The organism is Ruegeria sp. N8, assembly GCF_056531325.1.
The window spans coordinates 1-55625 of sequence record NZ_JBQFLQ010000001.1; the positions used below are offsets into that span (position 1 = coordinate 1).

General features: G+C 57.6%; 58 protein-coding genes and 3 tRNA genes (1 of these 61 running past the window's edge). 27 read left to right on the plus strand and 34 right to left on the minus strand.

Annotation, left to right across the window (positions count from 1 at the left end; translation table 11 throughout):
- Positions 1-90: 90 nt before the first annotated feature.
- Positions 91-981: a MurR/RpiR family transcriptional regulator gene (locus ACR0C5_RS00005; protein WP_480873625.1), complete on the minus strand. Its 891-nt coding sequence runs from the start codon at positions 979-981 to the stop codon at positions 91-93.
- An 89-nt stretch (positions 982-1070) separates the two neighbouring features.
- Here ACR0C5_RS00005 and ACR0C5_RS00010 point away from each other — a divergent pair, with 89 nt between their 5' ends.
- The 3 genes from ACR0C5_RS00010 (at position 1071) to ACR0C5_RS00020 (ending at position 3647) form a co-directional block, all read left to right on the plus strand.
- Positions 1071-1838: a beta-keto acid cleavage family enzyme gene (locus ACR0C5_RS00010; RefSeq protein ID WP_170786569.1), complete on the plus strand. Its 768-nt coding sequence runs from the start codon at positions 1071-1073 to the stop codon at positions 1836-1838.
- Entirely contained in the window at positions 1835-3151 is a 1317-nt protein-coding gene (locus ACR0C5_RS00015; RefSeq protein ID WP_480873628.1) for an aspartate aminotransferase family protein, read from the plus strand. Before ACR0C5_RS00010 ends, ACR0C5_RS00015 begins: the two co-directional genes overlap by 4 nt.
- Positions 3152-3281: 130 nt before the next feature.
- Positions 3282-3647 carry a hypothetical protein gene (locus tag ACR0C5_RS00020; protein WP_237215911.1) on the plus strand — a complete coding sequence of 122 codons (366 nt, stop codon included), beginning with the start codon at positions 3282-3284 and terminating at the stop codon, positions 3645-3647.
- 16 nt (positions 3648-3663) lie between these two features.
- On the opposite strand, the gene infC is transcribed toward ACR0C5_RS00020, so the two are convergent.
- From infC to cobA, 7 genes are all read right to left on the minus strand, one after another.
- Positions 3664-4254 carry a translation initiation factor IF-3 gene (infC, locus tag ACR0C5_RS00025; RefSeq protein WP_456239037.1) on the minus strand — a complete coding sequence of 197 codons (591 nt, stop codon included), beginning with the start codon at positions 4252-4254 and terminating at the stop codon, positions 3664-3666.
- Positions 4255-4371: 117 nt separating this feature from the next.
- Positions 4372-5223, minus strand: a complete 852-nt coding sequence (locus ACR0C5_RS00030) for a ferredoxin--NADP reductase (RefSeq protein ID WP_170769608.1) — start codon at positions 5221-5223, stop codon at positions 4372-4374.
- A gap of 111 nt (positions 5224-5334) precedes the next feature.
- Complete coding sequence (locus ACR0C5_RS00035; protein ID WP_170786575.1) at positions 5335-5742, minus strand: DUF934 domain-containing protein; 408 nt, start codon at positions 5740-5742, stop codon at positions 5335-5337.
- Positions 5739-6500: a phosphoadenylyl-sulfate reductase gene (locus ACR0C5_RS00040; RefSeq protein ID WP_170769610.1), complete on the minus strand. Its 762-nt coding sequence runs from the start codon at positions 6498-6500 to the stop codon at positions 5739-5741. The genes ACR0C5_RS00035 and ACR0C5_RS00040 overlap by 4 nt, the downstream gene beginning before the upstream one ends.
- Positions 6490-8154, minus strand: coding sequence for a nitrite/sulfite reductase (locus ACR0C5_RS00045; RefSeq protein WP_480873632.1), 1665 nt, complete (start codon positions 8152-8154; stop codon positions 6490-6492). The genes ACR0C5_RS00040 and ACR0C5_RS00045 overlap by 11 nt, the downstream gene beginning before the upstream one ends.
- A gap of 66 nt (positions 8155-8220) precedes the next feature.
- Positions 8221-8535 carry a DUF2849 domain-containing protein gene (locus ACR0C5_RS00050; RefSeq protein WP_170786582.1) on the minus strand — a complete coding sequence of 105 codons (315 nt, stop codon included), beginning with the start codon at positions 8533-8535 and terminating at the stop codon, positions 8221-8223.
- Positions 8535-9311, minus strand: coding sequence for a uroporphyrinogen-III C-methyltransferase (cobA, locus tag ACR0C5_RS00055; protein WP_480873636.1), 777 nt, complete (start codon positions 9309-9311; stop codon positions 8535-8537). Before cobA ends, ACR0C5_RS00050 begins: the two co-directional genes overlap by 1 nt.
- A gap of 141 nt (positions 9312-9452) precedes the next feature.
- Here cobA and ACR0C5_RS00060 point away from each other — a divergent pair, with 141 nt between their 5' ends.
- A complete protein-coding gene (locus tag ACR0C5_RS00060) occupies positions 9453-9932 on the plus strand; it encodes an Lrp/AsnC family transcriptional regulator (protein WP_170769614.1) in 480 nt (159 codons plus the stop codon).
- A gap of 2 nt (positions 9933-9934) precedes the next feature.
- Here the strand turns inward: ACR0C5_RS00060 and ACR0C5_RS00065 are convergent, their stop codons facing one another.
- On the minus strand, positions 9935-11116 hold the full coding sequence (locus tag ACR0C5_RS00065) for a cytochrome P450 (RefSeq protein ID WP_480873638.1): 1182 nt from the start codon (positions 11114-11116) through the stop codon (positions 9935-9937).
- 47 nt (positions 11117-11163) lie between these two features.
- Between ACR0C5_RS00065 and ACR0C5_RS00070 the strand changes: the two genes are divergently transcribed.
- From ACR0C5_RS00070 to ACR0C5_RS00095, 6 genes are all read left to right on the plus strand, one after another.
- Positions 11164-12897 (plus strand): sensor histidine kinase, encoded by a 1734-nt coding sequence (locus tag ACR0C5_RS00070; RefSeq protein WP_480873641.1) that lies wholly within the window; start codon positions 11164-11166, stop codon positions 12895-12897.
- Positions 12894-14123 (plus strand): sigma-54-dependent transcriptional regulator, encoded by a 1230-nt coding sequence (locus ACR0C5_RS00075; RefSeq protein ID WP_170769617.1) that lies wholly within the window; start codon positions 12894-12896, stop codon positions 14121-14123. Before ACR0C5_RS00070 ends, ACR0C5_RS00075 begins: the two co-directional genes overlap by 4 nt.
- A 359-nt stretch (positions 14124-14482) precedes the next feature.
- Positions 14483-15484, plus strand: coding sequence for a DctP family TRAP transporter solute-binding subunit (locus ACR0C5_RS00080; protein ID WP_480873644.1), 1002 nt, complete (start codon positions 14483-14485; stop codon positions 15482-15484).
- Between the two features lie 111 nt (positions 15485-15595).
- Positions 15596-16273 carry a TRAP transporter small permease gene (locus ACR0C5_RS00085; protein WP_170769619.1) on the plus strand — a complete coding sequence of 226 codons (678 nt, stop codon included), beginning with the start codon at positions 15596-15598 and terminating at the stop codon, positions 16271-16273.
- Positions 16273-17649, plus strand: coding sequence for a TRAP transporter large permease (locus tag ACR0C5_RS00090; protein ID WP_170786590.1), 1377 nt, complete (start codon positions 16273-16275; stop codon positions 17647-17649). The genes ACR0C5_RS00085 and ACR0C5_RS00090 overlap by 1 nt, the downstream gene beginning before the upstream one ends.
- 155 nt (positions 17650-17804) lie before the next feature.
- Entirely contained in the window at positions 17805-18116 is a 312-nt protein-coding gene (locus ACR0C5_RS00095; RefSeq protein ID WP_170791734.1) for a DMT family transporter, read from the plus strand.
- Positions 18117-18119: 3 nt separating this feature from the next.
- Here ACR0C5_RS00095 and tpiA read toward each other — a convergent pair whose 3' ends face one another.
- Positions 18120-18869 carry a triose-phosphate isomerase gene (gene tpiA, locus ACR0C5_RS00100; RefSeq protein ID WP_480873647.1) on the minus strand — a complete coding sequence of 250 codons (750 nt, stop codon included), beginning with the start codon at positions 18867-18869 and terminating at the stop codon, positions 18120-18122.
- A 122-nt stretch (positions 18870-18991) separates the two neighbouring features.
- On the opposite strand from tpiA, the gene ACR0C5_RS00105 reads away from it, so the two are divergent.
- Positions 18992-19909 carry an isopenicillin N synthase family dioxygenase gene (locus ACR0C5_RS00105; RefSeq protein WP_480873649.1) on the plus strand — a complete coding sequence of 306 codons (918 nt, stop codon included), beginning with the start codon at positions 18992-18994 and terminating at the stop codon, positions 19907-19909.
- On the opposite strand, the gene ACR0C5_RS00110 is transcribed toward ACR0C5_RS00105, so the two are convergent.
- Complete coding sequence (locus tag ACR0C5_RS00110) at positions 19906-20271, minus strand: HesB/IscA family protein (RefSeq protein WP_170769624.1); 366 nt, start codon at positions 20269-20271, stop codon at positions 19906-19908. The genes ACR0C5_RS00105 and ACR0C5_RS00110 overlap by 4 nt on opposite strands.
- A gap of 190 nt (positions 20272-20461) precedes the next feature.
- Here ACR0C5_RS00110 and ACR0C5_RS00115 point away from each other — a divergent pair, with 190 nt between their 5' ends.
- Positions 20462-20791 carry a hypothetical protein gene (locus ACR0C5_RS00115; RefSeq protein WP_237217154.1) on the plus strand — a complete coding sequence of 110 codons (330 nt, stop codon included), beginning with the start codon at positions 20462-20464 and terminating at the stop codon, positions 20789-20791.
- A gap of 50 nt (positions 20792-20841) precedes the next feature.
- On the opposite strand, the gene ACR0C5_RS00120 is transcribed toward ACR0C5_RS00115, so the two are convergent.
- From ACR0C5_RS00120 to ACR0C5_RS00130, 3 genes are all read right to left on the minus strand, one after another.
- Positions 20842-21204 carry an SUF system Fe-S cluster assembly protein gene (locus tag ACR0C5_RS00120; RefSeq protein ID WP_480873652.1) on the minus strand — a complete coding sequence of 121 codons (363 nt, stop codon included), beginning with the start codon at positions 21202-21204 and terminating at the stop codon, positions 20842-20844.
- Positions 21205-21298: 94 nt separating this feature from the next.
- Positions 21299-21577, minus strand: coding sequence for an NfeD family protein (locus ACR0C5_RS00125; RefSeq protein WP_170769626.1), 279 nt, complete (start codon positions 21575-21577; stop codon positions 21299-21301).
- The gene (locus ACR0C5_RS00130) at positions 21577-22464 is read right to left on the minus strand and encodes an SPFH domain-containing protein (protein WP_170791738.1); all 888 of its coding nucleotides are present in this window, start codon (positions 22462-22464) and stop codon (positions 21577-21579) included. The genes ACR0C5_RS00125 and ACR0C5_RS00130 overlap by 1 nt, the downstream gene beginning before the upstream one ends.
- Before the next feature lie 178 nt (positions 22465-22642).
- Between ACR0C5_RS00130 and ACR0C5_RS00135 the strand changes: the two genes are divergently transcribed.
- A complete protein-coding gene (locus tag ACR0C5_RS00135) occupies positions 22643-23554 on the plus strand; it encodes a nucleoside hydrolase (RefSeq protein ID WP_480873655.1) in 912 nt (303 codons plus the stop codon).
- Positions 23555-23617: 63 nt separating this feature from the next.
- Positions 23618-24748, plus strand: coding sequence for a tRNA guanosine(34) transglycosylase Tgt (tgt, locus tag ACR0C5_RS00140; RefSeq protein ID WP_480873657.1), 1131 nt, complete (start codon positions 23618-23620; stop codon positions 24746-24748).
- A gap of 23 nt (positions 24749-24771) precedes the next feature.
- On the opposite strand, the gene ACR0C5_RS00145 is transcribed toward tgt, so the two are convergent.
- The gene (locus tag ACR0C5_RS00145; protein WP_170769630.1) at positions 24772-25935 is read right to left on the minus strand and encodes a sugar-transfer associated ATP-grasp domain-containing protein; all 1164 of its coding nucleotides are present in this window, start codon (positions 25933-25935) and stop codon (positions 24772-24774) included.
- A 328-nt stretch (positions 25936-26263) separates the two neighbouring features.
- On the opposite strand from ACR0C5_RS00145, the gene lon reads away from it, so the two are divergent.
- Positions 26264-28672 (plus strand): endopeptidase La, encoded by a 2409-nt coding sequence (lon, locus tag ACR0C5_RS00150; RefSeq protein WP_170791742.1) that lies wholly within the window; start codon positions 26264-26266, stop codon positions 28670-28672.
- 104 nt (positions 28673-28776) lie between these two features.
- Here the strand turns inward: lon and ACR0C5_RS00155 are convergent.
- Both ACR0C5_RS00155 and ACR0C5_RS00160 read right to left on the minus strand, forming a co-directional pair.
- Positions 28777-28851, minus strand: a tRNA-Val gene (locus ACR0C5_RS00155).
- Between the two features lie 110 nt (positions 28852-28961).
- Positions 28962-29699 carry a porin gene (locus tag ACR0C5_RS00160; protein ID WP_480873661.1) on the minus strand — a complete coding sequence of 246 codons (738 nt, stop codon included), beginning with the start codon at positions 29697-29699 and terminating at the stop codon, positions 28962-28964.
- A gap of 340 nt (positions 29700-30039) precedes the next feature.
- On the opposite strand from ACR0C5_RS00160, the gene ACR0C5_RS00165 reads away from it, so the two are divergent.
- The 3 genes from ACR0C5_RS00165 to uvrA all read left to right on the plus strand — a co-directional run bounded on the left by ACR0C5_RS00165 (position 30040) and on the right by uvrA (position 33274).
- Positions 30040-30116 (plus strand) — tRNA-Asp (locus tag ACR0C5_RS00165).
- A gap of 45 nt (positions 30117-30161) precedes the next feature.
- Positions 30162-30238 (plus strand) — tRNA-Asp (locus ACR0C5_RS00170).
- A 177-nt stretch (positions 30239-30415) separates the two neighbouring features.
- Positions 30416-33274, plus strand: coding sequence for an excinuclease ABC subunit UvrA (gene uvrA / locus ACR0C5_RS00175; RefSeq protein WP_170786610.1), 2859 nt, complete (start codon positions 30416-30418; stop codon positions 33272-33274).
- Between the two features lie 2 nt (positions 33275-33276).
- Here uvrA and ACR0C5_RS00180 read toward each other — a convergent pair whose 3' ends face one another.
- The 6 genes from ACR0C5_RS00180 to ACR0C5_RS00205 all read right to left on the minus strand — a co-directional run bounded on the left by ACR0C5_RS00180 (position 33277) and on the right by ACR0C5_RS00205 (position 38789).
- On the minus strand, positions 33277-33933 hold the full coding sequence (locus tag ACR0C5_RS00180; protein WP_480873664.1) for a site-2 protease family protein: 657 nt from the start codon (positions 33931-33933) through the stop codon (positions 33277-33279).
- A gap of 80 nt (positions 33934-34013) precedes the next feature.
- Positions 34014-34406, minus strand: coding sequence for a hypothetical protein (locus tag ACR0C5_RS00185; RefSeq protein WP_480873667.1), 393 nt, complete (start codon positions 34404-34406; stop codon positions 34014-34016).
- Between the two features lie 95 nt (positions 34407-34501).
- Complete coding sequence (mmsB, locus tag ACR0C5_RS00190) at positions 34502-35374, minus strand: 3-hydroxyisobutyrate dehydrogenase (protein ID WP_480873670.1); 873 nt, start codon at positions 35372-35374, stop codon at positions 34502-34504.
- A gap of 3 nt (positions 35375-35377) precedes the next feature.
- Positions 35378-36418, minus strand: coding sequence for an enoyl-CoA hydratase/isomerase family protein (locus tag ACR0C5_RS00195; protein ID WP_480873672.1), 1041 nt, complete (start codon positions 36416-36418; stop codon positions 35378-35380).
- Between the two features lie 7 nt (positions 36419-36425).
- The gene (locus tag ACR0C5_RS00200; RefSeq protein ID WP_480873675.1) at positions 36426-37568 is read right to left on the minus strand and encodes an acyl-CoA dehydrogenase family protein; all 1143 of its coding nucleotides are present in this window, start codon (positions 37566-37568) and stop codon (positions 36426-36428) included.
- Between the two features lie 105 nt (positions 37569-37673).
- The gene (locus tag ACR0C5_RS00205; protein WP_480873676.1) at positions 37674-38789 is read right to left on the minus strand and encodes a carboxylate-amine ligase; all 1116 of its coding nucleotides are present in this window, start codon (positions 38787-38789) and stop codon (positions 37674-37676) included.
- Between the two features lie 130 nt (positions 38790-38919).
- Between ACR0C5_RS00205 and ACR0C5_RS00210 the strand changes: the two genes are divergently transcribed.
- Positions 38920-39771, plus strand: coding sequence for a class I SAM-dependent methyltransferase (locus tag ACR0C5_RS00210; protein WP_480873679.1), 852 nt, complete (start codon positions 38920-38922; stop codon positions 39769-39771).
- Between the two features lie 70 nt (positions 39772-39841).
- Positions 39842-40318, plus strand: coding sequence for a fasciclin domain-containing protein (locus ACR0C5_RS00215; RefSeq protein WP_170786627.1), 477 nt, complete (start codon positions 39842-39844; stop codon positions 40316-40318).
- 53 nt (positions 40319-40371) lie between these two features.
- Here the strand turns inward: ACR0C5_RS00215 and ACR0C5_RS00220 are convergent, their stop codons facing one another.
- Together ACR0C5_RS00220 and ACR0C5_RS00225 are read right to left on the minus strand one after the other, a co-directional pair.
- Positions 40372-40971, minus strand: coding sequence for a L,D-transpeptidase (locus tag ACR0C5_RS00220; protein ID WP_170769642.1), 600 nt, complete (start codon positions 40969-40971; stop codon positions 40372-40374).
- A gap of 183 nt (positions 40972-41154) precedes the next feature.
- Positions 41155-42654: a CoA-acylating methylmalonate-semialdehyde dehydrogenase gene (locus ACR0C5_RS00225; protein ID WP_480552072.1), complete on the minus strand. Its 1500-nt coding sequence runs from the start codon at positions 42652-42654 to the stop codon at positions 41155-41157.
- A 103-nt stretch (positions 42655-42757) separates the two neighbouring features.
- Here ACR0C5_RS00225 and ACR0C5_RS00230 point away from each other — a divergent pair, with 103 nt between their 5' ends.
- The 3 genes from ACR0C5_RS00230 (at position 42758) to coaD (ending at position 44735) form a co-directional block, all read left to right on the plus strand.
- A complete protein-coding gene (locus ACR0C5_RS00230; protein ID WP_170769644.1) occupies positions 42758-43660 on the plus strand; it encodes a LysR family transcriptional regulator in 903 nt (300 codons plus the stop codon).
- 60 nt (positions 43661-43720) lie between these two features.
- Complete coding sequence (locus tag ACR0C5_RS00235; protein ID WP_170786633.1) at positions 43721-44158, plus strand: CBS domain-containing protein; 438 nt, start codon at positions 43721-43723, stop codon at positions 44156-44158.
- 85 nt (positions 44159-44243) lie between these two features.
- On the plus strand, positions 44244-44735 hold the full coding sequence (gene coaD / locus ACR0C5_RS00240) for a pantetheine-phosphate adenylyltransferase (RefSeq protein WP_480873683.1): 492 nt from the start codon (positions 44244-44246) through the stop codon (positions 44733-44735).
- Here coaD and gap (ACR0C5_RS00245) read toward each other — a convergent pair.
- The 3 genes from gap (ACR0C5_RS00245) to gap (ACR0C5_RS00255) all read right to left on the minus strand — a co-directional run bounded on the left by gap (ACR0C5_RS00245) (position 44727) and on the right by gap (ACR0C5_RS00255) (position 47031).
- Positions 44727-45731 (minus strand): type I glyceraldehyde-3-phosphate dehydrogenase, encoded by a 1005-nt coding sequence (gene gap, locus ACR0C5_RS00245; RefSeq protein ID WP_170791065.1) that lies wholly within the window; start codon positions 45729-45731, stop codon positions 44727-44729. The two genes, coaD and gap (ACR0C5_RS00245), sit on opposite strands and share 9 nt — an antisense overlap.
- 83 nt (positions 45732-45814) lie before the next feature.
- Entirely contained in the window at positions 45815-45958 is a 144-nt protein-coding gene (locus tag ACR0C5_RS00250; RefSeq protein ID WP_170791063.1) for a hypothetical protein, read from the minus strand.
- 71 nt (positions 45959-46029) lie between these two features.
- Positions 46030-47031, minus strand: a complete 1002-nt coding sequence (gap, locus tag ACR0C5_RS00255) for a type I glyceraldehyde-3-phosphate dehydrogenase (RefSeq protein WP_480504380.1) — start codon at positions 47029-47031, stop codon at positions 46030-46032.
- Positions 47032-47213: 182 nt separating this feature from the next.
- Here gap (ACR0C5_RS00255) and ACR0C5_RS00260 point away from each other — a divergent pair, with 182 nt between their 5' ends.
- A complete protein-coding gene (locus tag ACR0C5_RS00260; protein WP_480873687.1) occupies positions 47214-48152 on the plus strand; it encodes a DUF808 domain-containing protein in 939 nt (312 codons plus the stop codon).
- Positions 48153-48195: 43 nt separating this feature from the next.
- On the opposite strand, the gene ACR0C5_RS00265 is transcribed toward ACR0C5_RS00260, so the two are convergent.
- Positions 48196-48546, minus strand: coding sequence for a hypothetical protein (locus tag ACR0C5_RS00265; RefSeq protein WP_170769651.1), 351 nt, complete (start codon positions 48544-48546; stop codon positions 48196-48198).
- Between the two features lie 165 nt (positions 48547-48711).
- Positions 48712-50733, minus strand: coding sequence for a transketolase (tkt, locus tag ACR0C5_RS00270; protein WP_480873690.1), 2022 nt, complete (start codon positions 50731-50733; stop codon positions 48712-48714).
- Between the two features lie 234 nt (positions 50734-50967).
- Between tkt and ACR0C5_RS00275 the strand changes: the two genes are divergently transcribed.
- The 3 genes from ACR0C5_RS00275 to ACR0C5_RS00285 are packed head-to-tail and all read left to right on the plus strand — an operon-like array spanning position 50968 to position 52504.
- Positions 50968-51765, plus strand: a complete 798-nt coding sequence (locus ACR0C5_RS00275) for a hypothetical protein (protein WP_480873693.1) — start codon at positions 50968-50970, stop codon at positions 51763-51765.
- Positions 51765-52157 (plus strand): cell division protein ZapA, encoded by a 393-nt coding sequence (locus ACR0C5_RS00280; protein ID WP_170786647.1) that lies wholly within the window; start codon positions 51765-51767, stop codon positions 52155-52157. Before ACR0C5_RS00275 ends, ACR0C5_RS00280 begins: the two co-directional genes overlap by 1 nt.
- Positions 52154-52504, plus strand: coding sequence for an MliC family protein (locus ACR0C5_RS00285; protein WP_480873696.1), 351 nt, complete (start codon positions 52154-52156; stop codon positions 52502-52504). Before ACR0C5_RS00280 ends, ACR0C5_RS00285 begins: the two co-directional genes overlap by 4 nt.
- On the opposite strand, the gene grxD is transcribed toward ACR0C5_RS00285, so the two are convergent.
- The 4 genes from grxD to purL form a co-directional block, all read right to left on the minus strand.
- A complete protein-coding gene (grxD, locus tag ACR0C5_RS00290; RefSeq protein WP_170791053.1) occupies positions 52505-52867 on the minus strand; it encodes a Grx4 family monothiol glutaredoxin in 363 nt (120 codons plus the stop codon).
- On the minus strand, positions 52854-53138 hold the full coding sequence (locus tag ACR0C5_RS00295; protein ID WP_480873699.1) for a hypothetical protein: 285 nt from the start codon (positions 53136-53138) through the stop codon (positions 52854-52856). Before ACR0C5_RS00295 ends, grxD begins: the two co-directional genes overlap by 14 nt.
- A 161-nt stretch (positions 53139-53299) precedes the next feature.
- A complete protein-coding gene (locus tag ACR0C5_RS00300; protein WP_170354080.1) occupies positions 53300-53536 on the minus strand; it encodes a BolA/IbaG family iron-sulfur metabolism protein in 237 nt (78 codons plus the stop codon).
- A gap of 125 nt (positions 53537-53661) precedes the next feature.
- Positions 53662-55625, minus strand: partial view of a phosphoribosylformylglycinamidine synthase subunit PurL gene (gene purL, locus ACR0C5_RS00305; protein WP_480873702.1) — the 3' portion only. It continues 196 nt past the right edge of the window; the window shows 1964 of its 2160 coding nt (coding positions 197-2160); the start codon falls outside the window, past its right edge; the stop codon is at positions 53662-53664.

Below are 55625 nucleotides of genomic sequence, written 5' to 3' on the forward strand. Positions count from 1 at the left end.
TCAGCGTCATGACCAAACGCGCCGTACAAGCCTGCGCGTAACCGCCTAGAAAAACGAACCCAAAAGCCCCGCAACAAAAGCGGGGCTTTTTTATCGCCGGATACGTGGTGTTTTGGAGGGAGCCCAATACGCGCCGTTTTGTTCCCTGGCTTTTTCGTAGGCCTGAACTTGGTTCAGTGCGTCTGCACCGCCTGCGTCGAACAAATGCCCAAGAAGGCATTCAAGGACAGCCATTGCGCCGGAATATGCAGAAAAGTGATGCAGGGATCTTGTGCTGACCGGGAACAGGACGTCGGGTTGAATGCCTGGTGCGACCACCTCGCTGTCGGTGATCAGGATGAGGCGCATCCGGCGGGCCAGCGCAGAGCGCATCGATTGGATTGTATCTGCGGAATAGGGGTGAACGGTGATGGCCAGCAGGCAGTCTTGCTGTGTCGCGTCCACGAGGTCATCGCTGGCTGCGCCAACATGTCGTGGGATCAACTGTATTCCGGGATGTGCCATTCGGCCCACATACGAGAAATAGTAGGATAGCGCATAGCTGGCGCGGGTGGCGGTGACAAAGCAGCGCCGAGAGGACGTGATGACATCCAGCGCCTGCGCCGTTTTTTCGGGCGTCATCAACCGAAGGGATCGGGTTGTTACATTCAGTGTGGTTTCGGCGAATTTGGCCTGTGCCTGATCGGCGGGCGTGCCTTCGCGCAATTCCGCTACCCAGCTTTGGTTCAGGTGTCGCTCCCGATCAGTTAGCAGAGCATGGCGAAAGGGTGCGCGGAAGGCCTCGTAGCTGTCATACCCAAGTCTTTCGGACAGCCGGACCAACACATTGGTGCTTACGCCGATCTTGTCGGCAGACACTCGGATTGGGTCCAGCGCTATATTGCCGGGATGGTCGAGTACATATTTTGCGGCCGCTTGCAGGGCTGGGGGCAACTGATCGATTGTACTGCGCAAGCGTCGGGTTAGGGAATTGAGTGTCATGTTCCCCATAAAAACAAATGTTTTGAAAAAGGCAAATTGAAAACATTGAAGCGAACCGTCATGTCCGAGGTGTTCAAAAGGATGTGCCAATGTCTGCCCAGAAGACGCCCAACAAACCCTATGTTCTGGTTGCGCCAAACGGGGCGCGGCGCGGGCTTAAGGATCATGCCCATCTACCAGTGACGCTGGATGAGATCACGGCGACGGCGCAGGAATGTCATGGGGCCGGGGCGCAGGGTCTTCACCTACATATACGCGATACGCAGGGACGGCATAGTTTGGACGCGGGGCAATATCTGGAAACGATTGCCGAGCTGCGTAGACAAGTCCCGACGCTGGACATCCAGATCACAACCGAAGCGGTCGGTCTGTATGACGTGCAAGCACAGTACGACTGTCTGGCCGGGGTGAGGCCGGGTTGGGCCTCGGTTTCTGTGCGCGAGATTGCGCGTGCGCCGGACCTCGCAGATCGGGTTTATGGGCTATGTGCCGAACAGGGGACGCGGGTTCAGCATATCCTTTATAATGCAGCAGACGTTGCTTTGTTGGCGCAATGGCGCGCGTCGGGCATAGTGCGAATGGAACAGTCGGAGCATCTGTTGGTTCTGGGGCGGTATTCGGCAGGGATGAATTCATCGCCCGAGGATTTGGACAGGTTGCCGCCGGTCGATGGGCCCTGGATGGTCTGTGCTTTTGGGCCGCGGGAACATGCGTGCCTTGCGATGGCTGCGAAAAAGGGTGGAGATGTGCGTGTCGGGTTTGAAAACAGTCTGACGGACCACGCCGGAACCCCTTGGGCCGACAACGCGGCATCTGTTGCCGCTTTGGTAGAAACTTTGAAAGGTATCAGATCATGAGCCACGTTTTTCCACGCCATACCAAGGCTGATCTGCCAACTGCTGTTGGAGGCGACGGATGCTATCTGATCGACTCTCGGGGGCGTCGGTATTTGGATTGTGGCGATGCGGCTGTGTCTTGCCTTGGCCACTCGGATCCTGCGGTGATTGCCGCTGTTCAAGAGCAGGTTGGAAAGATCGCGTTTGCCCATTCGGGGTTCATGACTTCGGAACCGGCCGAGGCGTTGGCGGATCTGCTGATCAAACACGCGCCGGGTGATCTGGACCGCGTTTATTTTGTATCGGGCGGATCCGAGGCGACCGAGGCCGCGATAAAACTGGCGCGGCAATATTTTCTTGAGATCGGGCAACCAGACCGGTGTCATGTGATTGCGCGCCGTCAAAGCTATCACGGGAACACCTTGGGGGCCTTATCGGCCGGCGGGAACGCATGGCGGCGCGCGCAGTTTGCGCCGATGCTGATCGAGATGTCTCATATCCCGGCCTGCTACGAATACGGCGAGAAACCCGAGGATGAGAGTAGCTTTGACTATGGCCAGAGGGTCGCAAACGCGCTTGAGGCAGAAATCCTGCGGTTGGGACCGGACAGCGTGATGGCGTTCATGGCCGAACCCGTAGTTGGGGCAACATTGGGTGCGGTACCGGCGGTCGAGGGGTATTTCAGACGAATCCGCGAGATTTGTGACCAGTACGGTGTGTTACTGATCCTGGACGAAGTAATGTGCGGTATGGGGCGCACAGGGCATCTGTTCGCTTGCGATCATGAGGGTGTCGCCCCCGATATCCTGTGCATTGCCAAAGGTCTGGGGGCGGGATATCAGCCGATCGGGGCCATGATGTGCACCGGGAAGATTTATGACGCAATCCGAGACGGCTCGGGCTTTTTTCAGCACGGTCACACCTATATTGGCCACCCCGTGGCAACAGCAGCGGCACTGGCCGTGGTAACACAGATGATCGAACGGGATCTGCCGCAGCGCGTGATGCAGATGGGTTCGACGGTTCAGGACGCTTTGCTTGCCGAGTTCGGTCAGCACCCCAATGTCGGGGATATTCGGGGGCGGGGGCTTTTTCGTGGAATCGAGCTGGTCGCGAACCGTGCAACCAAAGCCCCCTTCGATCCGTCACAGGGTGTGGCTACCAAGATCAAAAAGGCCGCTTTAGCGGAAGGTTTGATCTGCTACCCGATGTCAGGCACACGCGATGGGCGATTCGGAGACCACGTTCTTTTGGCTCCTCCTTTCATTCTAAAGGAGACTCAGGTTGGCGAAATGGTCACAAAGTTGAGTAATTCTTTGGCCGCAGTCGTATAACGTGTTTGTGTACTGACAACTCCTGTGTAATTAATACACTTATTCATTATTTTATTGTGAATGGGTGTGAGTAATGATCGCAGACATTTGGTCAAGTTTTCGGGCACTGCCACTATGGGTACAGTTATGGATGACGTTCATCCTTGTGCCTGTGAATCTCGGCACTCTGGCTTTTGTTGATCAACCGCAGGGTGCACTGATTGCGGCCTTGGCCGTGACAGGAATGGCGTTGAATATTCCGATCATGAGGGCCGCACGCGGCATGTCCAAGGCCATGGCTCTGCCTCATCTGATCTGCTGGGTGCCGATGGTGGCGATCATCATAATCCTGCTAACGGATGGAACTCCGCTGACCACCGGATTTGTTCGGTTTCTGGTTCTGCTTTTGATCGTCGATCTGATCTCATTGGGATTTGACTTGAACGACTCAATCGTGTGGCTGCGTGAACGGCAGGATGAACAGAAAAAAGCCCCCACGGCGGGGGGCTTTGAATAACATCCGGTACTTCTGATTACTTCTGAGGAAGCGGCCCGATCATCATGATCATCTGACGGCCTTCCATTTTGGGCATGTTTTCGACCTTGCCCAGATCCTTGATGTCCTCTGCCACGCGCTCCAGCAGTTCACGCCCAAGATTCTGGTGTGCCATCTCACGGCCTCGGAAGCGCAGAGTGACTTTGACCTTGTCGCCCTTTTCCAGAAACTTGAAGACGTTCTTCATCTTGACGTCATAGTCATGCGTGTCGGTGTTGGGTCGGAACTTGACCTCTTTCACCTCGATGACTTTTTGCTTCTTACGCGCTTCGCTTTCGCGTTTCTGCTGTTCGTATTTGAACTTGCCAAAGTCCATGATCTTGCAGACCGGCGGGTTCGCGTTTGGGGAAATCTCGACCAGGTCTAGGCCCGCATCTGCGGCAAGTTGCATGGCTTTGGCGGGATGAACCACCCCGACGTTATCTCCATCAGCGCCGATCAGGCGGATTTCGGGGGCACGGATTCTTTCATTGACGCGCGGGCCGGTATCTCTCTGAGGCGGCGCGTTGTGAGGTCTGCGGGCTATGGGTTCATTCCTTTGATGATTGCAGAAATTCGAGCCCGAAATTTAGACCGCTCCGGTGCCTGATTCAAGCGTGATCCACGCCAAAACGATGGAATTTCGGTGGTTTCACAGCAGGTTTATGCGCCGGTCAGGGGTAACCCGGTGACCGGCGCGGCCTGACTAGCCTACAAAGGCCTTTTCGATGACGAATTCCTTGGGTTCGGAATTCGCGCCTTCACGCAGGCCGAACTCTTCCAGAATGGCTTTGATATCGAGGTTAAAGGCCAGTGAGCCACAGACCATAGCACGGTCGGTTTCCGGCTTGATGCCACCTTCGATACCCAGATCGGCAAAGACAGTGCCGTCTTGCAGCAGGTTGGTGATGCGGCCCATCTTGGGGCTCTCTTCCCGTGTGGTGGTCGGGTAGTATCGGATCTTGTCGGCGAAACCTTCGCCCATCAGCTCGGCCAGCATCTCGTCCTTACGGATGTCTTCGATCAACTGACGACCGTATTCCAGTTCGGCCACTTCGCGGCAGGTATGCGTGATGATGACCTCATCATAATCTTCATAGGTCTGCGGTTCGCGCAGCAGCGAGGCGAAGGGCGCAAAGCCGGTGCCGGTGGCGAAGAACCACAGGCGTTTGCCGGGCAGCAGGGCGTCATGTACCAGCGTGCCAACGGGCTTGGGCCGCAGGATAATCTGATCGCCGGGTTTGATATGTTGCAACTTTGACGTCAGCGGACCGTCCTGCACCTTGATCGAGTAGAACTCCAGCTCTTCGTCCCAGGAGGGCGACGCGATCGAATAAGCGCGCAGAAGCGGTTTTTGGCGGCCGGTCTTGGGGTCGGGATCGCCCATCAAACCGATCATCACAAACTCGCCCGAGCGGAACCGCAGCGAGGCCGGGCGCGACACTTTGAAGGAAAACAGGCTGTCGGTCCAATGCTTGACGTCGGTGACGGTCTGGGCGTCGGGCAGAACGGGGGCCTTCACGGCGGTTGCTTCACTCACTGGTTTCATCTCTGTCATCGTTATATCCGCCAGTTGGGTAAACCGGCATCTCCGTTTAATCTTTGATCCACGTCAGGAAAAGGGGGCAGTTGCCCCCACGTCCTGTCCTCAAGCTGACCGATGGCGGTCTTAACCGCGCAGGCGGGCCTGATAGTTGTTGTCTTCCCAGTTCGACCGGGCCAGCCACTGATCCTCGGGCTGACGCTGGGCCAGTGCCTGGTCGATCTCGACCTCGTCAAAGCCGCTACGGCGAGCCATGGCGAATTGATCCGCCAGCACATGGCCGCGGGCGCGCAGACGGCCGGTATAGCCTTTCAGGCGCAAAATGCGGGCAATGGTAAAGCCGCGCCCATCAGCCGACGACGGAAAGTCCACGCGCACCATTTTGGCGCTGCCCAGACGTTCAAACAGCTCATCCGGATCGGTGTCCGAGGCCACATCCAACGCAACCACGTCATTGGCGGCGTCTTCCAGCGTAACAAACCCATCGGTCCAGTCGTCGGGGGCAAAGCCCTCATCATTTACGATTACGTTCATGTTGTCTCTCCGGCGCGCACCATCTTGCCATCGACAAAATGGATGCCGCATTCTTCCTTGTTCTGATCGCGCCAACGTCCGGCGCGAGGGTCTTCGCCTTCTTTGACCGGCGAGGTGCAGGGCGCACAACCGATCGAGGGGTATCCTTTGGCCACCAGTGGATGCCGGGGCAGGTTGTTTTCTTCCATATAGGCGCGCACATCCTCGGGCGCCCAATGGGCCAACGGGTTGACCTTGATCCGGCCAGTGCCGTCTTCGACCTCGAAGAACTCCAGCGCGGCGCGGGTGCCGGACTGAAACCGTTTGCGCCCGGTGATCCAGCCGCAGTAGCCCGTCAGGGCCCGTTGCAGCGGGAAGGTCTTGCGCAAGTTACAGCACGCATCCGTATCCCGCAGACGCAGGGCACCATAGGGGTCGTCGCGCTTCACATCCTCGTCCTCGGCGCGGATGATCTGCACGTTTTTAAGCCCCAGACGTTCGCTGACCTCCTGCTGGTATTCCAGCGTTTCGGTAAACAGCATCTGAGTGTCCACAAACAGCACCGGGGTCATCTTGTCGACCACCGCCGCCATGTGCAGCAACACCACCGACTCGGCCCCAAAGCTGGACACCAGGGCAAGATCTTCAATCTGGTCAATGGCACCGTGCATCACGTCATGCGCGCTGTGGTGCCGGAACCGGGCGTTCAGCGCCTCGACTTTTTCGGTCAGTTCGCTGCGGTCTTTGCCCAGTTCCGTCTGGATCAGATCAAGCGGCATTCGCCTGAGCCTCGGGGTACAGAGCTGCCTTGAACGGAGCCATGCCGACACGGCGATAGGTCTGCAGGAACTCTTCTTCGGGGCTGTCGCGCTGTTCCAAATAGGTGTTCACGATCCGCTCGACCGCCGGGACGATTTCATCATTAGCAAAGCCTGGACCGGTACGGTCGCCGATGGCTGCCGTTTCAGTGCCGTCGCCGCCCAGAGTGATCTGGTAGTTCTCGACGCCTGCACGATCCAGACCCAGAATGCCGATGTGACCCACATGGTGGTGACCACAAGCGTTGATGCAGCCCGAGATCTTGATCTTCAGGTGGCCGATATCATGCTCCAGCTTAAGATCGTCAAAGCGGGTTGCGATTTCCTGTGCAACCGGGATCGAACGTGCCGTGGCCAGCGCGCAGTAATCCATGCCGGGGCAGGCGATGATGTCGCTGATCAGGCCGATATTTGCGGTGGCCAGATCGTATTCCTTCAGCTTGGCGTGGATCGCGGGCAGGTCCGATTTGTGGACATGCGGCAGGATCACGTTCTGCTCGTGGCTGATGCGCAGCTCATCATAAGCGAACTCTTCAGCCAAATCGGCCATCACGCGCATCTGTTCTGTGGTCGCATCACCCGGTGTCGCGCCGTGCTTTTTGATCGAGATCGTGACAATCGCGTGGTCCGCGTTCTTATGCGGCGCGATATTGGTATCGACCCACGAGCGGAACACTGGATCGTTGGTATAGGCGCTCTCAAAGGACGCGACCGAGCCCTTACGGAAATCAGGCGCTGCAAAGTGGCCCTTGATCTCTTCCAACAACGCCATATCGGCGCCTTTGAATTGGGGGCGGACCCGAAGGAAGCGCTCGTTTACCTTGGCGCGGATGGTGTCGATGCCGTTTTCATGAACGGTGATCTTGATGCGCGCTTTGTATTTGTTGTCACGGCGGCCGATCTGGTTCCAAACAGACACAGTCGCTTCAAGATAGGCCAGCAGGTCGTCAAAGGCGACGAAATCCGACAGTTCCTTGCCGATCATCGGCGTACGGCCCAGACCACCGCCCACGATCACGCGGGCGCCCAGAACGCCGTCGCGTTCAACTAGTTGTAGGCCGATGTCGTGCGCTTTGATTACAGCACGGTCGTTTTCCGAACCGGTGATGGCGATCTTGAACTTACGCGGCATGAACTGGAATTCCGGGTGATCGGTGGACCACTGGCGCAGCAGTTCGGCATAGGGGCGAGGATCGGCGATCTCGTCCGCGGCGGCACCGGCGAAATGGTCGGCGGTCACGTTGCGGATCGTGTTGCCCGAGGTCTGGATGGCGTGCATGCCAACCTCGGCCAGCGCGTCCAGCATATCCGGAACGTCGTTCAGCTTAGGCCAGTTATACTGGATGTTCTGGCGGGTGGTGAAATGGCCATAACCCTTGTCCCACTTCTCGGCCAGCAAGGCCAGTTGGCGCATCTGCGCGCTGGACAGCGTGCCATAAGGAATGGCGACGCGCAGCATGTACGCGTGCAATTGCAGATACAGGCCGTTCATCAGGCGGAAGGGTTTGAACTCATCCTCAGTCAGCGAGCCGTCGATGCGACGCTCAACCTGGGCGCGGAACTGCTTGTTACGTTCTGCCAAAAATGCTGTGTCGAACTCGGAGTAGCGATACATGATTAGCTGTCCTTAGTTGCAGCCCCGATACCTTGGGGCCTTTTTGGGGAGAGAGAGGGCCAGAGATCAGGCCCGGGGCTGCGTTGTTGTTTCCTGCTTGCCGTGGGCATAGTTGGACGGGCCGGTGCGGCGGAAGTCCTCGCGGAAATGGGTGGGTTCGGGGCCGTTTTCACCGGCCACTGCATCGGCCAGATATGCGCCGACGATCTTATTGGCTTGACGCGCGGCATCCAGCAGGCGGACCTGAGCGTGGGCCTCGTCGGTGATCAGCTCGGCCTCGGCCAGGTCGCGCGACCAACGGTCATCGGCGGTCAGGTAGATCACGTCGCCTTCTAGCAGGTCATTCGCAGTGACGACTTTGGGGGTAAAAGCGCGGGCCATCAGGCGTGCTCCTTCTTGAATTCGGTCAGGGTCTTGGCCGCTTGGCGCGGGGCAAGGCCGTAAAAAGTCAGGGTGGGGCCGTCCATTTCGGCGGCGTTCAGATCGGCGGGCAACTGGTCCAGATTGGTTGACACGATGCGCTGATCAGGGCGCGAGGCGTTTTCCACCAATGTGATGGGCGTGGCGCGGTCGGCGCCGTGCATGATCAGGCGGCCCTGGATGAACCGAGCCGATTTTTTGCCCATATAGATTGCCGCGACAGAGCCCGGACGCGCCAGTGCTGCCCAGTCGTGATCGGCAAAGCCCTTCAAGTCGTGGCCGGTCAAGAACCGGACCGAGGAATTGCGGCCGCGCCGGGTAAGGCTTTGGCCGATACCCGCCACAGCGCCCGAGGCAGCCGTAATACCGGGGATGATGGTCCAAGAGATGCCTGAGGCTTCAACGGCCTCGATCTCTTCGTCCAGACGACCAAACAAGGTAGGATCACCGGATTTCAGGCGTACGATCCGCTGACCTTTTAACGCATGTTCCACCAATAGGGCGTCGATATCCGCCTGTTTCCACGAAGGACCAAAACCGGCTTTACCCACATCAACCAGAGCAGCCGTTTTTCCCGCCATTGCCAAAACCTCGGCACTAATCAGGCGGTCATGCAGTATGACATCCGCGCGCTCGAACGCACGCAGCGCCTTGAGCGTCAGCAATTCAGGATCGCCGGGGCCCGCGCCGACAAAGTCGACATGCCCTGTGCCATCATATGAACGTGCGTCTTGCATAGTTGATTCCGGTTGGTTTGACTTGACCTGCAATATAGGAAATATTCCCAGTATTGCGCCATATGGGCGCATAAATAAGAACATACGTTCCTGTTGAATTGAAATGTGGAACGTGGGTTTCGAAACGAGGGAAAAATTGGAATGTCGGTGCGAATAGACGACACGGATCGGAAAATTCTGGTTGAGCTTCAGCGCGATGCCAGTCAATCGCTGGACGAAATAGCAGCGCGGGTTGGCAGCTCCAAGACCCCGGTCTGGAATCGGATCCGCAAGCTAAAAGGGGCCGGAGTCATCGGTCAGCAGACCGTTTTGCTGGACGCCGAGGCGCTGGGGTTCGAGGCTACGTTTTTTGTGTTGATCCGCACCTCAGAGCACGAGGCCGATTGGCAACGCAAGTTCCTCAAGGCCCTGCGGGATCGGCCCGAAGTGCAAGAGGCGCACAGGCTGGCGGGCGATATCGATTATATCCTGAAAGTGCGGGTCAAGAACGCGCGCGCCTATGATGAGTTCTACCAGACCCTGATCTCGGAAGTGCGGGTCCACAACGTGACCGCGCTGCTATCGATGGAGGAGATCAAGTCCACCACGATGTTGCCTTTGGGTGCTTTGGTCGACGGATAGTTTCAGGTTTCCACTATCAAGCGCTGCAAGCCGTGGAAGTGATAGGTGTTGTCATAGGCCGGTGCTTCGCTCAGGCGTAGAGAGGGGCACCGATTGAACAGGATCGACAGCGCGACTCGCATTTCCAGCCGTGCCAACGGCGCCCCGACACAGAAATGCAAGCCGCCGCCAAAACTGGTGTTGGTGACAACCGGGCGGGTTGGGTCAAACTGATCTGGGTTTGTCCATACTGCCGGGTCGCGGTTCGCCGCCCCCAAAAGCAAGGCCACCTCGTCGCCGCGTTTGAAACTGTGGTCGAACAGGGTGACGTCTTCGTAAGCATAGCGCGTGAACATGTGCAGCGGCGGATCGTAGCGCAGGATTTCCTCGACCGTTCCGTCTGTGACACCCGGCTGAAAGACGCTGCGATCAAGGCCTAGTTCCAACGCTGTCTTCACGCCGTTGCCCAGCGAATGCACGGTTGCCTCATGTCCGGCGTTCAGCAGCAGGACGCAAGTGGCGACCAATTCATCGCGCGTCAGTTTCTCGCCATCTTCCTCGGCTGCAATCAGCCGGGTGATCAGGTCATCACGCGAATCCGTGCGACGGCGGTCGATATAGCTGTTCAGGAAATCAGTGAATTCTTGCGAGGCTGCGGCTGCATCTTGTTCGGTCTGTGCCGTTCGGCTGGCCTGATACATGGCGACCATGGAATGGGACCAACGCAGCAGGTCCGGCGACATCTCCTCGGGTACGCCCAGCAGGCGGCAGATGGTGATCACGGGCACTTGGGTGCAAAACCGGTCCAGCAGATCGAACGGGGAATCCGGGAAATCGTCGATCAATGCGTGGGTCAGGTCCCGTATTGCGGGCTCTAGCGCAGTAATCGCGCGCGAGGTGAAGGCGCGCATCACCAAGGCCCGCAATCTAGTATGGCGGGGTGGTTCCAGCTCAAGCAGGGAATGCGCCTCGATCGCCAACCATGGGGCGAGGTGCCTTGGACCCGGCTTTTGCATCTCGGCTGGGGTTTCACGGCCAAAGCGGCGGTCTTTCAGCAACGTTTGCACGGCCTTGTGCGAAACGGCGGCCACAATCTGATAGTCGTCCCAATAAATCAGATCGCCGGATGCGCGGGCATGGTGATAGAAAGGGTAGGGGTTTTGGACGAAGTCCGGTGCAACCGGGGATTGGGTAAGCGTCTTCATTCCAAGGACACTTGCCATGAGGCCCGGTGAATGCAAGACCCTATTTCATGCAAAGGGTTTGGGTTGTTTTGGGATTTGTCTTGTCTGTCGCGCTGTTGGCGGCAGGGGTGTGGTCATACGGCTACCGGCAGGCGCTGCTGCAACTTAGTGACAAGGCTGAGGCTGATCTGGAACTCGCTGCCGACCGGCTGAGCACTCAGATGCAGGTCTATCAGGAACTTGCCGTACTGATGGCCACACATCCTGCTTTCGACACGCTGGAGACCGAAGCACAACGGCGCGAAGCGCGCTTCGTGCTGTTGGATGTTGCCGATAAGACAGCGGCGGTCGATATGATCTATCTGGACCGCGACGGTCAGGTTCTGGCCTCGGCACAACCGGCGGCACAGACCAATATGGCCGATCACCCTGCCTTTGAGCGTGCCTTGCAGGGCGCGATGGGCAGTGCGCATGGGGTGTTAGACGCGACCGGGGACCGGATCTATTCTTACGCCGCCCCCGCGTTTGGCCCCGAAGGGCAGGTGGACGGGGCATTAATGGTCATCGCCGACGTGCAGGATGTCGAGCAGACGTGGCGCGGCAGTACCGAGGCTGTTTTCTTTGTCGATGCCGAGGGGGTCGTGTTCATCTCCAATCGCTCGGACCTGTTGTTCTGGCGCCGTGACGACGGCCAACTGGGGCTATCTCCGCCAACCGGTGAGTCCGTGGCCTTCGCCTCGGTCCAAGTGGGACCGCATGAGTTGTGGGAGGTCGATTGGGGTCGGTATTTACCGCAACGTGCCTTGCATCTGACGCTGGATCTGCCAGTGATCGACATGACGGCCGAAGTGCTGGTCGATGTTGCTCCGGCCCTGCGCTTGGCCGGGTTGCAGGCGGCGACGGTGGCGGCAATCTGTCTGGCCTTTGGGGCTTTGTTGTATCTGGCCACCGAGCGCAGGCGCACTTTGGCCTTGGCCAATGTCGAGTTGGAAAGCCGCGTGGCGCAACGCACTCATGAACTGACGGATGCCAACACCGCTCTGCGCCGCGAAGTGCATGAGCGACAGGAGGCGGAAACCGCCCTGAAACACGCGCAGGAAGAATTGGTGCAGGCTGGAAAACTCAGCGCATTGGGGCAGATGTCTGCTGGGATCAGTCACGAGTTGAACCAGCCACTCATGGCGATCCGGCAATTCGCCGATAATGGAACCGCTTTCCTGACCCGTGGACGCGAGGAAAAGGCCGCTGAGAACCTAACCCGCATTTCCGATATGGCCGCACGTATGGCCCGCATCATCAAGAACCTGCGGGCGTTTGCGCGCAATGAAAGCGAGCCGATGAGCAAGGTTGATCTGGTGCAGGTCATCGAAACCGCGATCGAACTGACCGAGGCGCGTTTGCGCGCGGATGGGGTGGTTCTGGACTGGACCCCTCCGGTGCGGCCTGTGTTCGCGTGGGGCGGAGAGGTGCGTCTAGGGCAGGTTTTCGTCAACCTGATCAACAACGCCGCCGACGCCATGAGCCAGCAACCCGAGCGGCGGATCGACATTGAAATACATGATGACGAAAAGCTGTCGGTGACAGTCCGCGATATCGGTCCGGGGATTGAAAATACGGAAAAACTGTTCGAACCGTTTTATACGACCAAAGAGGTCGGCTCCTCAGAGGGGATGGGGCTAGGTCTTTCGATCTCGTACGGGCTGGTGCAAAGCTTTGGCGGCAATATTCGCGGTGTGAACTCGAATCCAGGGGCGACCTTTACGGTTGAACTGGAGTATTTTCGGGAAGATGAAGTGGTATGACACGCAAGGTTCTTCTGGTCGATGATGACGCGGCGGTCCGCGAGGCATTGGCGCAAACGCTGGAACTGGCGGATTACGCGCCGGTCACGGCAGGTTCTTTTGTTGCGGCCAAGGACCATATTCGCGCGGATTTTGCGGGGGTCATCGTCTCGGATATCCGCATGCCCGGACGGGACGGGTTTTACCTTTTGAACTACGCGTTGGAGATTGATCCCGAGTTGCCGGTGATCCTGCTGACAGGCGAAGGCGATATTCCAATGGCCGTTCGGGCGATGGGCAAGGGTGCGTTCGATTTTCTGGAAAAGCCCTGTGCGGCCTCTGATCTGCTTGAGGTGCTGGAACGGGCGCATCTGGCGCGGCGGCAAGTGCTGGAACAGCGCGCCTTGAAACAGGAGTTGGAAAAGGGCGACCCGGCGGCGCGGCTTCTGTTTGGTCTGTCTGCGCGGTCGGAGGCGTTGCGGGACCGGGTGCGTTCAGTTGCGCCGACTGGGGCCGAGGTTCTGGTGACAGGACCTGCGGGCAGTGGGATATCAAAGGTTGCTGAGGTGGTTCATTTGATGTCACCGCAATCGCAGGGTCCATTCGTCAAGCGGCCCGCTTCGGGCATGTCGGTTCAGTCTTTGCAGCAGGTGTGTGAGGACGCGGCTGGTGGTTCACTGTTCCTTGACGAGGTTTCGGTGATGCCGAAAGACACCCAATATGCGGCGCTTGAAATCATCGAGCAGGGGGTTGGGGCACGGATCATCGCCGGCACCACTGCGGATCTGGCGGATCTGTCCGCAACAGGGCAGTTTCATGCGGACCTGTTCTATCGGTTGGATGTGATGCGCGTGCGCATCCCGTCCCTGTCCGAGCGGCCCGAGGATATCCCGGTGATCTTTCGCCACTACGTCGCGCAGGCTGCGGAACAGGCTGGCATTGCAGTACCTGACATCTCTTCCGAACATTTGGCGGCCTTGATGTCGCAAGATTGGCCAGGGAATGCCCGATCCTTGATGTCAGCGGCCATGCGCTTTGTGCTTGGGATGCCGGATGAGGTGGGCGCCGCCACTGAGTTGGGTCTGAGCGAGCAGATGGCCCAAGTTGAGCGGTCACTTTTGATCGCGGCGCTGGGGCGCCATAACGGCAAAGCATCGGACGCGGCCAAGGCGCTGAAACTGCCGCGCAAGACATTTTACGACAAGCTGGCTCGCTATGGCATTCGGCCCGAGGATTATCGCAGGTAGGTGCTCCCGCCCGCTTTCTCTGCATTTCATGCAGGTCAGGCGGTTGGGCCGGGCAGTTCGCTGACGCGAACTGTGGTTGCGCTTGATTGGGTGGTGATTCTCGATGGGCGAATCAAGTTGTGCGGAAAACCGCACAGAAGGGGTTTGGGCTTGTGCGAAATTTCGCACGTCGCTCAAGGATAGCAGCCAAAGATCTGTTCGCGCGGCTTGTAATGAACTGTTAATTAACAAAAAAATACAATCAACCGGCATTCAGAACAAAAAGTTGAGCGGTAAGAGGCGATTCGGTTCACTGCCCGGCATGAGGCGCTCGTCGAGCGTCTGGGAGAAGTTTTGTGAAGTCTGGGAGGATAGGACAGATGAAATTCCTGACAACAGCCGCAACCGCACTGGCGCTGACCGTGACCGCGACCGCTGGGATGGCGGCGTGTGACGACGGCGAGATCGTGGTGAAGTTTGCGCATGTGACCAACACCGACAAGCACCCCAAGGGGATTGCTGCATCGTTGCTGGAGCAGCGTGTCAATGACGAGATGAACGGCGTTATGTGCATGGAGGTGTTCCCGAACTCGACCCTCTATAATGACGACAAGGTGCTGGAGGCGATGCTGCAGGGCGACGTCCAACTGGCCGCGCCGTCGCTGTCGAAGTTTGAAAAGTTCACCAAGCAGTTCCGTCTGTTCGACCTGCCGTTCATGTTCAAGAACATTGATGCGGTGGACGCATTCCAAGCCTCGGCTGACGGTCAAGCGATGAAGGACAGCATGCAGCGCCGTGGCCTGCAGGGGCTGGCATTTTGGCACAACGGCATGAAGCAAATGTCGGCGAACAAACCTTTGGTTGATCCTTTGGATGCGGATGGCCTGAAGTTCCGTGTTCAGTCTTCGGACGTGCTGGTCGCGCAGATGGAAGCCATTGGTGGCAGCCCGCAGAAAATGGCGTTCTCGGAAGTCTATGGTGCTTTGCAGCAGGGCGTTGTGGACGGGCAGGAGAACACCTGGTCGAACATCTACGGCAAGAAGTTCTTCGAAGTGCAGGACGGTATTACCGAGACCAACCACGGCATCATCGACTATCTGGTTGTGACTTCGGTTGACTGGCTGGACAGCTTGGACCCCGAAGTGCGCGATCAGTTCCTGACGATCCTGAGTGAAGTCACCGAGACGCGGAACAAAGAAGCCTTTGCGGTGAACGAAGCGGCCAAGCAGTCGGTGATCGACGCCGGGGGCACCATTCGTGAGCTGAACGCCGACCAGCGTCAGGCTTGGGTCGATGCGATGAAGCCTGTCTGGGACAAGTTCGCTGGCGATGTGGGTCAGGACAAGATCGACGCTGCACAGGCGATCAACGCCGGATTTTAATCCGAGCAGTCCGCGCGCCGGGGGACTGGGGAGTTATCGACGCGCGGGCCGGGCGGGCTGAAACAGGCCCGCCCCAATTATTCTCATCACACAAAATGCGGGGACAATGAGATGTCTGGTGCGAAACCCGGCTCTGGCGGGCTGATCGACCATATCGAAGAGACGATGATCGCGCTGTTGTTGGGGGTGATGACCGTCGTCACCTTCGCCAACGTCATCGCGCGGTTCGTCTTTAATTCTAACATCCTGTGGGCGCTGGAACTGACAGTGTTCACCTTTGGCTGGTTGGTGCTGTTGGGGGCGTCCTATGCAGTGAAGAAACACGCGCATCTGGGCGTGGATGCGATCCTGAACATGCTGGCCCCGGCGCCGCGACGCATCCTGGCGCTGATTGCGGTGGCGTGCTGTCTGGTCTTCTCGTTGCTGCTGCTGAAGGGGTCCTATGACTATTGGGCCGTCTTCGCGGATCTGCCGCCGACCTCAGGCCGGTGGTTCCCGACCGGGTTCGATACCGGTGCGCGCAGCCAGAGCTTTTACGAGGTTGACGACATCCCAATGGTCGCGCCGCTGCGGTTTTTGGAAGACATGATCAACTATGGCGAGGGCTATGAAAAGCTGCCCAAGGTGATCCCGTATCTGGTGTTGCCGGTGTCGATGATCCTGCTGGTGATCCGCTTTTCTCAGGTTGCAGTACAAATCTGGCGCGGCGAAACCGACCGCCTTGTCGCCAGCCACGAAGTCGAGGACGAGATCGAAGAAGTCCGCGCACAACAAGGGGTGCATGACTGATGGACGTCGTTCTTCTTTTCTCAATGGTCATTGGCCTGCTGTTGATCGGTGTTCCGATTGCGGTGGCGCTTGGCCTTAGCTCGACCCTGTTCCTGCTGATCTATTCTGACAGTTCTTTGGCCTCGGTCGCAGGCACGCTGTTCGAGGCATTCGAGGGGCATTTCACCCTGCTAGCAATCCCGTTCTTCATTCTGGCGTCGTCTTTCATGACAACGGGCGGTGTGGCGCGGCGGATCATACGCTTCTCGATTGCCTGTGTTGGGCATTTGCCTGGTGGTCTGGCGATTGCGGGCGTGTTTGCTTGTATGCTGTTCGCGGCACTGTCGGGGTCGTCCCCGGCGACCGTTGTGGCCATCGGCTCGATCGTGATCGCAGGGATGCGTCAGGTGGGGTATTCCAAGGAATTCGCCGCTGGTGTGATCTGTAACGCGGGTACGCTGGGCATCCTGATCCCGCCGTCGATCGTGATGGTTGTCTATGCAGCCGCCGTCGAGGTCTCGGTCGGGCGCATGTTCCTTGCAGGGGTCATTCCGGGCCTGATGGCAGGTCTGATGCTGATGATCACCATCTATGTCATGGCCAAGGTCAAGAACCTGCCCAAAGGTGAGTGGAAAGGATGGGGCGAGATCTTTGCCTCGGCGCGCGAGGCCGGATGGGGCCTTTTCCTGATCGTCATCATTCTGGGTGGTATTTATGGCGGTATCTTTACTCCGACCGAAGCCGCGGCCGTGGCCGCCGTCTATGCCTTCCTGATTGCCAGCTTCGTCTACAAGGACATGGGCCCGCTCAGCACGGAAGAAGGGCAACCCAATCTGCCGCTGATCAAAAAGCCCTATGCGCTGGTGACGGCCTTTTTCCACCCCGATACCAAGCATACGCTGTTCGAGGCAGGCAAGCTGACCGTCACGCTGCTGTTCGTGATCGCCAACGCGCTGATCCTGAAACATGTGCTGACCGACGAGCAGGTGCCGCAACACATCGCCAGTGCCATGCTGTCGGCGGGTCTGGGACCTGTGACCTTCTTGATCGTGGTGAACGTGATCCTGCTGATCGGCGGTCAGTTCATGGAGCCTTCGGGCCTGCTGGTCATCGTGGCACCTCTGGTGTTCCCGATTGCGATTGAACTGGGCATCGACCCGATCCATCTGGGCATCATCATGGTGGTCAACATGGAGATTGGGATGATTACACCTCCGGTCGGGCTGAACCTGTTCGTGACCTCGGGCGTGGCCGGAATGCCGATGATGAGCGTCGTGAAGGCGGCGCTGCCCTTCCTGGCGGTTCTGTTCGTCTTCCTGATCATGGTCACGTATATCCCATGGATATCGACCTTCTTGCCCAACACATTCATGGGGCCAGAGATCATAACGAACTAGCCGTGAACCACATGAAAGCCGGGCCCCAGAGGCCCGGCTTTTTCCTTTGCGCCCTTCTTGACGAATTGCGGGTCATGCCCATCTGGAGGGCAGAGGACGACCTCACCACTTTGGTTGATCATTCGGGACGACCCGAACGGATATGAGGTGCCTCTATGCCCTGGATTTTTCTGCTATTCGCCGGTTTGTTGGAAATCGTCTGGGCCGTTGCGATGAAGCAATCGGTTGGTTTCACCCGGCTTTGGCCGACCGCGCTGATGGGCGTGTCGATGATCGGGTCTTTTGGCTTGCTGGCACTGGCTATGCGGGATTTGCCACTCGGCACGGCCTATACGATCTGGACCGGGATCGGTGCGGTTGGAGCGTTCATGATCGGCGTCATGTTTCTAGGCGAGGCCCTGACAGCCCCGCGCTTGATTGCAGCGGCCCTGATTTTGGCCGGTTTGGTAACTATGAAACTGGCGTGACGCTCAGGCGTTTTGCAGCGCGTCGATGATGCCCGCGAAATCCTGCGCTTTCAGGCTGGCCCCGCCGACTAATGCCCCGTCCACGTTGGACACGGCAAAGATGTCTGCGGCATTGCCGGGTTTGACCGACCCGCCATAAAGTAGCCTGACCGAGCGGCCCACGCCCTCGCCAAAGCGACGTTCCAGACGGGTGCGGATAAAGTCGTGGACCTCGCCAATTTCGTCGAGGGTGGGGACCTTGCCCGTGCCGATAGCCCAGATGGGTTCATAAGCGACGATCAGGTTCTCACCGGTTGATTGATCAGGGATCGAGCCCGACATCTGACCGCCGATGATATCCAGGGTGTTGGCTGCTTCGCGCTGTTCCAGGCTTTCTCCGACACAGATGATGGCTTTCAACCCTGCGTCCATGGCAGCACGGGCCTTGGCACGGATGTCTTCATTTTGCTCACCGTGATCCTCGCGCCGTTCAGAGTGGCCCAGAATGACCGCGGACGCCCCGGCATCCAGCAGCATTCCGGCGCTGATATCTCCGGTATGGGCGCCAGAGGCGTTTGCATGGCAATCCTGACCGCCAACCTGAATATCTGTGGCCTGCACGGTGCTGGCTGCGCGGTACAGCAAGGTTGCGGGCGGGCAGATCAGCACATCGACCGTGGGGGACGGATACATGCGGGCGAGGGTGCTCAACTCCTCTAGCTCGGCCGACATTCCATTCATTTTCCAGTTACCAGCCGCCAGCTTGCGCCGCATCGCACACACTCCCACAAGAATTTTTGTTTGTGTTTCGGATAACACCCGCCGGGGGTCGTGACAATTCCGGTTGCAGACCATCGCAGAAATCGACAGAACTCGCGCGAGCTAATGAGGCAGAGATGATCGACACACTGGATCTTGCGAAATTGGACGCCCGTGATGTGGCGGAACTGGCCAGATTGCGGCGCGCCGTTAGCGACGTTGGGTTTCTGCGCGTCTCCAACACTGGATTAGACAAGGCGAGGATCGAAGCCGTCCTAGCCGCTTACAAAGCGTTTTTCCACCTGCCCGAGGCGCAAAAAAGCCGCGTCGACATGGCAAAGACCGGGGCAAATCGAGGCTGGGGTGCGCCGCATTCCGAACAAGTCGATCCCGATGCGAATCCGGACTACAAAGAGGTGTTCGATTGCGGTTTCGATCTGCCCAAGGACAGTGCCTATGCCGACCGGGACTTGAGCGTTTACGCCCCTAACCAATGGCCCGACGCGCCGTCTGGTTTTCAGCACATGATTCAAGGCTACTATGGTGACGCTTGTGCCGTTGCGATGCGTATCTTGCGAGCGATTTCCGTTGCTTTGGGCCGCGGCGACGCGGGCAGCTTTGATGTGGCGTTTGACACGCCGATGGCTTTGCTGCGCGGCAACTTCTACCCTCAACGTCCCGTTTGGGCGGGGGCGCGTGATTTCGGGATCGGCGCGCATACGGATTATGGCTGTCTTACCTTGCTGGCGACGGATGGCACTCCGGGGCTTGAGGCGCAATTGCCGGATGGAAGTTGGGCCGAGGTCCAAGCCGACCCCGGCACCTTCGTGATCAACTTCGGGGAAATGCTGGAGTTCTGGACCGCAGGGCAGGTCAAAGCGACCATGCACAGGGTCGTCGGAGGAGCGGATGAACGGGTTTCGGTGCCGCTGTTTTTTAACCCGTCCTATGACACCAATGTTGCGCCGCCTGAGTCGGACCAAGTGATTTCAGCCGGAGAACACCTGACCCGGCGGTTCAACGAAACCTACGTTCACTTGAAAACGGCGTCTTAATTCTGCGCTGACAGGGTCTCGTCGAACTTGATCGACTCGCCGCATCCGCAGGCATCGACCACGTTTGGGTTGCGGAACTTGAAACCGGCTTCCAGCAGCGAGACTTCATAGTCGATTTCGGTTCCGAACAGGAACATCTGCGCCATAGGGGCGATCATCACCCGCGCGCCGTCCTGTTCGACCACCTCATCATTGGTGTCGGCTTCGTCCACGTAGTCCATGGTGTATTCCATGCCTGCGCAGCCGCCTTTTTTGACGCCAATGCGCAGTCCCGCGTGTCCGCCCGATTCCATCAGGCGTACAATCTGGGCCGCAGCCTTTGGGGTCATGGTCACGGCCTGTTTGCCGGGAATGCCAAACATTTTCGTCTCCGTCGTCACGCGTTGTTTATAACTTAGTCCTCTGGTGGGGCAGTCTCAAGACATAGCAGACGTGCTTACCTAAGTTTTCCACTCAGGTAGGCACATGTGCAACCTACGCTTGCCTAACGCCGCGCCTTCGTCCTAGCCTTGCACTCAGTTGAGCAGAGAACATTGCAGGTAGGGCAACAGGATGAATTTTTCGCTAAAGCTTAGTGGACTAAAAGCGGTGCCGTTAATTGCCCTCGCGGCGTTTGCTGGTGCTGCTGCGGCTCAAACCGATGAAAAGCGGCATCCGGTGAATTGCGCCACTGCGCCAGGGGATTTGCGCGCCATCGCGGCTGAGAAAAAACACGCTCAAGATCAACAGGTTGCAAGCGTTGTTTCAATCCTTCCAGCCGGTGCGCTGCTGGGCCTTATCACCGGGACCGAGAAGAAACATTTGTCGATGCTCTCTGGTGATTACGTCAAAGCGCTGGACGCGCGGGCGGAAGAAATTAAATCCACCTGCGGTATCAAATAAAAAACCGCCCCGGTGATTGAGGGCGGTTTAGTCATCGACAGCTGGTTTGCTTACATGAAGCCCAGTTCCAGACGGGCCTCGTCGGACATCATCTCCATGCCCCAAGGCGGTTCCCATGTCAGTTCTACGTCCACTTCCTTGACGCCGGCCACCGGTTCGACAGCTTCGACAATCCAGCCCGGCATTTCGCCCGCGACAGGGCAGCCCGGCGCGGTCAGGGTCATGATGACCTTGACGGCGTTTTCGGCCGTGATGTCGATGGTGTAGATCAGGCCCAGATCATAGATATTGACCGGAATCTCAGGGTCATAGACGGACCGGCACGCCTCGACCACCGCTTCATACAAGGGGTGCTCAATCGTGGAAGGCGCAATCAGCGGGGTGCCTTCGAACTGTTCACTCGGGTGGGTCATTCGTGCCTCGGGTCTGTTTCCTGAGCTTTTATATAGGGAAAGCCACGGGCAGCGTCCAGTGGTGCCGTGGCGCCCTTATCGGGCGCCGAGCGATTCATTCGTTTATATCATGCCGGAAGGTCTTCACCTGACCATGGGGCAGGGCGAACATCCGCCGCAACACCAGCCACGCCACCAAGGACAAAGCTGCAAAGATCAGCAGCAAAACCGGCAGGGACGGTGCGACCCCGGGAATGACCAGCAACAGCCCAGTGATCGCCGCGCCGATTGCGAAGCCCAGAAAGATGAACCCCGGCAGCACAATCTCGAGGATGCCGAGGGCCAAAGCCCCCGCCAACCAAATCCACCATGTCAACCAGAACGGATCGGCCATTACCGGCCTCCTTTCAACATTTTGAAGGCATCGCCAAACGCCTCGAGCGCATTCGCGGGCACCACGATGGTTTGTGAGCCATTGCCTGCGCCAAGTGCGTTCAGGGCCTCGACCTGTTTCAATGCGACCTGATACTGAGCGGCCTCGATCCCGTTATCCTGAATAGCTTTGGCGACCACGCCTGTTGCATAGGCTTCGGCCTCGGCCTCAATACGGCGGGCTTTGGCGGTTTGTTCAGCCGCATATAGCTCGGCATCGGCGTTCAGTTCAACGGCGCGTTTCTGACCCTCGGCCTCAGTCACCTGCGCGCGACGGGCGCGTTCGGCGTTCAGCTGCTGCAACATTGCGTCGCGGGTGGCCTGATCCAGGTTAACGTCTAAAATCTCGGCCCGAGTCACCTCGATACCCCAGTCATCCACGGCGGTTTCCACGCTTTCCTGAATACGGGTAATCAGCTGCGCACGGTTCGACTGTACCTCATCCAGGTCCATTTTGCCGATCTCGGCGCGGACGATACCGGCCACGGTGGTGGCAATCGCGCCATCTACGTCACGGATACGATAGACCGTCTTTTCCGGTTCAAGAATGCGGTAAAAGACCGAGGTGTCGATCTGCACCAGCACGTTGTCTTTAGTGATCGCGTCCTGAGTCGCGTTGGGCAACTGACGCTCCAGAATGGATATTTTGTGGCGTGCAACGTCCAGAAACGGAACGATAAAGTTGATCCCCGGTCCAAGGACCGAATGAAGGCGCCCGAACCGTTCAATCACGAACTTCTCGGATTGAGGCACAATCTTTATGCCCTTGAAAATGACGACGACGATCAGCGCCGCGCCCAGCAGGAAAATGATGTTGGATGAAATCAATCCAATAATCTGTTCTTCCATATAACTGTCCTCTCGGTATTGTGTACTATAGTATACATTTGGGGATTGACTCGCCCAATTTCAACTCAGCTATCCCGAGAAGGGGCGCGGAATCAAATCATTGAATAAGCTGATAAGGGGGGCGGAGGCCTGTCTGTGACCACTTTGCATCCCTTGCCGATTGCGCTATCGGGCAAACATGAAACTGATTATAGACACTGACCCCGGCATTGATGACGCAATGGCCATCGCCTATGCTGCTGCTGCCCCCGAGATTGAGCTGATTGGCCTGACCACGGTTTTCGGCAACACCCATGTGCATCAATCCAGCCGGAACGCGCGGTTTTTGTTAGATAAACTGGGCATAAACGCCCCGGTCGCAGAAGGCGCACCCGTGGCGCAGGGGGCGGACACACATGCGCCGTCTGAGCATGTTCATGGGCCTGAGGGGTTTGGAGATGTCACCGACATCCCTCAGATCGGGAGCAATCACAGCCTGTCCGCTGCCGAATACCTGGTTGAAATGGCCCGCGTGCATAAGGGCGAACTGGTGGTCTGCGCCGTCGGTCCCTTAACTAATATCGCCGCTGCACTGCGTCTGGACCCGGAATTTGCCCAGAACATCGCCCGCTTGGTCATCATGGGCGGTGCTGTTTATTGCCCTGGTAACATTACCCCGCATGCCGAGGCGAATATCTACCATGACCCTCTTGCCGCCGATGAGGTTTTTGCCAACCCTCCTACGACGATGGTTGTTGGCTTGGATGTGACGCTCAGGACCCTCTACGAAGGGGCCGATTTTGACGGCCTCGCGGAACAATCCGCAGATATGGGTGGGTTCCTGCGCGATATCTCGAAGTTTTATCTGAAGTTCTACAAGGATGTTGGTGGGCTTGAGGGTTGCGGGCTGCACGATTCGACAGCTGTGATCGCCTGTACCCATGCGGACATGTTCACAATGGTGGAAACCGGGTTGCAGGTTGTTGCGGACGGCCCCGAGATTGGCCTGACCCGCCCTGATCCTTCGCGTCCCGTCGTGCACGTGTGCTGCGATGTCGACGGGGCAGGGGTGGTCGATCTCTTTACCCAACGGGTCGCTTCATTGCCCTGACGGGTTGCAAAGGACGGGCAGATCGGGCAAATCCTGCCCGGTTCAGCGACCCCGAGGCCCCCTATGACCGAACGTTTTTCTTTTGACCTGAAAGCCACCGACGGAAAGGCGAGAGCCGGCGTGATCCGCACACCGCGCGGCGAGGTTCGGACGCCCGCTTTTATGCCTGTCGGAACGGCGGCGACGGTCAAGGCGATGATGCCCGAAAGCGTGCGCGCAACCGGGGCCGATATCCTGTTGGGCAACACCTATCACTTGATGCTGCGCCCGACGGCAGAGCGGATTGACCGTCTGGGTGGTTTGCACAAGTTTATGAACTGGGAACGTCCGATCCTGACAGACTCGGGTGGGTTTCAGGTTATGTCCCTGGCCGGGCTTCGAAAACTGACCGAAAAGGGCGTGACCTTCAAATCGCATATCGACGGCTCCAAGCATGAGCTGACGCCAGAGCGGTCAATGGAAATCCAGCGCCTGCTGGGTTCGGATATCGTTATGTGTTTCGACGAATGCCCGGCCTTACCCGCGGACCGGGACCGGATTGCTGAATCGATGCGACTGTCGATGCGATGGGCGCGCAGGTCGCGCGATGCGTTCGGCGACCGTCCGGGCCACGCTTTGTTTGGTATTCAGCAAGGTGGACTAGAACACGATTTCCGCGAAGAATCCGCCGAAGCCTTAAAAGAGATCGGGTTCGAAGGCTATGCGGTCGGCGGACTGGCCGTCGGCGAAGGCCAAGAGGCCATGTTCAGCGTTCTGGATTTCGCGCCTGATATGCTGCCCACCGATAAGCCACGCTATCTGATGGGAGTGGGCAAGCCCGACGACATCGTAGGCGCCGTTGCGCGCGGCATCGACATGATGGATTGTGTTTTGCCTTCGCGTTCAGGGCGCACAGGGCAGGTTTTCACCCGCTATGGCGTGGTCAATATTAAAAACGCCCGCCATGCGGATGACCCGCGCCCGCTGGATGAGCAGTGTACCTGTCCGGCCTGTTCAAACTACTCCCGCGCCTATTTGCACCATGTATTCCGCGCGAACGAGATGATCTCGGGGATGCTGCTGACTTGGCACAACCTGCATTATTTTCAGGAAATCATGCAGGGTATGCGCGACGCGATTGCGGCGGGAACCTTTGAGGCATGGCAAAATCAATTCCATGCCCAACGCGCACAGGGCGATATCGAACCGATGTGAAATAAGCGGTTTAGGTCGTTTGTCTATCGCCGAAACGGCCAAAACTTCTTCTTTGGCTGTTCGTTGAAGTCCCAACCAAAACCTTCGAAAAACTCTCTAACTTCAGAAGTCAACATTCCACGCCCACTGGCGTACTGAGGTAGATCGAACCCACCACCATAGTTCAATTCGACGACGACCGGCCCACTTTCAGTTATCGAGATATCCGTTGACTGGTAGCGAATAGGTGCAAAGGTTCTGGCTGCGCGCTCATTAACTTCAACCAATTCGCGCCAGAATGGGAGTTGCAACCCCATCAGTCCTTTGACTTCTGGATGATCGTCCAGAAATTCGACTTCCTTGTCCGCCCGCCGCGCTACCGTTTCTATTTTCCCAGTTTCTACATTAACTGAGCACGCAATGTTCCCGGGTCTCCAGAATGCGTCGGCAATGTTATCTCCTTGAGGAATCTTAATAATCGCCATAGGGCAATAGACGTCGTTTTCTCGTACAAGATTGACCATGCGGACTGTTGCGAGAGCCGATGCATATTGGGAAATGTCCGGATGATTTTGAATGACAGACTGCAGCACATAAGAGTTATCGCCGACGATCTCGGCTAAAAATGTTTCGTATGAAACCGGGTCTCGTCCTTCACATACGATGGTTGTTTCATTTGCATCTTTTACCAAAAAAGCACCAAAACTCACCATGCCCTCAGTGATCTTACCGAACAATCCTGAACCAAGGTTCTCAAGTAGAACATCCCGCAATTGCTCTGCCGTTGCTATGGTCTTCAACCTTGGGTAGATTCTGTTGGATTTATCTATAACAGCCAAAGTTTTAGGAACTGGAACACCGGCAGCCTCAAGTAGTGTGTAAGCTACAACTTTGTCTTCAGCAGCGGCACTCCACCCATTGTGGTTACACTTGTGGGTAATTGGCCAGTGAAGGTCATTCGAGATAAACGCCGCACGTTCCGAATCGGTGTAGCGATCTATGTGGTGAAGACCATTTCGCACATACTCGACCATGTTCAACCGTCCGGGTACCTTTGACACTTTGTTGAAGTCGAGCTGAGTTTTCATGACTGATCGTCCTGAGCTCTTTGCAGCATAAGCCAAGAGCTCCACATATTCGGAGTCTCGAACCTCTAGATAGTGCTTGTGGTCGTCTTCTGCTGCGGAGATTTTTTTTTGCGTGCTCATGCCAGAATGTCTCGTTTTTGAAGTGCGGGAGTTGTGCTTCACGATAAATCGTTTTCCCAATATTTTGAGTGAATTCAAAAAAATGTTGTTTAGCTGTTGTTTGAAGCCCACGATGTGGCATTACAACGTACTTGCACCAATCGATGAAACTGTTCCGAATGCGTTTTTCTAGCCTTGTAGTGGTATAGTCTTCAGGCCATTGTACTAGACGCAAAGGTAAGGTTGAAAAGAGGGGTCTATAACCCCACCTTAACCATCCAAACAGGAGATGGCCGAGTGTTGCCTGACACAGGGACCGGAGCCGTCTTGCCAATGATAAGGATAGAGCATGCAAGAGCCTCTGAATTCCTCGTACCCAGTACTGCCGTTGCGCGACATTGTGGTGTTTCCACATATGATCGTGCCGCTGTTCGTGGGACGGGAAAAATCCGTCCGCGCGCTTGAAGAAGTGATGCAGGACGACAAGCAGATTCTGCTGTCCAGCCAGATTGATCCGGGTGAGGACGATCCCGCAATCGACGGGATTTACCGGTCGGGCGTACTGGCAAATGTGCTGCAACTGCTGAAACTGCCCGATGGCACTGTCAAAGTGCTGGTCGAAGGGCAGGCGCGCGTGCAGATCACCGATTTTCTGGAAAATGACGATTTTTTCGAGGCCCGCGCTGAATATCTGACCGAAATTCCGGGCGACGTGACGACGACCGAGGCGCTGCTGCGCACCGTCGCAGATGAGTTCGAGCGTTACGCCAAAGTCCGCAAGAACATCCCCGAAGAAGCGCTGACCGCCGTTGGTGAAACCACCGAACCTGCCAAGCTGGCCGACCTGGTTTCGGGCCATCTTGGCATCGAGGTTGAGCAAAAGCAGGAACTGCTTGAGACGCTCTCGGTTAGTGAGCGGCTGGAAAAGGTCTATGGCCTCATGCAGGGCGAGATGTCGGTTCTGCAGGTTGAAAAAAAGATCAAGACCCGCGTCAAATCCCAGATGGAGAAGACGCAGCGCGAGTACTACCTGAATGAGCAAATGAAGGCCATTCAGAAGGAACTTGGCGATGGCGAGGACGGCGGCAACGAAGTTGCTGAACTGGAAGAGAAAATCGCCGAGACCAAGCTGTCGAAAGAAGCGCGCGAAAAGGCCGAGGGTGAGCTGAAGAAGCTCAAGAATATGTCACCCATGTCGGCCGAGGCCACCGTTGTGCGCAACTATCTGGACTGGATTCTGTCGCTGCCGTGGGGCACCAAATCCCGCGTCAAAAAGGATCTGGGCCGTGCCCAGGACATTTTGGATGCCGATCACTATGGGCTTGAGAAGGTCAAGGAACGGATCGTCGAGTATCTGGCGGTTCAACAGCGCTCGAAAAAGCTGAAAGGCCCGATCCTGTGCCTTGTCGGCCCTCCGGGTGTGGGTAAAACCTCGCTGGGTAAGTCGGTTGCCAAAGCCACGGGGCGCGAGTTCATTCGCATCTCGTTGGGTGGCGTGCGTGACGAATCTGAGATCCGCGGCCACCGTCGGACCTATATCGGTTCGATGCCCGGCAAGATCATCCAGTCGCTGAAAAAGGCAAAGACCACGAACCCGCTGATTTTGCTCGATGAGATCGACAAGATGGGGCAGGATTTCCGTGGCGACCCGGCTTCGGCCATGCTTGAAGTGCTGGACCCGGAACAGAACAGTACGTTCATGGACCACTACTTGGAGGTCGAATATGACCTGTCCAACGTGATGTTTCTAACCACGTCGAACAGCTATAATATGCCCGGGCCTCTGCTGGACCGGATGGAGATCATCCCGCTGGCTGGCTATACCGAGGAAGAGAAATCCGAGATAGCCAAGCAGCACCTGATCAGCAAGCAGGTTAAAAACCATGGCCTCAAGGCCAAGGAATTTGAGCTGACCGATGATGCGCTGCAATCCATCATCCGCACCTATACCCGGGAAGCGGGCGTGCGGAACTTGGAACGAGAGATCGCCAAGGTTGCCCGGAAATCGCTGACCAAGATCATTAAGAAAGAGGCCGAGTCGGTCACGGTGACGCCCGACAATCTGGATGATTTCCTGGGCGTGCCCAAATACCGCTATGGTCTGGCCGAACAGGACGATCAGGTCGGTGTTGTGACTGGTCTGGCTTATACCTCGGTCGGGGGCGATCTGCTGCATATCGAAGCGCTGAAACTGCCCGGCAAGGGGCGGATGAAGACCACCGGTAAGCTGGGCGATGTGATGAAGGAATCCATCGACGCGGCATCGTCCTATGTGCGGTCAATCTCGCCTCAGATCGGGGTGAAGCCGACGAAATTCGACACGCTGGACATTCACGTCCACGTTCCGGATGGCGCAACGCCAAAGGATGGCCCTTCGGCCGGTCTGGCGATGGTGACTTCGATCGTGTCGGTGCTGACCGGTATTCCGGTTCGCAAGGATATCGCCATGACGGGCGAGGTTTCGCTGCGCGGCAACGCGATGCCGATCGGTGGGCTCAAGGAAAAACTGCTGGCGGCCCTGCGTGGTGGCATCAAGACTGTCCTGATCCCCGAGGAAAATGAAAAGGATCTGGCCGACATCCCGGATAACGTGAAGGAAGGGCTGGAGATCATCCCGGTCACGCATGTGTCCGAGGTTCTGAAGCAGGCGCTGATTAGCGAGCCTGAACCCATCGAATGGGACGAAGCAGCCGAGGAGGCCGCAGCAGCGGCTGCGAAAGCCGCGGAAAGTTCGGCAGCGTCTGCCAGAACGCACTGAGTTCGGATTGAATGATCAAAATGGGCGGGGTTTCAACCTCGCCCTTTTTCATGCGACTACCCAAAGAATTGGGACGCAAGGAACCACCAAGTTTTAGGGGAAAATGGTGGGTGATAAGAGATTTGAACTCCTGACATCTTCGATGTGAACGAAGCGCTCTACCACTGAGCTAATCACCCGTAAGGCGGCGTCTTACAGTGAGTCTTGGCCCGCCGCAAGAGCCGGGATTCGTTTTTCTAACCCCGGCACCAAAGTCCCCCCTGAGGCGCGCCCCGAGGGGAAAATGTCCTCATAGACCCGGCAAACCTGGCAGTCTGGACAGAACGCCACGCTGACCGAAGGTGGTGCCGCGCTCGTTGCCAAAGTTCACACGGACGCCGAAGCTGACATATGCTTCGTTTTCGCTACCGGACACCAATGGGGACGAAATATGGGCAACACCGACATTGCCGTAGACTTCGGCATTGTCCGCAGCCGCATAAGAGGCGCCAATGGCAAACAGGTTGTAGTCCAGTGCACCTGCAAAGTTGTCAACGATGTCAAAGCTCGCGTTCAGTTCCCATGCATCAGCTAATTCGGTTTTTGCCGAAATACCAAATAGCGTGCCATCCAGATCCGAGGCATTTGTCAGATCTTGTCGCCCAAGATAACCTTCGATCTCTGCGGGTCCGGCATCAAATCCGGCTTCCAGACCGTAGAATTCGAAATCGGCTTCGTCCAGGTCTTCCTGGCCGTAAAACAGGCCGAAAGACGCGTTGTTGGCGGTGTGCCAGTTGCCGTGCAAGGTCCAGTTCGTTGCGGTCTCGCTTAGGTCCTGAAATCGCTGGACGCCAAGATCTAGCTGTGTGCTGAATGCGCGGTTAAATGCCAATTCTCCAGAACCGTTCAGGTTGTAGGCGTCACCGAAGTCGGTGTCTGTGAACGTAGAATAATCCAGATTCAAATATCCGCCGGAAAATTCGACAGCTTGTGCTGCACCAGTCAGGGTTGCCGCTGACAAAGCGCTGCTAATAAACAACTTTTTCACGTTTATGCTCCGTTTTCTTTTCGTTGTGCAATAGGGTCTTCTTGAGACCTTCTGAGCAATTGCGGACTTAATCGGGCTAGAGCGGAAAGTGTATCTGGCACAGTTGAATTAGGTGCGATGTGGCGAAGCTGACACAGTTTTTGGTTGTGGCGAAAACACCTGCTACTTGATCCACTTGCGTTGTTGGCTGATCTATCGTCAAGACCGGTGATGACACGTTGATCCGAGATCTTCGGCGAAGGTAAAATTTCCGAATTCGGAAAAAACTTCAAAACGCCGCTTGACGCTGCCCGAGCGGAGCCATAATACACCCAAACGTTCAGCAACGAACGTGCAGCGGGCGGTTGTAGCTCAGTTGGTTAGAGTACCGGCCTGTCACGCCGGGGGTCGCGGGTTCGAGCCCCGTCAACCGCGCCATCGCTGCACTCCTTGGTCCAGGTTAAAGGCCGTAAAAATAGATGCGCGGTTGTAGCTCAGTTGGTTAGAGTACCGGCCTGTCACGCCGGGGGTCGCGGGTTCGAGCCCCGTCAACCGCGCCATTTATTTCTCAAATCTCAGTCAGAACTTTAAACATTCAGCACATTGCGCGCCGACGCACATGTTTTGTCAGGAGTGATCGGCAATAATCCGTAAGTTCACACTTTGTTCTAATTTTTCTGTTGGAGACTCAGTGCTGCTCGCCTATTTCTAGGTCACTTGCGTGTAGGGGGCCAAGAATGGCTGAACTGAAGAATATCGAGGTGCGCGGCGCGCGCGAACATAACCTCAAAAGCATTGATGTGGATATTCCGCGGGATCAGCTTGTGGTGATCACGGGGCTATCTGGTTCGGGCAAGTCGTCGCTGGCCTTTGATACGATCTATGCCGAGGGTCAGCGTCGCTATGTCGAAAGCCTGTCGGCTTATGCGCGGCAGTTTCTGGACATGATGGAAAAGCCCGATGTGGATCACATCAGTGGGCTGTCTCCAGCGATCTCGATTGAACAGAAGACGACGTCGAAAAACCCGCGCTCGACCGTGGGGACCGTGACCGAGATCTACGACTACCTACGCCTTTTGTTTGCCCGCGCAGGTACGCCCTTTAGCCCCGCCACCGGCCAGCCGATTGAGGCGCAACAGGTGCAGGACATGGTCGACCGGATCATGACGATGGAGGAGGGCACGCGCGGCTACTTGCTGGCCCCCATCGTACGCGACCGGAAGGGGGAATATAAGAAAGAGTTCCTTGAACTGCGCAAACAAGGTTTTCAACGTGTCAAAGTGGATGGCGAGTTCTATGAGCTCGATACCCCGCCCACTTTAGACAAGAAATTCCGCCATGACATCGACGTGGTCGTAGACCGCCTTGTTGTGCGTGAAGGGATGGAGACTCGGCTGGCCGACAGCCTGCGCACCGCTTTGGATTTGGCGGATGGCATCGCGATTCTGGAAACCGCCCCGAAGGAGGGCGACCCGGAACGTATCACCTTCAGCGAGAATTTTGCCTGCCCAGTCAGCGGCTTCACCATCCCCGAGATCGAACCACGCCTGTTTTCTTTCAACGCGCCATTTGGGGCGTGCCCGGATTGCGACGGGTTAGGGGTCGAGCTGTTCTTTGACGAACGCCTCGTGGTGCCGGACCAGACGCTCAAACTGTATGACGGTGCCTTGGCCCCGTGGCGCAAGGGTAAGTCGCCATATTTTTTGCAAACCATCGAAGCCATTGCGCGGCATTTTGAGTTCGACAAGAACACCCCGTGGAAAGACCTTCCCGCCAAGGTGCAACAGGTATTCCTGCGCGGCTCTGGTGATGAGGAAATCCAGTTCCGTTATGATGAGGGCGGGCGAGTCTATCAGGTGACACGCAGCTTTGAGGGCGTTATTCCGAATATGGAACGCCGCTATCGCGAAACCGACAGCGCCTGGATTCGGGAAGAATTCGAGCGTTATCAGAACAACCGTCCTTGCGGGGCCTGTGAAGGCTACCGTCTGCGACCCGAAGCTTTGGCCGTCAAGATCGCGGGTCTGCATGTGGGGCAGGTGGTTCAGATGTCGATCCGTGAGGCCTTGGCCTGGGTTGAGGACGCCCCGAACCATCTGAGCGTACAAAAGAATGAGATTGCTCGGGCGATTCTGAAAGAGATTCGCGAGCGCCTCGGCTTCCTGAATAATGTGGGTTTGGAATATCTTACGCTGTCTCGTTCTAGTGGAACGTTGTCCGGTGGCGAAAGCCAGCGTATCCGGTTGGCCAGCCAGATTGGGTCGGGCCTGACGGGCGTGTTATATGTGTTGGACGAGCCTTCGATCGGGTTGCATCAGCGGGATAATGACCGGCTGCTGGGGACGCTCAAGAATCTGCGCGATCAGGGCAATACGGTGATCGTGGTCGAACATGACGAAGAAGCGATCCGCGAGGCTGATTACGTGTTCGATATTGGCCCCGGTGCCGGTGTGCATGGCGGGCAGGTGGTCAGCCATGGAACGCCAGAGCATATCGCGGCCGATGCGGCATCGATGACCGGGCAATACCTGTCGGGCACGCGAGAGATTGCTGTGCCGACTGACCGGCGCAAAGGGAACAAGAAAAAGCTGAAGGTCGTCAAAGCCACCGGGAATAACCTGAAAAACGTCACGGCAGAATTTCCGCTGGGTAAGTTCGTTTGTGTGACCGGTGTATCGGGTGGCGGCAAGTCGACTTTGACGATTGAGACACTGTTCAAAACCGCCTCGATGCGATTGAACGGCGCGCGGCAGACGCCTGCGCCCTGTGAGACGATCAAGGGTCTGGAGCATCTGGACAAGGTGATCGACATTGACCAACGCCCAATTGGGAGGACTCCGCGTTCGAATCCAGCAACTTACACCGGAGCTTTCACTCCGATCCGCGACTGGTTTGCCGGTCTGCCGGAAGCCAAGGCGCGAGGGTACAAGCCGGGGCGGTTTAGCTTTAATGTCAAGGGCGGCCGGTGCGAGGCGTGTCAGGGTGACGGCGTCATCAAGATCGAGATGCACTTTCTGCCTGACGTCTATGTCACCTGCGAAACCTGCAAGGGTGCGCGCTACAATCGCGAAACATTGGAGATCAAATTCAAGGGCAAGTCCATCGCCGATGTCCTTGATATGACTGTAGAAGACGCGCAGGAGTTCTTTAAGGCCGTGCCTTCAATCCGCGATAAGATGGATGCGCTGGCGCGTGTTGGGCTGGGCTATATCAAGGTTGGGCAGCAGGCCACGACCTTGTCCGGGGGCGAGGCGCAGCGGGTGAAATTGTCCAAGGAATTGTCCAAACGCTCGACTGGGCGGACGCTGTATATTCTGGATGAACCAACGACGGGTCTGCATTTTGAAGACGTGCGCAAGCTGTTGGAAGTGCTCCATGAATTGGTCGATCAGGGCAATACGGTCGTTGTGATCGAGCACAATCTGGATGTGGTAAAAACCGCTGACCATATCATCGACATCGGCCCCGAAGGTGGCGATGGCGGTGGTGAGATCGTCGCCACCGGCACGCCTGAAGATGTGGCCGCCGTCGAGCGCAGCCATACTGGACGATACCTGAATCAGATGCTGAACTCTGAACAGGTAGCGGCGGAATAGCGTCAATACTGCGCGTATCGCAGCATATGCCAGTGGCGCAGTAATGGTGGGAAGAAAAGGAACACAAAGCCGAAATTCACATAGGCAAGCACCATCATCGGCAGCCACATGGCGACGCCAATCAGTCCGACAAATCCGGCAATGCGGGTCGCTGTTACGGGTTTCACCATGCGGTTCAGCATTGCGTGGAACAGCCGTCCACCATCCAGCGGCATCAATGGCAGCATGTTGAAAATCGCCAGCCACAGGTTCAATTGTGCGGTCACGACCAAAACCCAACCCAGCGCGGGAGAGGAAACGAAGGGCTCGACCAGTGAACACACCGCCCAAAGGGTCAGGTTCACTATTGGCCCCATGGCCACGATCAACTCATCCTCGTATGACGAGGTCGAGCGGCGATGTTCGCAAAATCCGCCACCGCAATAAAGGACGACGCGGTTGACGGGGACGCCCTGGATCAAACAACCCCAAGCGTGCCCGAGTTCGTGCAGCAGGATCGAGCCCAGCAAAATACCCACGAATCCAAGCGCATAGGGCAGGGTCCCGGGGTCGAAGCTGAATCCGACGATGATCAGAACCAGTAAAATCAGGCTCTGGTTCAATTGAATGGGTACGTTCCACGGGCCGCGGAACTCAAAAATCGCACCGTCACTATACATATTCAATCCTCGCAACAACGAGAATCGTGATGACGCAGAATTGCGTCAAAAATTGGGTGCTATCGTTGAGGTTGTGTGACCTAGTTCAGAATGTCGACGACCGCGCCGATCAAGTTCAGCACTTTGCGCGTTTCGGGGTCGACCCGGTAAACGTAATCGCCAGCTCGGATATACGAACCGCGATCTAGACCATAACGGTAAGGGTCATTGATCCAGCGGTAGTCGTTATTGATGAACTCGCCGTTGCGATACAGTTTTTTGGCCTGGCCAGGCGGAACGCAAGGTACGTTTTTCTTGGCCAGACCCGGTGGGCAATGGCCACCCTTGTTCTTGACCTGAATCACAGGTTGCGAAGGGATGCGAAAAACGTTGTCCGTAGTCTTGCCGTTGCCTTTACCATTGCCTGCCATCACCGCCGCAGGAGCGGCCACCAGAGTGGAAACTGTTAACAAAACTGCCAAAACGCGTGACATCGTGATCTCCGACACAAAACTGCTCTGACTCGATAGATGGCGGTCCGAAGGTCGGCGGTCAACCCCGCGGGCAGATACCCGCCCACGGGATAATATCATCCGCGTCCGCGTTTTTCGAACCGGGGCAGCATGGCAGAAAAGTCCTTGCCCAGCCCGTTCTCGGCCTCGACAAACTGCTCATAAAGCGCAGTGGCCGCCTGTCCCATCGGAGTATCAGCATCCGAGCTTTCGGCCGCTTGCTGGCTGAGGCGCAGGTCCTTGAGCATCAGTTCCGCCGCAAAGCCCGGTTGGTAATCGTTGTCCGCCGGGCTGGCAGGTCCTACACCGGGCGCGGGGCAATAAGCGTTCATCGTCCAACTATAGCCCGAGGACGTGCTGACCACGTCGAACATCTTTTGCCGGTCCAGACCCAGCTTGTCAGCAAGCGCAAACGCCTCGCAGGTGGCGATCATAGTGACGCCGAGGATCATGTTGTTGCAGATCTTGGCGGCCTGACCGGCACCAGAGCCACCGCAATGCACGGCCTTTTGCCCCATGATGTCGAACAGTGGGGCGGCCTTGGCAAAGGCCTCCTCAATGCCACCTGCCATAAAGGTCAGGGTTCCAGCGGCGGCACCGCCAATCCCTCCGGACACGGGTGCATCCACGGCCAAGACGCCAACTTGAGCGGCTTGGTCTGCGACTGTGCGAGCACTGTCCACATCTACGGTCGAGCAATCCACCCAGACCGCGCCCGAATCCATTGCGGGCAAGATCTGGTCAGCGACAGCACGCAGTATCTGGCCGTTGGGCAGCATGGTGATGACGATCTCGGCACCGACGGCGGCTTCAGCCCCCGAAGCGGCCATAACTACGCCTGGAACGTCCACGTCTGCCATGTCAAAGCCTGCAACCTCGTGCCCGGCCTTGGACAAATTGGCAGCCATCGGATTGCCCATATTCCCAAGGCCGATAAACCCGATCTTCATTCCTCAATCCTCCTCGAATGTCAGCGTATTGCTGCCCAGCGGTTGTAGCATCCGCGACACTTCGACAATGGGGACAGTCCGGTCTTGGTGCTTCCAGCGGGGTGTGCGGTCCTTGTCGATAATCTGTGCGCGGATACCTTCCAGAAAATCTCCGTGCTCGCTTGCGCGGTAGGTAAAGCGGAATTCATGTTCCAGCGCTTTCCGAATGGTCAGGTTAGGCCCGCGCAGCCGGTGCAGCATTTCGATACAGCAGGCCATGGAAAGGGGCGAACCTCGGTTTACCATTTGCAATGCGCTCGCCGCAAAATCCGTGTCTGACGCGGTCAGGGTGTTGAGGATGTCCTGCAACCCTTCACCATCAAAAAGCATGTTGATCTGGTCTTGTAGCGCGGCCAGTTTGCCGTCAGGGGCGTCTTGGGCATGGGCGGCCAGCAGGCTTGCGTCGCCCGAGGCTTCGAGCATGTCGATCAGGTCAGCCCATTGCACGGTCGGGATGTAGTGATCGGCGAATCCGGCGAAAATCGCGTCGGCGGGACCCATACGGTGGCCGGTTATGCCCAGATATTCGCCCACCCGACCGGGGGCCAGCGCAAGCATCAGCGAACTGCCCACATCCGGCACCAGACCGATGCCGCATTCGGGCAGGGCGATCTGGCTGCTTTCGCCCACGACGCGATGGCTGCCGTGACATCCGATCCCAACGCCGCCGCCCATGGTAAATCCTTGCAGGAAACTGACGACCGGTTTGGGGTATTCGAAGATCAGCGCATTCAGGCGGTATTCATCCCGCCAGAACGTCTGACCATATGCGAAATCGCCCTTGGTGCCGGTTTCGTAAAGCTCGGCAATGTCGCCCCCGGCGCAAAAGGCTTTGTCGCCCTCGGCGTCAAAGATGATCAGATGCACCGCATCATCCTCGCGCCAGTTGCGGAGCGCCGCGTCGATGGCCATGCACATGTCATAGCTGAGCGCGTTCAGGGCCTTGGGCCTGGTCAGAGTGATCCGTCCGGCGCGGCCCGCTGTTCGAATGTCGATATCAGCCATAGCGCCCTCAGCGATTGGCCAGCATCTGGCGCGACACGATCACGCGCATAATTTCATTCGTTCCTTCCAGGATTTGATGCACGCGCAAGTCGCGGACCAGTTTCTCGATACCGTAGTCTGCAAGGTAGCCATAGCCGCCATGCAGTTGCAGGCACTGATCCACCACTTTCGATCCGGTCTCGGTCACGAATTTCTTGGCCATGGCGCAGAACTTGGTGGCATCGGGCGCGTCCTGATCCAATTTCCACGCGGCTTGGCGCAAAAATGTGCGCGCGGCCTGCAACTCGATCTCCATATCGGCCAGACGGAATTGCAGCGCCTGAAACTGGTCGATGGACTGACCGAACGCCTGCCGCTCGGACATATATTGCAACGTCATATTCAGCCCCGCTTGCGCGGCCCCTAACGAGCATGAGGCGATGTTAAGCCGTCCGCCATCTAGGCCCATCATCGCGTATTTGAACCCGTCGCCTTCGACACCAACAAGGTTTTCGGCCGGGATTTTGCAATCGTCGAACTGCACCTGCGCCGTGGGTTGGCTTTTCCATCCCATCTTCTGCTCCAAAGCGCCGAAGGACAGGCCGGGGGCGCCGTCCTCGACATAGACCGTTGAAATCCCCTTGGGACCGTCCTGTCCCGTGCGCACCATGCAGACATAGGCGTCGGAATAACCACCTCCTGAGATGAACGCCTTGGTCCCGTTCAGCAGGTATCCTTCATTGCTGCGGTCCGCGCGGGTTTTCAGCGCAGCAGCATCCGAGCCCGAACCCGGTTCGGTCAGGCAATAGCTAAGCACGGTATTCAAACTGAGAACATCGGGCATGATACGCGCTTTCAGCGCATCCCCGGCAAAACTGTCCAGCATCTTCGCGCACATGTTGTGAATCGAAAGAAACGCTGCAACGGATGGGCAGGCCATCGACAACGCCTCGAACACCATGGTGGCATCCAGACGCGACAGGCCTGACCCGCCGCTGTCTTCCGAGACATAGAGGCCGCCGAATCCAAGCTCTCCGACACGTGGCCACAACTCTTTGGGGATGGTGCCTTTGGCCTCCCACTGTCGAGCATAGGGAGCGATGTTCTCCTGCCCGAACTCATAGGCCATGTCGAAGATCGCAGTCTGCTCTTCGGTCAAAGCGAAATCCATGGCTTCCCTCCCACGCCGTCGGATGAATTGAACGAGTGTTTATTTCCTAATTCTTACAGAAATTTTTCACGGCCAGCAATTCCCCGTCTTTATCCTTTGCAGGGGTCAAAGGTCGTGGTGAAATTCCTCGATCAGGTGTTGGACAACCGCTTTTCCCGGATCTTCGCCACGGGCGGATGCCTCGGCATAAACGCGTCGCTGACGTGTGGCCGATGTTCCGTTCTGCGCGATTTGTTGCAACCGCGCCAGTTCGGTCATTGTACCAAGTGCCTCGGTGTCTTCGGCCAGTAGTCCCATCAGTTCGCCCATCAGTTCGGGCATGGGCTTGATCGAGCGGTCGCCAAAGTCGATCATGCCCTCGCCGACGCCATAGCGCTGTGCGCGCCAACGGTTTTCTCCGATCAGGAACTGGTCATAGTTGCGCCAACGCAGGTTTCGCGCTTTCAGGCGGCACAGCATTCGGGTCAGGGCCTGTACCATCGCCGCAAGAGACAGCGCGTGTTCAAGCCTCGGTTGCACATCCATGATCCGCGTCTCAAGCGTGGGGAAGCGGTGCGACGGCCTAAGGTCCCACCAGATTTTCGACGTGTCCTCGATCACGCCAAGCTCTACCAGAATACCGGTGGTGCGCTCATATTCGTCCCAACTGGCCAAGGCTGGGGGCAACCCGGTGCGTGGAAGGTTGTCAAAGACCGTCAAACGGTATGAGGACAGCCCCGTATCCTCACCGTTCCAATAGGGGGATGAGGTGGACAAGGCCAGCAGATGAGGCAGGAAGTAGGCCAGTTGCGGCATCAGATCAGCACGCAGGGCAGGGTCTTGAACCCCGATGTGGACATGCATCCCACAGATCAGCATTCGCCTCGCCACGCCGCCCAAAGCATGTTGCAGCGCGTCATAGCGTTCCTTGCGCGTGTGGTGCTGCCTCTTCCAGTCGGCAAACGGATGGCACGACACCGCAATTGGTGCGAGGTTGTAGTCTGCCGCGCGTTTGGCCACGCAGGACCGTAGGCGTTTCAGGTCCTCTCGTGCGGCGGCGATAGTGGCATGGGGGCGGGTGCCGACCTCGATCTGACATTGCAGGAATTCGGGGCTGACTTGGCCTTGGAAGTCGGTCTGGCAAGCCTCCATCAACGCCTCGGGCGCTTCGGCAAGTTCGCATGTGTCGCGGTTGACCAGAAGATACTCTTCCTCGATACCCAGCGTGTATTCTTGCTGCATGGTCGCCCTCGTCGGTTATTCCAAACAGTGAATACGGAAATGATCGTCTTGCCAAGTGTTTGGCTTGCGAAGCCCCCGGCGCCGGCGATAAGAACCCTTCAGTCAACAGTCCAAACCCCGGAGCGTTCGCGTGAAACCCAGGAAATTCCGAAAAATCAACGACGCCCTTGAGGAACTTGGGGTTAAACTTATCGACAAAGCCCCCGAAAATGACGAACGCGCCCGCCTTGAAGCGTTTGAGAGGGCAGGAGGCTTGACTCGACCCGCCTATGCCTTGTCGCCGGGGATGAAGGAGTTCGATATCGCGCCGCTGGCGGCCGAATATGGCGAACATGCCGATGCGCTGGCCGCGATGAAGGACCCGGCGCGCAGTCAAACCGGCTATCGGATTGGCAATGGCTATTATGATAGCCCCGATGCCGATGCCTTGTACCTGATGATCCGTCGGTTCAAACCTCGAAGGGTGATAGAGGTCGGCTGCGGCAACTCAACGCGCGTGACCCGGCAAGCGATCATCGACGGCGGGCTCAAGACGCAGATCACCGCGATTGACCCCTATCCGCGTGCAGACATCGCCCATGTGGTGGATCATTTCGAACAGAAACGGCTGGAAGAGGTCGACCCCGCGCTGTTCGATCAGTTGGACGCGGGCGACATCCTGTTCATCGATTCCAGCCACGTCGTACGCATAAGCAATGACGTCGCACACCTGTTCTGTCGCATCATTCCTGCATTGAAACCCGGTGTCGTGATCCATGTGCACGATGTTTTTTTGCCCTACGAATATCCCAAGCGATTCTTCTATGACTGCCCCGGTTGGGGCGAGCAGTACATGCTGCACGCTTTGCTGCAATCTGGCGCGTTTTCAATGCTTTGGCCGGGGTATTACCTGCAACAGGATCGTCCTGATGCGGTCGAGTCTTTGCCGTTCCTGGGCGATGGTCGTGCGCAAAGTATCTGGGTGCAGATCAAAGAAAATTGAACTCAAAGTGATCCGCTGCGGCTGAGGCCCCGTACCCCTTTCGATAACACGCTGGAGAGGAGATACAGCCATGTTCCGCCAAACACTGATGGGTGCCGCAGCCGCACTTGCCCTGACACTGCCGGTCAAGGCGCAAGCCGCCGACATCGTGGACACCGCCGTTTCGGCCGGGTCGTTCGAAACGCTTGTTGCCGCTGTTCAGGCTGCCGGTCTGGTCGACACGTTGAAAGGTGACGGCCCGTTCACCGTATTCGCCCCCACAGATGAGGCATTTGCCGCCTTGCCCGAAGGCACAGTAGAAACGCTTCTGCTGCCCGAGAACAAGGACCAACTGGTCGAAATTCTGACCTATCACGTGGTCCCGGCCAAGGTTATGTCCGGTGACATTGCTGGTAAGCGTGCAAAGGTTCTAACGGTCCAAGGTGATCGACTGAGCGTCAACGCCAAGCGCGGGGTTAAAGTCAACGACGCCGAAGTCATTCAGGCAGACATTGAAACCAGCAACGGTGTGATCCACGTTGTCGACGCAGTAATTCTGCCGGAATAACGCGCTGTAAAGTCATGAAAAAACCCCGGTCCTTGCGGCCGGGGTTTTGTGTTTCAAACCAGTCGAACTTGGGTTCCGACCTGGACGAGGGGATAGAGCTCCTCGACATGCTGATTGTAAAGCCCGATACAGCCGGACGAGCTTTGACGTCCAATCTTGCGGGTATCATGGGTGCCATGCACCAGATAGGCAGGCCAGCCAAGATACATAGCCCGCGTGCCCAGCGGATTGCCCGGCTCACCGCCTTCCATGCGAATCGGCAGATCAGGATCACGCTCGCGCATCGACGCAGTCGGTGTCCAGCTTGGGTTTTCGCGTTTGCGTACAACCTCGGTATAGCCGCGCTTTGTCAGCTCTTCACTCATGGGGACTGAGCTGGGATACAGTTTGTAGGTCCCGTCCGGGCCCCAATAATGCACCGCGCGGCTGGTGATGTCGGCCAACAGAGCACCAACACCCAGCTCATCAAAATGGTCCTGCCAGTTCTGCTGCGAGAAGGACGAAACGTTACGGCGCACCGGAAGCTGCGTGCTGATCGCGTCTTCGTTCTGCGGGAATGCGTCAGAGCTTTGGGCGCGCACAAGGGCAGGGGTGGCCAACAGGGACGCTGCCCCCAGCAAGGCAGAGCGACGGGTCAAGCGGGAATTGGACAATTTGGCCTCCGGTTCAGGAACTGCTCGATCAATAATTTGCCGTTAAAATATTGGCGTTCGATGCATATTTCCAGACATCTTGGCCTGAATTTATCGTGAAATCGGCGCTTCGGCCGGAATTCGGCAGACCGTTGCCGAAAAAAAACGGCCCCCGAAGGGGCCGATTCAAAAACTACGTGGCATTCAGTCCATGGCTTTGAAGTTAAATTCGCCGCCTTCTTTGATACCCGAGGGCCAGCGCGCGGTGACCGTTTTGGTCCGGGTATAGAATTTGAAGCTGTCCGGGCCGTGCTGGTTTAGGTCGCCAAACATGGATTTTTTCCAGCCGCCAAAGGTGTGATAGGCCAGCGGAACTGGGATCGGAACGTTGACGCCCACCATACCGATGTTCACACGGCTGGCGAAGTCGCGGGCGGTATCACCGTCACGGGTGAAGATCGCGGTGCCGTTGCCATATTCATGGTCCATCGCCAGTTTCAGCGCTTCTTCATAAGATCCCGCGCGAACGGTCGACAGGACCGGACCAAAGATCTCTTGCTTGTAGATGTCCATATCCGGGGTCACGCGGTCGAACAGGTGTGGGCCGACAAAGAAGCCGTCCTCATAGCCCTGTAGGCTGAAGTCGCGGTTGTCGACGACCAGTTCTGCGCCTTGTTCGATGCCCGAGTTGATCAGGCCCAGGATACGCTCTTTCGCGGCTCCGGTGACGACGGGGCCCATGTCCACGTCATCGCCTGCTGTATAGGGGCCGACTTTCAACTTTTCGATGCGCGGCACCAGCTTTTCGATCAGCGCATCGGCGGTTTCCTCACCCACAGGAACTGCGACCGAAACTGCCATGCAGCGTTCGCCAGCCGCGCCAAACCCGGCACCGACCAGAGCGTCGGCGGCTTGATCCAAATCCGCGTCGGGCATGACGATCATGTGGTTCTTGGCACCGCCAAAGCACTGTGCACGTTTGCCATTCGCCGTGGCGCGGGAATAGATGTACTGCGCAATCGGGGTCGAACCCACGAAAGAGACGCCCTGAATGATCTCGCTGTCCAGCAGGGTATCCACGGCCTCTTTGTCGCCATTGACCACTTGGAACACGCCCTTGGGCAGACCAGCCTCGACAAACAGTTCCGCCAGCATCAGCGGGACCGAGGGGTCACGTTCGGACGGTTTCAGAACCACGGCATTGCCGCAGGCCAGCGCCGGGCCCACGTGCCACAGCGGCATCATGGCGGGGAAATTGAACGGCATGATCGACGCCACAACGCCCAGCGGCTGGCGCATGGAATACATGTCGATGCCGGGGCCTGCGCTATCGGTGTATTCGCCCTTCAGCATCTGTGGTGCGCCGATGCAATATTCGATCACTTCCAGGCCGCGTTGAAGGTCGCCTTTGGCGTCAGGAATAGTCTTACCGTGCTCGCGGCTAAGCGCCTCGGCCAGCTTGTCCATGTCGCGGTTCATTAGGCCAACCATGGCCATCATCACCCGCGCGCGTTTTTGCGGGTTAGTGGCTCCCCACGCGGGTTGCGCAGCGGCGGCGCTTTCGATGGCAGCCGTGGTCTCGGCCGCATTGGCCATCGGGCATATGTATTGAACTTCACCCGTAGCAGGGTTGAAGACGTCGTCAAAGCGACCAGACGTGCCGGACACGTTCTCGCCGTTGATGAAATGGGACAGTTCGGACATTGCGAATTCCTCCGTTATCTTTGCGCGCACAATAGGCTTGCAAAAATCGCGTGAACAGAGGCAATGTCTCAAATATGTTTTGCAAAAATGCAAAGAGTATGCGGTGACGCCGAATTGGGATGATATGCGGGTGTTTCTGGCGGTTGCGCGCGAAGAAAGCCTGTCTGCCGCAGGTCGGCAACTTAAGATCGACCCCGCGACAGTGGGCAGACGGATTGCTCGGCTTGAGGCTTCGCTGAACGCGCCTTTATTCACCAAATCTCAGCAAGGCTATGTTCTGACCTCAGCCGGAGAACGCCTGATGGATCACGGGTTAAAAGCGGAAGAGGCGATGCGCGCTGCAGCCGGGGCTATGGCGGGGTCGTCCAAAACGTTAAGTGGACAGATCAGGATCGGGGCCCCCGATGGTTGCGCCAACTATCTGCTGCCACAGGTTTGCGCGCAAATCTGCGATGCCAATCCCGATCTGGATATCCAGATCCTCGCCTTGCCCCGTGTCATCAACCTGTCCCGACGCGAGGCGGATATGGCTGTGACCGTCAGCGCGCCGACGGCAGGCCGGGTGCTGGTTCAGAAAATCACCGACTACCGGTTGCATCTGGTTGCCAGTGACGAATATCTTTCCGCGCGGCCCGCGATCCCAACGCCCGAAGCACTGAAAGGGCATCGGATGATCGGTTATATCCCGGACATGATCTTCGATCGGGAACTCGACTATCTGGTCGATCTTGGGGTTGACCGTGTCGCACTTGCATCGAATTCCGTATCGGTCCAGTTGCGCCAGGTTGCCTTGGGCTCTGGAGTTTGTGTGGCCCACGATTTCACGCTGCCATTCCATCCAAACCTGCGGAAAATCCTGACGGATCATGTCAGTCTGACCCGGAGTTTTCATCTGGTCCGACATCAAGGGGATCAGCGAAACGAGCGCCTGAACCGGTTTGCAACTGCGCTGACCGCAGGAATTCGTGACGAAGTGGCGCGGCTGGAAGCGGCAGCTTCATCTTGACACATTCAAACATTCCGGCAACGCTTTGGAAAACAGCAAGTTATTTCGGAGGTTTCGCCTATGCTTGTTCAGGCCATTCTGAAATCCAAGGCCACCGAAGGGGTCATGACGGTTGCCCCGGACGTGACCGTGTCCGATGCGTCGAAAATTCTGGCAGAAAAGCGGATCGGTACGGTTGTGGTGTCCGAGGATGGCGGGAAATCCGCAGCAGGCATTCTGTCGGAACGCGATATCGTCCGTGAACTTGCGGCCAGCGGCAGCGGATGCCTCAGCAAACCGGTCAGCGCCTACATGACCAGCGATCTGGTAACGGCGACGCGTCAGGATTCGGTCCAAGACGTCCTGAGCCGCATGACTGAAGGACGGTTCCGTCACATGCCTATTGTCGAAGATGGCAAATTGATCGGCATCGTTACACTTGGGGATGTGGTCAAAGCGCAATTGTCCGAACTGGCAATGGAGAAAGAGGCGCTGGAAACCATGATAATGGGGCACTAATCGCCTCGATATCCACGCCAACCTATTGCACCTGCGGCAGAGTTGTGTTTGCTTGCGCAGAAATTTTGTTGCGCAGGAGGCGGCGATGAGGGTTGGATTATATCCCGGAACTTTTGATCCGATCACCTTGGGTCATATCGATATCATTCGCCGCGCATCCGCACTTGTGGACAAGCTGGTGATTGGGGTTGCGATCAACCGCGACAAGGGACCTTTGTTCACTTTGGAAGAACGCGTCGCCATGATCGAGGCTGAATGCGCGCATCTGACCGAGCAGACCGGCACAGAAATCGTTGCGCATCCCTTTGAAAACCTGCTGATTGATTGTGCCCGCGATGTTGGGGCTCAGATCATCGTGCGCGGCCTTCGGGCCGTTGCGGATTTCGAGTATGAATTCCAGATGGTCGGGATGAACCGCGCACTGGACAATTCGATTGAGACGGTCTTTCTGATGGCCGAGGCCCGCCATCAGGCGATCGCCTCGAAACTGGTTAAAGAGATTGCCCGTCTGGATGGGGACGTGTCGAAATTCGTCACGCCCCGTGTCGATGTGGCGTTGAAAGAGCGTTTAGGTTAACGCGCCCATAGCCGCTGCGGTATCCAGCATCCGGTTCGAGAAGCCCCATTCGTTATCATACCAGGCCAGCACCCGGACCAGAGTGCCGTCGGTTACCTTCGTCTCGGGCAGGGACACGGTCGAGCTGTGGGAATCGTGGTTAAAATCGACCGAGATCAGTGGGCGCTGTTCCGCCGCAAGTACGCCGGGGATCTTGGCTGCCGCTTCTACGAACAGGGCGTTGACCTCTTCCTCGGTAGTAGAGCGTGAGACTTCGACGACCAGATCGACAACCGACACGTTGGGCGTCGGCACTCGAATGGCCTGTCCGGTCAGTTTGCCTTGCAGTTGCGGCAGTACAAGACCCACGGCAGAGGCCGCTCCGGTTGTTGTCGGAATCATCGACAGAGCCGCGGCGCGGGACAGGTAGGGGTCTTTGCCAGCGGAATCGTGCACCGGTTGGCTGGCCGTATAGGCATGCACCGTCGTCATGTTGCCATGAACAATGCCAAGGCCCGCATCAAGGGCGGCAGCAACGGGTGATAGGCAGTTCGTGGTGCAAGACGCGTTCGACACAATGGTATCCTGAGCGGTCAATTCGTGATCGTTGACGCCGAATACGATCGTTTTCACGCCACCATCCCCACGGGCAGGGGCCGAGATCAGAACCTTCTTAGACCCATTTTCCAGATGACGGGCAGCAGCCTCGCGCGTGCGGAACACGCCGGTGCATTCCAGTACGACGTCCACATCGGACCAGTTCAGGTTTTCCGGGTCACGTTCGCTGGTCAAACGTATGGGACCGGCGCCAACATCCATTCCGGCTTCAGACAGCGTTACTGGCTTGGAGTACCGGCCATGGACACTGTCAAACTCGAACAGATGCGCGTTCATTTCGGGCTTGGCCAGGTCGTTTATGGCGACGATTTCAACATCGGTTCGGCCAGTCTCCATAACAGCACGCAACACGTTGCGTCCGATGCGTCCAAATCCGTTGATTGCCAGTTTGAGTGTCATGATCTGCTCCGTCCGTCTTTCGGCTTGCGTTCGAGTTAGCGCTAACAAAGCCAGAATGACGAAAAAGTCAAGCAAAACCTATGTCAGCGCCAGACGGCGATCCAATCCAGGAAGGCATAGAGTTTCTTGCCCAGAAACAGAAAATGCTCGGGCCCGAACAGGGCATAGTCTAGGCAGGCGGCCCCCAGAATCAAAAAACCCAGCCAGATAGCTATTTGATTGGTCATCGAGGCCCCGAACGAAAATGCCCGCCCAGATAACCTGAGCGGGCAAATATGTTCAAGAATTCAATGGCGTCTTAGTTAAGACGGCCCATCGCAACGGCGACATCCGCCATACGGACTGAGAAGGCCCATTCATTGTCATACCATGCCAACACGCGTACCATCCGGTCACTGACCACGCGAGTTTGATCCGGTGCGAAGATCGAGCTTTCTTCGGTGTGGTTGAAATCGGTCGAAACCAGCGGCGCGGGCTCATAGCCCAGAACGCGCTGCATATGACCCTGCGAAGCTTCACGCACGATAGCGTTGACCTCGTCAACAGTCACCTCGCGGCCGGCGCGGAAGGTCAGGTCCACTGCCGAGACATTCGGGGTCGGAACCCGGATTGCGGAGCCATCCAGACGACCTTTGAGGTTCGGCAGAACCTCACCCAGCGCCTTGGCAGCACCTGTCGAGGTTGGGATCATCGACATAGCGGCAGCGCGAGCGCGGTACAGGTCGCTGTGGCGGCGGTCCAGCGTGGGCTGGTCGCCGGTATAGGCGTGGATCGTGGTCATGATGCCATGCTCAATCCCGATGCCTTCGTCCAGAACCTTGGCAAGCGGAGCAAGGCAGTTTGTGGTGCAGGAGCCGTTTGAGACCATTTTGTCATCAGCAGCCAGGCTGTTGTGGTTCACGCCATAGACGATGGTTTTATCGACATTCTTGCCCGGAGCAGACAGCAGAACCTTTTGCGCCCCACGCTCAAGATGCGTCTTGGCTTTCAGGCCGTCATTGAACTTGCCGGTGCACTCCAGAACAACGTCGCAGCCTTCCCAGTCCAGCTCGTTCATGTCGTAGGTCGAGAACATCTCCATGGGGCCGCGACCCAGATCCATGGTGTTGCCCTCGATCGAGACGTCGCGGGGGAAGCGCCCGTGGACGCTGTCATATTTCAGCAGATGCGCCGTGGTTTCCAGCGGGCCGGTTGCGTTGACCTTGATCACTTCGATGTCGTTGCGGGCCGATGCCGCGATATGCGACAGGGTGCAGCGGCCGATACGGCCAAAACCATTGATGCCGACCTTGATGGTCATATGACGTCTCCAAAATGCGCTTGCGTTGCAGGCGATATAGCGGCCCTAACGCGTTCTCAAAAGAGTAAAAGTGACATATTTTTAACGTGTTAGCGCAAACCTTTGCCGGTATCGCTAACGCTTGCGCTAGCTGAAAGATCAGGTAGGGTCCACCTGCGGCTGGTTACAGGAAGGAACTAGGCATGAGCGGTCTTTTGGCATTGCTGGACGATGTTGCCGGAATTGCAAAAGTTGCGGCATCGTCGGTTGATGATGTTGTTGCAGCGGCTGGCAAGGCGGGGGCCAAAACGGCGGGCGTGATCATTGACGATGCTGCCGTGACGCCGAAATACGTGCAAGGTTTCGCCCCGGCGCGCGAGTTGCCGATCATCTGGCGCATCGCGCGCGGGTCGGTTTTCAACAAGATCGTGCTGCTGCTACCCGTTGCGCTGTTGCTGGCTAATTTCGCGCCCTGGCTGATCACGCCTTTGCTGATGCTGGGCGGGTCTTATCTATGTTTCGAAGGGGCCGAGAAGATTTTCCATGTCCTCTTCCCCCATGGTAGCCATGCCATCGACGAGGATATGAAAATCCGAGATCCAGGCCATCTGGAAGAGCAGAAAGTCAAAGGTGCAATAAAGACCGATTTCATCTTGTCGGCCGAGATCATGACCATCGCGCTGGCCGCCATTGAGGCGCCGAACATCTGGATGCAGGCGGCGACGCTGGCTGTTGTCGGGATCGGCGTGACGGTTGCGGTCTATGGCTCGGTCGCGTTGATCGTGAAAATGGACGATGTGGGCCTGTTTCTGGCGCAGAACGCGCCAACGCCGATTGGGCGCGGAACTGGGCGAGGTTTGGTCAAAGCCATGCCGATTGTGATGAAGGTGCTTTCTATCGTCGGGACCGCCGCGATGCTGTGGGTCGGCGGGTCGATCATCATCCACGGGCTCGAGGTTTTGGGCTTTGGCTGGCTGGGCCACCACATTCACGACTGGGCCTATGCGGTGGGCCATATGGTTTCAGCGCAATATGAAGGCGCGGCTGAGTGGATCGCCAAGGCAACTATGGACGGTGTGTTCGGATTAGCGTGGGGCTTGGCGTTGATCCCGGTGGCGACAAAGCTGCTCAAATCGCACTGATCTGGCCAATCCGCGCCGCCATAATGAGCGGCGCGGCATCGTGTCAGAAACCGTTGGTATTGCCTTCGACCACAACTCCCGACCCGTCGATCTTGCCGTCTTTGAACAAGGTTACGGCGACCCCGTCAATTTTCAATTCCCAGCAATTCTTGGGGTCTGTGCCGTATTGAAAGCACATGCCACTATCCGTTGCTTCCCACTTGCCCGTGTAGCCCTCGCCCTTGATGGTGCCATCAGCGGCGTAATATTCGGTAAACGCGCCCGACAGCATACCTCCGGCATAGGTGTGGCCCGCCATGGTTTTCTGAATCTCTTCCTTGCTGGCAAATTCAGCCGCAAAGGCTGGGGCGGCGGTGGCCATGACAACGGCGCAGAGGACGGCGTGGAGTTTCATATTTGGTCTTCCCTGTGACTGGTTGGTTTTGCCGCAGGTAATGCGTTTCAGTCGTGAGGATAGGGCAGGCGGGGTCACAATGACTCACCAACCTGTGACAGGAAACAGGTATGAAAAAAGGCGACCACTTTGGTCGCCTTTTTTTGATTTGATATGCGTTGCGGGTTAGCCCAGCAGGTCCTTGACCTTTGCAACGGTGTCCTCGGCAGTGATGCCGAAATGCTTATACAGCTCACCCGCGGGGGCCGACGCACCAAAACCCGACATACCGATGAACCCAGCCTTGGCTTCACGGCCACGCTCGCCCAGCAGCCAGCGATCCCAGCCACCGGCGCGGACGGCGGCCTCGATGCCGACGCGGACGGCACCGGCGGGCAGCACGCGCTTGCGATAGGCTTCGTCCTGCTCGGCGAACAGCTCCATACAGGGCATGGAGACGACGCGGGTGCCGATGCCTTCGGCCTCAAGCATCGCTTTGGCTTCCATCGCCAGTGACACTTCCGAGCCGGTGGCAATCAGGATGGCCTGACGTTTGCCTTCGGCCTCGGCCAGAACATAAGCGCCTTGTGCAGTCAGGTTCTTGGTTTTGTGATCCTTGCGCACGGTCGGCACGCCCTGACGGGTCAGCGACAGGACCGAGGGGCTTTCCTTGAAAGTCAGCGCCAGTTCCCATGCCTCAGCCGTTTCAACCGTGTCGGCGGGACGGAACACATAGGTGTTGGGTGTCGCGCGGCTGATCGCCAGATGCTCGACCGGCTGGTGGGTCGGGCCGTCTTCGCCCAGACCGATCGAATCGTGGGTCATCACGAAGACCGACGGGATTTTCATCAACGCGGCCAGACGCATGGACGGGCGCGCATAGTCGGTGAAGGCCATGAAGGTGCCGCCATACGGGCGGATGCCACCATGCAGCGCCATGCCGTTCATCGCAGCGGCCATGCCGTGCTCGCGGATACCGTAGTGGATGTAACGGCCCTTGCGGTTTTCCGGCAGGAAAACGCCCATATCCGCAGATTTGGTGTTGTTCGACCCTGTCAGGTCAGCCGAACCGCCAACGGTTTCGGTCATGATCGGGTTAACGACGTTCAGAACTTTTTCCGACGAGGCGCGGGTGGCCAGTTTCGGTTGGTCTTCCGAGGCTTGTTTCTTGAACGCGCGGATCGCGCCGGCCAGTTTCTTGGGCGCTTCAAACGCATAGGCGCGGTTGAACTCGGCCTGCTTACGCTCGGACAGCTCGGCAAAGCGGGCCTCCCATGCGGTGCGCTCGGCGGCACCACGGGCACCGATGGCTTCCCAAGCCGATTTCACGTCGGCAGGGATTTCAAACGCGCCATGCGGCCAGCCATAGCCTTCTTTGGCGGCTTTTAGTTGATCCTGATCGGTCAGCGCGCCATGGCCTTTTGATGTATCCTGAGCCGCGTGACCCAGAGCAATGTGGCTTTCGCACGCGATCATGGTCGGCTTGTTCGACTTTTTCGCTTGCACGATGGCCGCGTCGATGGCCTGCGGGTCATGTCCGTCAATCTCGATCACGTGCCAGCCCGAGGCCGCGAAACGACGCGCCTGGTCGGTCCGGTCTGCGATGTCCACGGTGCCGTCGATGGTGATGTTGTTGTTGTCCCAGAAGACAATCAACTTGCTCAGCTCATGACGGCCAGCAAGTGTGATCGCCTCTTGGCTGACGCCTTCCATCAGGCAGCCGTCGCCCGCGATCACATAGGTGTAGTGATCAACAACCTTCTTGCCGTAATGCGCGCGCTGGATTTCCTCGGCCATGGCAAAGCCGACGGCATTCGAGATGCCCTGACCCAGTGGGCCGGTGGTGGTCTCAATCCCATCGACCAGAAAGTTTTCCGGATGGCCTGCGGTTTTTGCGCCCAACTGGCGGAAGTTCTTGATCTCGTCCAGCGTGACGTCAGCGTGGCCGGTCAGATACAGCAGCGAATAGATCAGCATCGAGCCATGGCCGGCCGACAGGATGAACCGGTCGCGGTCGGGCCAGTTCGGGGCCGAGGCGTCAAATTTCAGGTGCTTTTCGAACAGCACGGTCGCAACATCGGCCATGCCCATCGGCATGCCAGAATGGCCGGAATTGGCGGCGGCGACGGCGTCCAGGGTCAGGGTGCGGATGGCCGCAGCTTTGTCCCAATGTTCGGGGTTTGCATTGCGCAGCGCAGTCAGGTCCACGGGCGTTATTCCTTTGGATTACGGGCAGATTGCGCGCTGAATACCACTCAGCCCTCAAAGTGCAAGCAGAACCGGGGGTTACGCGGTCGCAGTGGTTCAAGAATGCGGTCCAAGTGATTGAAAGCAAACAGTGGGTATTTTCCGCGCCATTCGGTTAGACTAGGCCAAGACGAAGACAATGTTGATTCGCACAAATCACATTTCAAGGAACCTTGGTAAACAGGTGGCACAGGTATGAGCCAGATCGAAGAACTACAACGTCGCATTGTCGCCGCGATGGAACGGATTGGGGCCGGCGTCGATGCCTTGGGCACCAAACCAGCAGATCCCTCCGGACAAGACGATGTACTGAAAGCTGCATTGGATGACGAAAAAGTTGCCAACGCGCAGCTTGAAGAGCGTTTGAAATCGCTGAAACAGCGCCACGAGCAAGAGGTCGACGCGATGCGCGCCGACATGGAAAACTTGCGTGCAGCCCCGGTCGAAGACCCTGAGGCGTCTCAATTGCGTCAGCAATTAGCAGAGGCGACCGCGAAACTGGCTTCTGTCGAAGCGGCGCGGGCCGAGTTGGCCGAAGCCAAGGCGGCTTTGGAAAATCAGGATGAACTGGACGCGCTGAAATCCGAAAACGAAGAGTTGAAGGCCGCGATCAACGGAGCTCTGGCTCTGGAAGAAGAAAACGCGCGTCTGCGGTCCGAATTGGCTGATAGCGAGCGGGTTGCTGAACTTTCGGCCGAGTTGGAGATGCTGCGCGCCGAACGCAGTAGTCACGGGGCCGCGATGTCGCGTCTGGATGATGACCTGCAACGGATGCGCAAGGCAAATGAACAGCTGCGCGAGACGGTAGATGAGCTGCGGTCTGCCTCGCAAAACGGAATGCCGGATGCCGAATTGTTGAACCGCGCCACGGTGGCCGAGCTTGAGGCGACCCGCGCCGCACAAGCCACAGACGCGGCCGAAGCCCACGCAGTTCTGGCCCGGCTAGAGCCGTTGTTGTCGCGCGCGAAACTGGCGGAAGGTGAGGTGGAGTAATGCCCGAGGTGACCATTCAAATCGGCGGTCGTGGCTTTGAAGTCTCGTGCCAGCAGGGGGAAGAGGTGTTCTTGCAGGCCGCTGCCAAGATGTTGGACGACGAGGCTCAAGTGCTGTCGGATCAGATTGGCCGGATGCCGGAATCGCGGATGTTGCTGATGGCTGGGCTGATGCTGGCCGATAAGGCCGCCGCTACGGATGATCGTATCAAGATGCTGGAAGGCAAGCTGGCTGAGGTCGAGGCCGAGGTGCAGACCCTGCGCAACGCCCCGCAGCCTGAACCAGAGCGTGTCGAAGTGGCGGTCGTGCCGCCCTCGGTCACGGATACGCTGGCGGAACTGGCCGCACGGGCCGAGGCATTGGCGTCGGTGGTGGAAGAGAAAGCGGGATGAAATTTTTCCCTGCTACTGCGCTAGCTTCCGTGCTGGGCATGTGGGGCAGCGTCGCGTCGGCCCAGATAGACGTCCTGCCTGTGACCTTCACATGCGAGAACGGCACGCCGCTGGAGGTGATCTTTTTCAACGCTGCAGACGGGGCTAGTGCTGCGGCGATGTTGGTGGATAACCGGTTGATTGCATTGGAGCAGACCATCAGCGGGTCGGGTATCCAATACCGCTCCAGCGGTCCGGGTGGCAGCTATGTCCTGCGCTCGAAAGGCTGGGACGCAACTGTCAGCTATCTGGCGGCAGGGGATGCCGCCAGCGAGCAGGTTGTTCTAAGCGATTGTAGTAGCCGCTAATCAGGCGTTAGCTTCGCGGATCTTGTCGGCGGCATCTTTGTTGTAGCCGACGCCATTGTCGTCAAACAGCGTGTCCAGTTCGCCGGACAGGGTCATCTCGGTGATGATGTCGCAACCCCCGACGAATTCACCTTTGACGTAAAGCTGCGGCACGGTCGGCCAGTCGGAATAATCCTTGATGCCCTGACGGACCTCTTCATCAGCTAGAACGTTCACGTCGGCATAGTCGACGCCCATATAGTTCAGCACACCAGCCACGCGGGACGAGAATCCGCATTGCGGCATTTCCTTGGTGCCTTTCATATACAGCACCACATCGTTGGCTTTGACGGTTTCGTCAATCTGGGTCTTAACGTCGCTCATCTTGCGTTTCCTTCTCCCCCGCGTCCGGGGCGTTGGTTTCATCCTGAGACAGACCGGGGGTCCATCCTTCGTTCTGTAGCCGCCGCTGCTCCGTCTGAGCCAAAATGTACGGGTCGAGACCGCGGCGTTTGATACCGCCAGCTTCGCCGATCTTGTCCGGGGCCGGGCGTATTTCGGCCAGTTTGTGTTTTCTTTTCCGTTTCACATAGGCTTCGATCAATGCGGCGGCAACTATTGATGCAAAAACTATTGCAAAAACGATGGAAGCCACTGGCATCAAGATTGAGAACTATCTGAACGATGCTGTTCGTTCGCGCTATTACGGAGTCTTCTACGATAGTGAAGTATCAAACCGGGCAAACCGATCAGTACAAGTGGAGCTAGCAAACTGCTAAAACGCTATATGCCGCAATTGAGCCGTAGATCGCTAAGTTACTCTGGTACTTTCGTTGTCAGCGCCAGCGCGTGCAGCTCTCCATCTGGGCCGTCCATCTTGCCTTTCAAGGCCGCATAGACCGCGCGCTGTTGTTGAACCCGGTTTTTGCCGCGAAAGCTCTCGTCCACGACCATCGCGGACATATGCACGCCATCACTTCCGCCGACTTGAATTTCCGCATCGGGAAAGGCTTCGCGCAGCAGGTGTTCGATTTCGTGGGCGCTCATCGGCATGTAGGTTACTCCTGAAGGTCTTTCCCAAGATGTAGAGCGCCTAAGCGGGGCGCGCAAGTGGTCCTGAGACGACAAAACCCGCGCCGATCAAAGCGCGGGTTTCGGTATCGTTTGAGAAGGCTATGTCAGGCGACAGCTTCCGCAAAGCTGCTGCGGAATGTGGCGGTCAGCTCACCCAGCGCAGCCTCAGAGCCTCCGATCTTGACCGCATCGCCGGTGAAGCGGCCGACCGAGACCAGCGGAACGCCGGCCTGACCGGCAGCGATCATTAGCGCCTCAGCCTGATCAAAGTTGCAAGCCACCAAATACCGGGCTTGATCCTCGCCAAACAAGAATTCGGTTGGAGCTTCGTCTAAGTGGACACCGACGCCCGCGGCCTCGGCCAGTTCGAACGCAGCTAGCGCCAGACCGCCATCGCCCAGATCGGTACAGGCTTTGATCATCTCGCGGTTGGCGCGGATAAACTCGCCGTTGCGCTTTTCGGCCTCCAGATCGACATGGGGCGCGTCGCCGTCTTCGCGGTTGAACACCTCAGCCAGCAGGGCGGATTGACCCAGATGGCCATTCGTTTCACCGATGACCAGAGCGACATGGCCTTCGCGCACCTCATTGCCGATGATCTCATCAGTGTGGTTTAGCAGGCCAACCGCGCCGATGGTGGGGGTCGGCAGGATCGCTTGACCGTCGGTCTCGTTATAGAGCGAGACGTTGCCCGATACGATCGGCATATCCAGAGCGGCGACAGCCTCGCCAATACCTTTGATCGCGCCGACAAACTGTCCCATGATCTCGGGCTTTTCGGGGTTGCCGAAATTCAGGTTATCGGTGGTTGCCAGCGGGGTTGCCCCCACGGCGGTCAGGTTGCGATAGGCTTCGGCCACCGCCTGCTTGCCGCCCTCAATCGGGTTGGCGCGCACGTAACGCGGGGTCACGTCGCTGGTGAATGCCAGAGCCTTTTCGGTGCCATGCACGCGGACCATACCCGCGCCCAGACCCGGCGTGCGGGCGGTGTCGGCCATGACCATCGTGTCATATTGCTCGTACACCCATTGCTTGCCTGCGTAATTGGGCGAAGAGAGCAGGGCACGCAGACCATCGATTGGATCAATCTGAGGGACCTCGGCCAATTCCTCGGCTGCGGGTGTTTCGACCCAAGGGCGGTCGTACTCGGGCGCGGTCGAAGACAGTTTCGACAGAACCAGATCAGCTTTGACCTCGCCATTATGAACGATCAGGAAACGGTCTTCAGCGATTGTTTCGCCAACAATGGCAAAGTCCAGATCCCATTTCTCGAACACGGCGCGGGCCTCAGCCTCAAGCTCGGGCTTGAGGACCATCAGCATCCGTTCCTGAGATTCCGAAAGCATCATCTCATAGGCGGTCATGTTTTCTTCGCGCTGGGGGACGTTCTCGAGATCTAGACGTACGCCAAGGCCACCCTTGTCGCCCATTTCAACTGCGGAACAGGTCAGGCCAGCTGCACCCATATCCTGGATCGAGATCACGGCGCCGGTCTGCATCAGTTCCAGCGTTGCCTCCATCAGGCGCTTTTCAGTGAAGGGGTCGCCAACCTGAACGGTGGGGCGCTTTTCTTCGATGGTGTCATCGAACTCGGCCGAGGCCATGGTCGCACCGCCAACGCCATCACGGCCGGTTTTGGCGCCAAGATAGACGACAGGCATGCCGACGCCCGAGGCGGCCGAATAAAATATCTTGTCGCTATCCGCCAGACCAGCGGCAAAGGCGTTCACAAGGCAGTTGCCGTTATAGGCCGGGTGGAACCGCACCTCGCCACCCACGCAGGGCACACCGAAGCAGTTGCCGTACCCGCCGATGCCTTCGATCACACCATTCACAAGCTGGCGGGTTTTGTGGTGGCCGGGTTCGCCAAAGGACAGCGCATTCATCGACGCAATGGGACGCGCCCCCATGGTAAAGACGTCGCGCAGGATGCCGCCCACGCCGGTCGCAGCGCCTTGGTAGGGTTCGATATACGAGGGATGGTTGTGGCTTTCCATTTTGAACACCACGGCCTGACCGTCGCCAATATCGACCACGCCCGCATTCTCACCCGGGCCACAGATCACTT

Bases quoted from the DNA above. Each gene is read 5' to 3' on its own strand.
- ACR0C5_RS00005 (WP_480873625.1), bottom strand. From the start codon at position 981: ATGACACTCAATTCCCTAACCCGACGCTTGCGCAGTACAATCGATCAG.
- ACR0C5_RS00010 (WP_170786569.1), top strand. From the start codon at position 1,071: ATGTCTGCCCAGAAGACGCCCAACAAACCCTATGTTCTGGTTGCGCCA.
- ACR0C5_RS00015 (WP_480873628.1), top strand. From the start codon at position 1,835: ATGAGCCACGTTTTTCCACGCCATACCAAGGCTGATCTGCCAACTGCT.
- ACR0C5_RS00020 (WP_237215911.1), top strand. From the start codon at position 3,282: ATGACGTTCATCCTTGTGCCTGTGAATCTCGGCACTCTGGCTTTTGTT.
- ACR0C5_RS00030 (WP_170769608.1), bottom strand. From the start codon at position 5,223: ATGACAGAGATGAAACCAGTGAGTGAAGCAACCGCCGTGAAGGCCCCC.
- ACR0C5_RS00035 (WP_170786575.1), bottom strand. From the start codon at position 5,742: ATGAACGTAATCGTAAATGATGAGGGCTTTGCCCCCGACGACTGGACC.
- ACR0C5_RS00040 (WP_170769610.1), bottom strand. From the start codon at position 6,500: ATGCCGCTTGATCTGATCCAGACGGAACTGGGCAAAGACCGCAGCGAA.
- ACR0C5_RS00045 (WP_480873632.1), bottom strand. From the start codon at position 8,154: ATGTATCGCTACTCCGAGTTCGACACAGCATTTTTGGCAGAACGTAAC.
- ACR0C5_RS00050 (WP_170786582.1), bottom strand. From the start codon at position 8,535: ATGGCCCGCGCTTTTACCCCCAAAGTCGTCACTGCGAATGACCTGCTA.
- cobA (WP_480873636.1), bottom strand. From the start codon at position 9,311: ATGCAAGACGCACGTTCATATGATGGCACAGGGCATGTCGACTTTGTC.
- ACR0C5_RS00060 (WP_170769614.1), top strand. From the start codon at position 9,453: ATGTCGGTGCGAATAGACGACACGGATCGGAAAATTCTGGTTGAGCTT.
- ACR0C5_RS00065 (WP_480873638.1), bottom strand. From the start codon at position 11,116: ATGAAGACGCTTACCCAATCCCCGGTTGCACCGGACTTCGTCCAAAAC.
- ACR0C5_RS00070 (WP_480873641.1), top strand. From the start codon at position 11,164: ATGCAAAGGGTTTGGGTTGTTTTGGGATTTGTCTTGTCTGTCGCGCTG.
- ACR0C5_RS00075 (WP_170769617.1), top strand. From the start codon at position 12,894: ATGACACGCAAGGTTCTTCTGGTCGATGATGACGCGGCGGTCCGCGAG.
- ACR0C5_RS00080 (WP_480873644.1), top strand. From the start codon at position 14,483: ATGAAATTCCTGACAACAGCCGCAACCGCACTGGCGCTGACCGTGACC.
- ACR0C5_RS00085 (WP_170769619.1), top strand. From the start codon at position 15,596: ATGTCTGGTGCGAAACCCGGCTCTGGCGGGCTGATCGACCATATCGAA.
- ACR0C5_RS00090 (WP_170786590.1), top strand. From the start codon at position 16,273: ATGGACGTCGTTCTTCTTTTCTCAATGGTCATTGGCCTGCTGTTGATC.
- ACR0C5_RS00095 (WP_170791734.1), top strand. From the start codon at position 17,805: ATGCCCTGGATTTTTCTGCTATTCGCCGGTTTGTTGGAAATCGTCTGG.
- tpiA (WP_480873647.1), bottom strand. From the start codon at position 18,869: ATGCGGCGCAAGCTGGCGGCTGGTAACTGGAAAATGAATGGAATGTCG.
- ACR0C5_RS00105 (WP_480873649.1), top strand. From the start codon at position 18,992: ATGATCGACACACTGGATCTTGCGAAATTGGACGCCCGTGATGTGGCG.
- ACR0C5_RS00110 (WP_170769624.1), bottom strand. From the start codon at position 20,271: ATGTTTGGCATTCCCGGCAAACAGGCCGTGACCATGACCCCAAAGGCT.
- ACR0C5_RS00115 (WP_237217154.1), top strand. From the start codon at position 20,462: ATGAATTTTTCGCTAAAGCTTAGTGGACTAAAAGCGGTGCCGTTAATT.
- ACR0C5_RS00120 (WP_480873652.1), bottom strand. From the start codon at position 21,204: ATGACCCACCCGAGTGAACAGTTCGAAGGCACCCCGCTGATTGCGCCT.
- ACR0C5_RS00125 (WP_170769626.1), bottom strand. From the start codon at position 21,577: ATGGCCGATCCGTTCTGGTTGACATGGTGGATTTGGTTGGCGGGGGCT.
- ACR0C5_RS00130 (WP_170791738.1), bottom strand. From the start codon at position 22,464: ATGGAAGAACAGATTATTGGATTGATTTCATCCAACATCATTTTCCTG.
- ACR0C5_RS00135 (WP_480873655.1), top strand. From the start codon at position 22,643: ATGAAACTGATTATAGACACTGACCCCGGCATTGATGACGCAATGGCC.
- tgt (WP_480873657.1), top strand. From the start codon at position 23,618: ATGACCGAACGTTTTTCTTTTGACCTGAAAGCCACCGACGGAAAGGCG.
- ACR0C5_RS00145 (WP_170769630.1), bottom strand. From the start codon at position 25,935: ATGAGCACGCAAAAAAAAATCTCCGCAGCAGAAGACGACCACAAGCAC.
- lon (WP_170791742.1), top strand. From the start codon at position 26,264: ATGCAAGAGCCTCTGAATTCCTCGTACCCAGTACTGCCGTTGCGCGAC.
- uvrA (WP_170786610.1), top strand. From the start codon at position 30,416: ATGGCTGAACTGAAGAATATCGAGGTGCGCGGCGCGCGCGAACATAAC.
- ACR0C5_RS00180 (WP_480873664.1), bottom strand. From the start codon at position 33,933: ATGTATAGTGACGGTGCGATTTTTGAGTTCCGCGGCCCGTGGAACGTA.
- ACR0C5_RS00185 (WP_480873667.1), bottom strand. From the start codon at position 34,406: ATGTCACGCGTTTTGGCAGTTTTGTTAACAGTTTCCACTCTGGTGGCC.
- mmsB (WP_480873670.1), bottom strand. From the start codon at position 35,374: ATGAAGATCGGGTTTATCGGCCTTGGGAATATGGGCAATCCGATGGCT.
- ACR0C5_RS00195 (WP_480873672.1), bottom strand. From the start codon at position 36,418: ATGGCTGATATCGACATTCGAACAGCGGGCCGCGCCGGACGGATCACT.
- ACR0C5_RS00200 (WP_480873675.1), bottom strand. From the start codon at position 37,568: ATGGATTTCGCTTTGACCGAAGAGCAGACTGCGATCTTCGACATGGCC.
- ACR0C5_RS00205 (WP_480873676.1), bottom strand. From the start codon at position 38,789: ATGCAGCAAGAATACACGCTGGGTATCGAGGAAGAGTATCTTCTGGTC.
- ACR0C5_RS00215 (WP_170786627.1), top strand. From the start codon at position 39,842: ATGTTCCGCCAAACACTGATGGGTGCCGCAGCCGCACTTGCCCTGACA.
- ACR0C5_RS00225 (WP_480552072.1), bottom strand. From the start codon at position 42,654: ATGTCCGAACTGTCCCATTTCATCAACGGCGAGAACGTGTCCGGCACG.
- ACR0C5_RS00235 (WP_170786633.1), top strand. From the start codon at position 43,721: ATGCTTGTTCAGGCCATTCTGAAATCCAAGGCCACCGAAGGGGTCATG.
- coaD (WP_480873683.1), top strand. From the start codon at position 44,244: ATGAGGGTTGGATTATATCCCGGAACTTTTGATCCGATCACCTTGGGT.
- gap (WP_170791065.1), bottom strand. From the start codon at position 45,731: ATGACACTCAAACTGGCAATCAACGGATTTGGACGCATCGGACGCAAC.
- ACR0C5_RS00250 (WP_170791063.1), bottom strand. From the start codon at position 45,958: ATGACCAATCAAATAGCTATCTGGCTGGGTTTTTTGATTCTGGGGGCC.
- gap (WP_480504380.1), bottom strand. From the start codon at position 47,031: ATGACCATCAAGGTCGGCATCAATGGTTTTGGCCGTATCGGCCGCTGC.
- ACR0C5_RS00260 (WP_480873687.1), top strand. From the start codon at position 47,214: ATGAGCGGTCTTTTGGCATTGCTGGACGATGTTGCCGGAATTGCAAAA.
- ACR0C5_RS00265 (WP_170769651.1), bottom strand. From the start codon at position 48,546: ATGAAACTCCACGCCGTCCTCTGCGCCGTTGTCATGGCCACCGCCGCC.
- ACR0C5_RS00275 (WP_480873693.1), top strand. From the start codon at position 50,968: ATGAGCCAGATCGAAGAACTACAACGTCGCATTGTCGCCGCGATGGAA.
- ACR0C5_RS00280 (WP_170786647.1), top strand. From the start codon at position 51,765: ATGCCCGAGGTGACCATTCAAATCGGCGGTCGTGGCTTTGAAGTCTCG.
- ACR0C5_RS00285 (WP_480873696.1), top strand. From the start codon at position 52,154: ATGAAATTTTTCCCTGCTACTGCGCTAGCTTCCGTGCTGGGCATGTGG.
- grxD (WP_170791053.1), bottom strand. From the start codon at position 52,867: ATGAGCGACGTTAAGACCCAGATTGACGAAACCGTCAAAGCCAACGAT.
- ACR0C5_RS00300 (WP_170354080.1), bottom strand. From the start codon at position 53,536: ATGCCGATGAGCGCCCACGAAATCGAACACCTGCTGCGCGAAGCCTTT.